Consider the following 56,521-nt stretch of genomic DNA (forward strand, 5'->3'; position numbering starts at 1 on the left):
GAAGGTACCTTTGTAAATCCGGACCTATGTAAAATTACAGAGGATTTAGTGTTTACAGATCCGTTTGGGCATTATGATACAAATGATTATGAGCCAGATTTACAGCTCGTGGTTGATGAACTTTGGAGTGATAAAACTTTAAAACTAAAAGTAGCACAATATAAATATAAGTTCTTAACAAGAAAAGAAACTCTTATTCATGGTGATTTACATACTGGTAGTATTTTTTCGTCACCTTCTGAAACGAAAGTGATTGATCCAGAATTTGCGACATATGGCCCATTTGGGTTTGACATAGGTCAATTTATTGCAAATCTATTATTAAATGCGTTATCTAGAGAAGAAGAAAAGAGAAGTGTACTATTTTTCCATATAGAAAAGACGTGGAGTTATTTTGTAGAGACTTTTACAAAGTTATGGATTGGAGAAGGTGTAGAAGCATATACGAAAGAAAAACAATGGTTACCAATTATTTTGCAAAATATCTTTACTGATGCTGTTGGATTTGCCGGATGTGAACTAATTCGTAGAACAATTGGTTTAGCTCATGTAGCAGATTTAGATGAAATAGAAAATAAAGAAACAAGAATTCAAGCTAAGAAACAAGCGCTATCCTTAGGAAAAGAACTAATAAAATATGAATCTAAAAGTGCTGATATTCAACTGTTTCGAACATTATTTCAACAGACAGTTTCAAGGGGTGTAAAAGCATGAGTACAATCGTTACGGTTCCGAGATCTGTAAGTTGGAAAGGGGATGCAATTGCGGTATTAAATCAAACGAAATTGCCACATAGCACAGAATACAAAACATTAACGACTATTGAAGAGGTTTGGAAAAGTATCATAATGTTAGAAGTACGCGGAGCGCCTGCAATTGGAATTGTAGCTGCATTTGGCTTGGCGCTTGCAGCGAAAAAATATAATACTTTACATATCGAAGAATTTCAAAAGAAGTTTAATAGAGACTGTAACTATTTAGGGACATCACGCCCAACGGCAGTAAATTTATTTTGGGCAATTGATCGTATGAGAGAATCTATTCGAGAGATTACTACAATAAAAGAAGCGCAAAAAATATTAGAAGAAGAAGCGCTTCGCATTCAACAGGAAGATGAAGAGGTGTGTCGAAATATTGGGGAATATGCGTTAACATGTTTTAAAGATGGCGATAATATTTTAACAATCTGTAACGCTGGAAGTATCGCAACTGCCAGATATGGAACTGCATTAGCTCCCTTTTATATTGGAAAAGAGAAAGGTGTGCGTTTACATGCATATGCGTGTGAAACGAGACCAGTTTTACAAGGTGGTCGCTTAACGACGTGGGAATTGAAGCAAGCAAATATTGATGTGACCCTTATAACAGATAATACTGCAGCTCATGCTATTCAAACGAAAGAAATAAACGCAATTATTGTGGGGGCGGATCGAATTGTCGCAAATGGAGATACAGCCAATAAAATAGGGACAATGAATTTAGCTATTTTAGCAAAGTACTTTAATATCCCATTTTACGTTGCTGCGCCACTGTCAACATTTGATGTTACGAAAGAAACTGGAGCCGAAATTATTATTGAAGAAAGAGATGAAACAGAAGTTACGAAAATCTTTGGAAAACAAGTAGCACCAATTGGAACGGATGTTTATAATCCAGCATTTGACATAACACCGAATGAATTAATTACAGGAATTATTACTGAGAGAGGTATTATACGCGGGGACTATAAACGAGAAATTGCATCATTATTTGAAAAACAAGCTAATACATAATAGCTTGTTTTTTTATGCCTAAATGCAGTGTTTTCTCTTACTTATATAATGAAAGGAGGGGAAGAGGGTGGAAGAGTGGATCAAGATGATAGGTAATGTAGGGTTTCCGATTGTTGTAACATTATATTTACTCCACCGTATTGAAAGTAAATTAGAGGGGGTAATTGTTGCAATTGAGAAGCTCCCGCGGCAATTAATAAAGTACGAAGATCCTCGGGATAAAAAATAAAGTTTGCTCTTCTTGAGCAAACTTTATTTTTATTGAGCAGTATAACCACCATCGATAACGACAGCTTGACCAGTTATACCTTTAGCTTTTTCACTCGCTAAAAACATCGCATAATCTGCAATTTCTTGTACTTGTAATAAGCGCTTTTGTGGAACGAGTGGATAAATAACATCTTCTAAAACATTTTCAAGTGGTACATTTCGTGTAGTAGCTAAGTCTTGTAGTTGATTACGTACAAGGGGGGTATCAACATAACCAGGGCAAAGGGCATTAACAGTAATACCATGCGTAGCACCTTCTAAAGCGGCAACTTTTGTTAATCCAATTACGCCATGTTTTGCACTATTGTAGGCAGCTTTTCCAGCAAACCCGACAAGGCCGTTAATAGAAGCGACATTAATAATACGACCATATTTTTGTTGTTTCATAATCGGAAAGGCATGCTTAATTGCAATAAACGGAGCAATTTGCATAATTTGAATTAGTAGCTCGAACTTTTCAGTTGGAAAGTCTTCAATGGGTGAAACGTGTTGCATTCCTGCGTTGTTAATTAATATATGTAATGAACCGAAATGATCAACTGTTTGAGAAATTGCTGCTGTAATTTCCTCTTCAGATGTAACGTCACATTTTAAACCGATAGCTTGAAAACCTTCATTTTGTAATTGTTCAGCAGCTTCTTTTGCACGTTCTTCAAGCCGATCGGTAATCACAACTTTTGCACCTTCTTTTGCAAAAGCCTTTCCCATTTCATAACCAATGCCACTTGCAGCACCTGTTAAAAAGACAACTCGATTTGTAACCATGATGAAAAACATCCCTTCATAATAAAGTTTTCATAGTGCTCTATTTAGAGAAGCTATAATGAAATTCCTGCAAACATTTGGAAAAAATATCGTTAGCTATCTTGTTTTGCAAAATAGTCTTTGCTATACTATTTTGTAAAGCAAGATACTTACGCTTATCTATCTTGTAAAGCAAGATAGTAGGAGGATTTGAATTATGTCGACAAGTCAAATGCTGAAAGGGATTTTAGAAGGATGCTTACTTGCTATTATTTCTGAAGGCGAAATATACGGTTATGAAATGAGTGAAAAGCTAGCGAAGTATGGTTTTACAATGGCGAGTGAGGGAAGTATTTATCCGTTATTAATACGAATGCAAAAAGAAGGACTAATAACAAGCGTAATGAAGGAATCTCCATCTGGTCCAAAGAGAAAATATTATACATTAACAGAAAAAGGCGAGGAAGCACTTGATGAATTTATGGATCGCTGGGAAACGATGCAAAGTAGTGTAGAACGTCTACTTGAAGGGAAGGGAAGGAGAAAATAATGCTATCAAGTGAAGCGCGAAAGTTTTTGTTAGATATGAGATTATTTTTGACGGCAAAGAGTGTGAAAGAAAGCGATATTGAAAATTTTATAGAAGATGCGGAACTCCATTTAATTGAGGGTGAGAGTGATGGGAAAAGTGTAGAAGATATTTTCGGAAGCTCACCGAAAGAATATGCAAATGAACTTGTCAAAGTAATGGAAAGAGATAGACAGGAAACGTGGAAGCAAATTGGTTTTACAGTAATGAATATCGTATCGTTTTGGATTATTGCTTCTATCTTAATAGTGAATCATGGAATGTTACAGATTTCACTTATTCAGTGTATCGGTTATAGTTTTTCATTGATTTTAGTTGTTATAGGTCCTAATTTTCTACTTCGCAAAATGGCCTTCGTAACAAGTTTTACAAAAACATGGTTTTCTATGTGGTCTTTAGTTATGATCGCTCCAATGTTTTTATTAGGAGCTGTTACGATATTAGACGTGATATATCCGACAAAAATGCTCACATTCACCGAAGTGCAAAGTTATATAGTGGCTGGTGGGATTTTTATCATCACAGTAGCTATAAATATATATTTTGAAGGATGGTTTAAAAACTTATATTTAATCATTCCACTTTCAATTATGTTAGTGTTTAAAACATTTACAACGGAAGACCTTGTTCCAATGTTATTTCAAATTATATGTTTATACGGAAGTTTGTTTATTTTAATTTTCCTTGAAATTATGATGAAGACGAATAGAAGAGAGACGGTTTAATAAGGGAGGGATTATCATGATGATTTCTAAAGAAGGAGAAAAGTTTTTAATTGATACGAAAGTGTATTTAATAACGAAAGGAATTAAAGAAGAAGATGTTGACGCTTTTTTAGAAGATGCAGAACTTCATTTAATTGAAGGTGAGAAAGAAGGAAAAACGGTAAGTGATATATTTGGTGATTCGCCAAAAGAGTATGCTAATCAACTTGCAAAAGAGATGGGTATAGATAGAAAAGGTAATTATAAATTATTGCTTTACTTTATTGTAAATTTATTGGCTTTTACGATGATGAAGAGCGTATTCTTTAGTGAAACCGACCATCGTTTGTCTTATTCTTTAATTGAGTTAATTGGCTATCCGATTATGATTTTTGCAGGAATTATTGTATTAATATGGGGGATGAGAACAGCATCATTTAAGCGTAAAAGAATTGAATTTTTAATTATATATATAAGTGGTGCGGTATGGTTCTTATCAATTTTAGTATTGCATTATTAAATAAGTTTTATGGTACAACATTTATTAAGTTTACTAGTACAGACAGTTTCATCCTTGTTGGTGGAGTAGTTCTTTTAGCGGCTGTTATAAATATTAAATTTGGTGGTTGGTTTACTTTGTCATATTTACTAGTTCCAATTGCATTAGAATATGCATTTGGAATGATAGATGTATCAAGCGTTATCGGAATGTATGTACAACAAATAATTCTTTTCATTGCTATTTATATGCTTTTACAAATTCAGATAAAATTAGAAAAAGAGAAGTATACAAATAAACAAGTAGGAGAGTTATGTATATGAGGAGGATTTCTCAGATCAACCATACTGTTTTTATCAAAAGAAATACATGATGCCTATTTTAATATTTTATTAGGTGATAAGTTTATATCTATCTTTTTAGTTTAATAGGAAAAAGGCTGCTCTGGATATACCAAAAATTATTTCCAAAGAAATATTATATAGGGATTTTTAGAGGGATTACATTTACATTTAGTTGTCTATTTTTATTTCTAGCAGCCGGGATTTGTTTTGTTGATTGGAATAAGTTGTTTTAAACAGTAACATGAGGGTTACTGTTTTTTTCTTTGCAATAAAGAGCTTTGTAAAGAGAGTGTTTTTTGTTCGTTCGTCAATAGAGACTGAATAGGAACATTTTCAGGGCGCGGGACTATCGGATACATAAGATTGGTTGGAGAAGGATGGTGCTCCGAGCCAGTTGGGGAATGAGGATCTGCGTGAGTAAGTTTTCCGTGAACACGTCTTGTAAATAAAATATGACCGATTTCGTGAGCAAGCGTATATATATTTTTCATAGGAGCAGCCGAGTTTGTTAAAACGATATATCCGGTAAGTTGTTGCTGTTTTGCTAAAGAGTAAGCGCAGGCAATTACTGCTGTTTCTTTGAAATAATCACTGCCAATATAACAAATATAAAGGTCGCATTCAGGAGCTTCATTTACACATGTTTGGAAAAAGGATGCCAGCTTTTCTTGACTTTGAATGGAATTTTTATAACTGATTTCACGGTCAAAAAAACGGAAAAGTTCATTTAATACAATTACTTCTTGAATTTGAAATGTAATGGGGTGCCAAATTGATTCTGCAACAGCTAAATCTTTTGCGATGCGGTCATCAGAAATATCGGCGCCGGGAGTAATACAAATACATATATTGACGTATGGATCCATAAGGAACACCTCAACTGAAAAAAAGTTCTTCCTATAATATATGTGGGGAAAAGATGTCATGTATGGATAAACGCCTTTTTTATTGAATATATAGATGACAAGTCGAAAAAATTTCATAGTTCTATAACGTAGTGTGATCATCTTTTTGATATAGTAAAGAAAAGGGGGAGAATATATGTATACATTAAAAATCGTTTCAGACAGAGAAGCTCTTTATCAATTTGCAAGTTATGTAAGAGTTGTACAAGGGGTGGAAGATGTATATGTAGAGGTGGGAGAACCTTTATATGAACATCCGTTAATGAAGTTTTATGTACATATTAAGCTGAAAGAAACATATGAGCAGCATAAAGCGTTACAGGAAATAGCAAGATTAGTAGAATTGGGGCGTTTTACATATGTCCATTATCGTAATGATGAAATTGAGGAAGCTTTTGAAGCTGTAAAATATGAAAGTTTTAAGAAATAAAGGTGAAAAAAAGGAGGCGAAAGCTTCTTTTTTTCTTTAAAATTACATGAACAAAAAGAGCAAAATTTTGTTATGATAAGGGAGGTTAGGGAAAGGGGAATTTACATATGGGGTATATTGAAGAGTTACGAAAAGTCGTTGGTACAAGGCCGCTTATTCTCGTAGGATCAGCAATTATTATATTAAACGATAATCAAGAAGTATTGCTTCAATATCGTTCAGATACATATGATTGGGGTGTACCTGGTGGGGCGATGGAACTGGGCGAAACGACAGAAGAAACTGCACGTAGAGAGTTATTTGAGGAAACGGGGTTAACTGCAAAAATAATGCAATTTCTTGGTGTTCTATCAGGAAAAGAAGTATATTTCCGTTATCCGAATGGCGATGAAATTTTCAATGTTATTCATCTGTATCAGGCACATCATGTGAGCGGGGAATTAAAGCTCGATCATGAAGGGTTAAAACTTCAATATTTTCCAGTAGATCAGTTGCCAAAATTGAATGAAACGACAGAGAAAATTTTACAAAAGTTTTTATATGCGCTGACAGAATAGAAGGTTAATTCCTTCTATTTTTATTATATTAAATATTTTGATTTTTTAGTATGTTTATAGTATGATAGTTATAGATATACATCTTATGGAATTTCACCTAAAAACTGACTAGGGTACATAAGAGAGGGGCAAGTGCAAAATGCATAATGTTGTTATTACAGCTGCAGTTCGTTCGCCAATTGGAACTTTTGGAGGAGCGCTAAAAAATGTAACGCCAGTAGAATTAGCTGTTCCTGTACTTCAGGAAGCTGTAAAACGAGGCGGGGTAGAACCACATGAAGTTGATGAAGTAATTTTAGGTCATTGTATTCAAAGAACTGATGAAGCAAATACGGCGAGAACAGCTGCATTAGCGGCAGGATTTCCTGACACAGTTACGGGATATACAATCCAACGTCAATGTTCTTCAGGTATGCAAGCAATTATGTCAGCTGCAATGCAAATCCAATTAGGTGTAAGTGATGTTGTTGTTGCAGGTGGGGTAGAAGCGATGAGTTCGAGCCCTTATGCATTGAAACAGCACCGCTGGGGACAACGTCTACAGCACGGAGAAATTCGTGATACGGTGTGGGAAGTGTTAGAAGATCCGATTCACCATATTATGATGGGTGAAACAGCGGAAAATTTAGTTAAACAATATGAAATTACAAGAGAGGAACAAGATGAAGTTGCTCTTCGCAGTCATACATTGGCACTGAAGGCAATCGAGTCTGGATACTTTGACGATCAAATTGTTCCTATTACAATAAAAGAGCGTAGAAAAGAAGTTGTATTTTCGAAGGATGAACATCCACGTGCAGATATTACAGCTGAAAAATTAGCTGGATTGAAGCCGGCGTTCCATAAAGATGGATCAGTGACTGCTGGAAATGCATCTGGCCTTAATGACGGGAGTGCAGTTCTAGTATTAATGAGCGAAGAAAAAGCGAAAGAAAAAGGTTTACAACCGTTAGCTAGAATTGTTGGATATTCAGTAGCTGGAGTAGATCCAAAAATTATGGGTATTGGACCAGCACCAGCAATTCGTAAAGGTTTAGAAAAAGTAGATTGGTCATTGGAAGATGCAGATTTACTTGAAATTAATGAAGCTTTCGCGGCTCAATATTTAGCTGTAGAGAAAGAGTTAGGCTTAGACCGTGAAAAAGTGAACGTAAACGGTAGTGGCGTAGGACTTGGGCATCCAATTGGTTGTACAGGGGCTCGTATTACAGTAAGTTTAATTCACGAATTAAAAAGACGTGGGTTAGAAAAAGGAATTGCCTCTTTATGCGTCGGTGGCGGTATCGGGGTTGCCTTATTTATAGAAGCACTATAAAAAAGAAGCAGCTATTGCTGCTTCTTTTTTTACGACTCAAATAGATGATGGAATAATCGATCGCGATTTTCAAAGAAAAGTTTCGTCGTTTGGTAATGCTCAGTTTCTTCTAATGTGGATTCGTGAATTCCCTCTTGTGTTAAAGAATATATAGTGGATTCAGGATAAGCCATTAAAATAGGAGAATGCGTCGCGATAACAAATTGTGAACCTTGTTCAGCTAGTTCGTGCATTCGAATGAGCATGGAAAGTTGTCTCATTGGTGATAAAGCTGCCTCAGGCTCATCTAAAATGTATAAACCTTGTCCTGAAAAACGGTTCATAAATAATGAGAAGAATGATTCACCGTGTGATTGTTTGTGTAGTGAGATACCACCATAAGAGTTGATAACCGGATTCCCACGTGCTTCTCTATCAGCATCTATTTCATCAATATAAGAAGCAACGTTATAAAATGATTCAGCGCGAAGAAAGAAACCGTCGTTTGGTGTATTGAAACTTTTTGAAATTCGAAGGTATTCATGTAAAGATGAATGGGAATCGTTTGTGCTAAAGCGGAAGTTCTTCGTTCCACCTTCTGCATTAAAACCTAACGCAATTGCAATTCCTTCAAGTAATGTTGATTTACCTGTTCCGTTTTCTCCAATAATGAATGTTACATTTGGATGGAAATCTAGTGATTGTAATGTTCGAATAGCGGGTAAGCAGTAAGGATATGCGGAAAAACTAGGGATATTTTCTTTTTTTAATGTGACATTTTGTAAAAAGGGTACGTCAATCAATATATAAACCTCAATTCATAACGGATTTTGAATTTAAAAAGGCAGCAAATACAAGTGTTAATGACACCTGAATCCCTTCTTGTTTTCTGAATATTTTATGTGGATTATATCATTTAAACTATCATATTCCAATGTGAAAATAAATATTGCATGAAGATTCATTCTCTCGTTATGATATATGGTATTCTATTGAAAATGTGAGAAGGAGTTAAAGTATGCCGTTTACATTTGCACATCCAGCAGCAGTTCTTCCTTTTGCGAAAAAGCACTCTAAACATATTTCAGTAACGGCTCTTATATTAGGTAGTATGGCGCCTGACTTTGAATATTTTTTGCACTTTAGACCCTATGGTGTTATTGGCCATACATGGCTTGGGTTCTTATATTTAAATTTACCGCTTGTATTTCTAATCGCATACATATATCATTACATTTTAAAAAAGCCGTTTATAACGCATTTGCCTAAACCGTTTGCTGGTTATTATTCATATGCAATAGATGAGAGGTGGGGGCTACATACCTGGAAAGAATTCTTTGTATTTTGCTATTCTGCATTATTCGGTATGCTCACGCATGTCGTTTGGGATGCATTTACTCATAATACAGGCTATTTCGTTATGAAAATAGCATTGTTACAAATTGAATTACACAGTATTCCATTGTATAAATATATGCAACATGGGAGTACATGTGTTGGCTTATTATTGCTATTATACGTACTATGGAAGTATAAAGATGAAACAGGGAAAGATATGATTGTAGCTTTAGAAAAAAGAAAGTATTGGGTTTCGATAATCATTGTGACAGCTTTTATATTTATCGTGCATGCGTTCCTAGACCCCTATTTTCATATTTTCCAAATTGGAGGTATAATAGTATCTGGACTGACAAGTTCATTTTGTGGAATTGTCATTGTTTCTATAGTTTACAAAGCAAGGGACTAATTTTATATTCATGAATGATAGCGTTAGGAGAAATGAAATGATGAAAGCATGGAAAAGTATTTTTGTTTTATGTAGTTTTCTTCTTATGTTAAGTGGTTGCTTCCATCAAGAAGAAAAGAAAGCTGAACCGAAGAAGAAAGAATCTATTCCTGAAACGAAAGAATATGGTGGGCGTGAGCTGAAAAAAGTAGGACAAAAAGTGAAAGAAACAGGATGGGGTACTTTCAAGTTAGAGCAGATGCATTCTGTGAATCAAACATTTGAAGTAGCGCCAATGAAAATTCACGTACAAGATGTGAAAGTAATCTCTTTATCACAAATGAGTGAAAAGGCAAAAAATACATTGAAAGTATACACGGCACTAACTCCTGAAGAAGTAAAACGTAGATTAGGGGATAAAGTAAGCCAAGAAGATGCAGAATTATATGCATCGCTAAGTGGAACAGAGATTAGTAATACAATTCGTTACGTTGAGATTACATATAAAGTGGAGAATAGCGGGAATAAAAATATGCAATTTTTCTCTATGAATGATGTTATGATTAATGGTAAGCAACATTTTAAAGTAGCCACTCAAAACTTTTTATATGACGAAGATACGTTAGTTGGTACAAAAAATGTATCAAGAGAAGACTATAAGCCTGGTGAAATAAGAGATGGTATTATTGGTTTAATACTTGACGATGGAAAAGACAAGGTAAAGGATATTCAGTTTACAACTGATGATTTACTTGCAGGAGATTCAGAAACACAAGATGTTGTAAAAGAGCCACAAACGTTTAACATCTCACTAAAATAATGTAAGACAAAACAGTCAGCATACAAATATTATGCTGACTGTTTTTTTATTTCTTTTATGTATGAATCTACATTTTGAAAAGGCACCTTAATTTTAAACGCATCTTTTTGTTCATTAAATTGCTTTTCATTGTAGGGACCGAAACGTTTATTGTGCTTTACATCAATAATCCAATAATGTTCACTTTTTTTATTTGCAATTGCTGCGTCAGGGTTATTTGGATCTGATTTTTCCTCAGTTTGTTTTGCAATAATGTATTTATCATCCCAAGCAATGTCTGTAATTTTTGCAGGGATGTATTGTGTGGCATATACAGCATCTTGCGAGGGGAAAAGTTCAAATGCATTTCCAGAAGTACGTATGAGTTCGTATTCATCGTTAACCGTATAAGTTAAGTGACTTGTGTTTCCTGCACAACCAGTTAATAGGAAGGCGACGAATAGGATTATCCATTTTTTCAATATGGGAACCTCCTTTATAATGCTATTGTAACAAATTGTACAAGAAAAGTAAGAGAAACGCTAGTTTACAATGTTTTTTAGAAGTGGTACGATGAGACGGGTAAAGAAGGATATGAAGGAGTCGACATAAAATGAAGTTAAAGATGCATCGTCCAGCGCTTGTAATGAATCGCATAGGTGCTTCCCTAATTGACATGTTTTTAATCTCGGTTATGTATGGTGCAGTAGTAGCTATTATGACCGGAAACTATAGTGCTATGTTTAAGCGCTTTAATATAAGCTTAGGTGATTTTAGATATGATTTCGCAGTAGTTTTCATATTAATGGCGATATATTTTATTGTATTACCCTTTATTTGGAACGGTGTTACACTTGGCAAAAAGGTAACGAGAATAAAATTAATTTCATTGAAGAGTGAAAAGCTAACGTTGCAAACATTAATTATAAGATTTTTTGTAGTGTTATTACCGAACGTATTGCTATTAGGAATTCCATTAATATGTAACGTATATATGATGTTGTTCCGCAAAGACAATTGCGGTTTTCAGGACTTAATTACAAAGACGAAAATAATAAGTCTTGTATAATAAAATAAAAAGACCCTTTATATATAAAGGGTCTTTTTATTTTATAAGTATATTGTGAATATTTACAGTAAGGAAAAACTAAAATGTGTCATTTCTATTTATAATAGATTGAAAATTAAGATAATGGTATAATGATTAAAAATAATATCTTTATCTCACCATTTGGGGCTGATTAAAGTTTTACTTTATATAATAAGGGGGAAGTTGAGATGACAGGAGGTAGCATAATTTTTTGGGGCATTCTCATTTTTATCGGTCTAGTTCTTGATCAGCGTAAGAGTAAGAAAAAAGAAGGATAAAAAGTAAACGTTTACAAATCGAATGGCAATTTTTCTTGCTTGCAGAATAATCTCATAAAGGAGTATACTGAATGACGGTAAGACTTATAGAAGGGGTAATGAAAATGAAGCTTGCAGGAAAAGTTGCTATCGTAACTGGCGGTGGCATCGGTATTGGACGTAATACAGCTCTTTTGTTGGCTAAACAAGGCGCAAAAGTTATTGTGACGGACATTGATCAAGAGAGTGGACAAGCAACAGTGGAGGAAATTACGAATCTAGGCGGAGAAGCCCTTTTTGTATTCTATGATATGGAAAAGCAAGGAGATTGGCAACGCGTTATTAGCATTACTTTGAATGCATTCAGTCGCATTGACATGCTTTTTCAAAATGCTGGTTTATATAAAATAGATTCTATTTTTTCTCGCCAACAAGAGAACGATTCCAATGTACTTTGTATTAATGACGTTTGGATAGAGATAAAACAATTAACGTCATCTTTTATGAAACAGCAAGAAGAAGTGGTGCTTAGTGATTTACCGATTTTCGGTATTATTGGCACGAAAGGACAATCATTTCATACAGTAGAAGCCCTAGTATAATAATGAAAACCGCCCTCAATATATGTGGACGGTTTTTTATATGTGTATAGTAAAGATAAATTTTTTAGCGAATACGTTGTTCAGTTTGGTTATCAAAGAAATGCGCTTTATTCATATCAAATGCTAATTTAATTTGGTCACCAGGTGAAAACGTATGTCTTGCATCTACACGTGCCGCAAAATCTTGATTCCCAAGTTTCATATATAAAATGGATTCAGCACCTAATAACTCAGCGACTTCAATTTTTGTTGTGAAGGCAGTAGATTGTGAAGCTTCTAAAAATAGTAGTTCATCATGAATGTCCTCTGGACGAATACCTAAAACAATTTCCTTATTTACATAGCCTTGTTCACGTAGCATCTTCATTTTTCCTTCAGATACTTTAATTTTTATAGTATTGTCTATAACGAAATCGGTTTCAGTCAATTTACCACGGAAGAAGTTCATAGCTGGTGAGCCGATAAATCCACCCACGAAGATGTTTTCTGGTGTTTCATATACTTCTTTTGGAGTTCCAATTTGTTGGATTTTTCCATCCTTCATAACGACAAGACGCGAAGCCATAGTCATTGCTTCTGTTTGATCATGTGTTACATAAATTGTTGTTGTTCCAAGGCGATGATGTAGCTTAGAAATTTCTGAGCGCATTGCAACACGGAGTTTAGCATCTAAGTTTGATAATGGCTCGTCCATTAAGAAAACTTTTGCATCTCGAACGATTGCTCTACCTAACGCAACACGTTGGCGCTGTCCACCTGATAATGCTTTCGGTTTTCTATCTAAATATTGTTCAAGTCCTAAAATTTTTGCTGCATCTTTTACACGACGATCGATTTCATCTTTTGGTATTTTTCGAAGTTTTAATCCAAATGCCATATTATCATATACACTCATATGTGGATAAAGAGCGTAGTTTTGGAATACCATTGCGATATCTCGATCTTTTGGAGGAACATCATTCATTAGTTTACCATCAATTGAAAACTCGCCTTTTGAAATATCTTCGAGTCCAGCTACCATTCGTAACGTTGTAGATTTTCCGCATCCAGAAGGACCGACAAATACGATAAATTCTTTATCTTGAATGTGTAAATTAAAATCAGTTACAGCTGTTACGTTATTATCATATATCTTATAAATGTTTTCTAATTTAAGTTCTGCCATGGTATTTCCCCCTAGAAATAATTATGCAAACGTTTTCTTTGAGTTCATTATAAACGAATAGATTCAAAAAATAAATAAAAAAATAAAACGTTTTCATATATTGGAGAGTTATTAGTGATTTTCGCATGTTTTCTTAGAAAAAGAACAATAAAAATTGTAAGCGCTATTTTAAATTGAGATAGAATCTGTTATCATTCATTAATGAAAACGTTTGCGCCTTAAAAAAGAGAAAAATGAATGATGAATGAAATGGGGTAGCATAATGGAAAAACAATGGTGGAAAGAAAGTGTAGTATATCAAATTTATCCTCGTAGCTTTATGGATAGTAATGGTGATGGTATAGGAGATCTTCAAGGGATTATTTCAAAGCTAGATTACTTAAAAGAGTTAGGGATTGATGTGATTTGGTTATCACCAGTCTATGAATCTCCAAATGATGATAATGGTTATGATATAAGCGATTATTGTAAAATTATGAACGAGTTCGGAACAATGGAAGATTGGGATGAGCTATTACATGAAATGCATGAACGTAATATGAAATTGATGATGGATTTAGTTGTTAATCATACATCTGATGAACATAATTGGTTTATTGAATCACGTAAATCAAAAGATAATAAATATAGAGATTACTATATATGGCGCCCTGGAAAAGAAGGAAAAGAACCGAACAACTGGGGAGCTGCTTTTAGTGGATCTGCATGGCAGTATGATGAAATGACAGATGAATATTATTTACATCTGTTTTCTAAAAAACAGCCAGATTTAAATTGGGATAATGAAAAGGTAAGACAAGATGTTTATGAAATGATGAAGTTTTGGTTAGAAAAAGGAATTGATGGTTTCCGTATGGATGTTATTAATTTTATTTCTAAAGAAGAGGGATTACCAGCTGTTGAAACAGAAGCAGAGGGGTATGTTTCAGGTCATAAGCATTTTATGAACGGTCCAAACATTCATAAATATTTACATGAAATGAATGAGGAAGTATTATCGCATTATGATATTATGACGGTTGGTGAAATGCCTGGTGTAACGACAGAAGAAGCGAAATTGTATACTGGAGAAGAACGAAAAGAATTGCAAATGGTATTCCAATTTGAACATATGGATTTAGATTCAGGAGAAGGTGGAAAGTGGGATGTAAAACCATGCTCACTTCTTACTTTAAAAGAGAATTTAACAAAGTGGCAAAAAGCATTAGAGCATACCGGATGGAATAGCCTTTATTGGAATAATCATGATCAGCCTCGCGTTGTATCTCGTTTTGGTAATGATGGAATGTATCGCATTGAATCAGCAAAAATGTTAGCGACAGTTCTTCATATGATGAAAGGAACGCCATATATTTATCAAGGAGAGGAAATCGGAATGACGAACGTCCGATTTGAGTCAATTGATGAATATCGAGATATTGAAACGTTAAATATGTATAAAGAAAAAGTGATAGACCATGGTGAAGATATAGAAAAAGTAATGGAATCTATTTATATAAAGGGTCGTGATAATGCTAGAACTCCGATGCAGTGGAATGATCAGAATCACGCTGGATTTACAAAAGGTGAACCTTGGATTACTGTAAATCCTAACTATAAAGAGATTAATGTGAAACAAGCAATCCAAGATGAAGGTTCAATTTTTTATTACTATAAGAAATTAATTGAACTACGCAAAAATAATGAAATAGTTGTATATGGATCATATGATTTAATATTAGAGAATAATCCTTCTATTTTTGCTTATGTAAGAACATATGGAGACGAAAAACTACTTGTTATTGCAAACTTTACTGCGGATGAAAGTGTATTTGAAATGCCTGAGGATATTAGTTATAGTGAATCAGAATTATTCATACACAATTACGATGTAGAAATCGGATTGATAGATAACATTACATTACGTCCGTATGAAGCGATGGTATTCAAATTGAAATAAGAAAAATCCTTATGCCACCTTGGCATAAGGATTTTTTGGGTTACCATTTTAATATGGAGAATCCATATGGAGGAAGTGTAACTTGTAATACACTTGCTTCTGCTGAAAATTCTTCGTTTGTATAAATGTTAATTATTTTCTTACCAGTAACATGAAGAGGGAGTGAAACTGTAACTTCACTATTAGTAGGGTTTAAAACGAAAAAGATAGTTTCATCCTCATATGTTTTCGTATAAGAAATATAATTATGTTCATCATTTGCTTCGATGAATTGAAAAGTACCATGTCCTCCAAATGCTTTATGTTGTTTCCGTAATAAAATCAATGTTTGTATATGGGTAAATAATGCATGATCTTGTTCTTTAGTATCCCAAATCATACATTTACGGCAATCAGGGTCCATGCCGCCATCCATACCAATTTCATCTCCGTAATAAATACAAGGAGAGCCGATGAAAGAAAGATGGAATACATAGAGCAATTTCAACTTATTTTTATCTCCGTTGCATGTTGTTAAAATTCTTGGAGTATCATGGCTATCTAATAAATGAAATGCTGCTTCATTTACATTCATAGAGTAGGAATGTAGAGATTCTGTAATTTGCTTCATGAATTCACTTGCTTTAATGGAATCGTTAGCAAAGTAAGAAAGTAGAGCGTTTGTAACAGGATAGCTCATGACAGCATCAAATTGATCGCCTTGTAGCCACGGAAGGGCATCGTGCCAAATTTCTCCCAAAATATATACTTCAGGATTTAGTGTCTTTATTTCAGTTCGGAATTCTCTCCAAAAGTTGTGATCGACTTCATTGGCGACATCAAGGCGCCAGCCATCTATATTGAATTCTCGTACCCAATAACGTCCTACTTCAAGTAAGTATTCTTTTACATCTGGATGAGCTGTATTTAATTTAGGCATATACGGTGTAAAGGCGAAAGTATCATAATTTGGAAGTGGTTCGGTTATAATCGGAAATTCATGAATGTGGAACCACTCTTTATATGCGGACTTCTCACCATTCTCTAGTACGTCTTGAAATTTCTCGAAAAAGTATCCACTATGATTAAACACAGCATCGAGCATTACTTTTATACCGTGCTTATGACATTCTTCAACGAGCTCTTTAAAAGTTTCTTTCGTCCCAAATTGTGGGTCAATTTCCATATAGTCAATTGTGTCATATTTATGGTTTGAATGAGCTTTGAAAATAGGTGTGAAATATATTCCGGAAATGCCAAGCTTAACAAGGTAATCAAGGTTTTGAATAACACCAGAAAAATCTCCGCCGAAAAAATTAGTTGGAGTTGGATTCGCACTTCCCCAAGGAAGGGTGTTTTCTGGATTCAGCGTACTATCGCCATTAGCGAATCGCTCAGGGAAAATCTGATACCAAATGGTGTCTTTAATCCAAGATGGTGCTTTGAATACATCATCTGCATGAATAAATGGAAAACAGAAAAAGTTACCAACATCATCATTTGGAATGCTAGAAAAGAATCCTCGCTCTGCATAAATAAGAGTGTCTGTTTCAGATTTTAATTCAAACCCATAACGTAAGCGCTTAAATTTTGGTTCGATTGAAATGGACCAATAATCAAATAATGCAGTAGAACCCGTTTTTTTCATGGGTGTACTTGCTGATATCCATTTCCCGTCTTTCCATTCGTAAGGATCACCGTAAATAAGATCGGCGCTTTGAATATCATCTCTCTTAGTACGTACTCGGATGTGAATTGTTTGTTCATCATAAGCGTATGCATAATTATCTTTCGGCCTATGATAAATAGCTTCTTTAAACATATAGAAAATCCCCCTTCAATATCTCTATACATAGTATTCCCTTAAGTGTAATAATAAAGCCTATATTGCAAACGATTGCCTTTCTCGTAGCTTTAATATTGCTTATAAGAGTAGTATTCATTTCATATAAAGTCAATGTATAAAGAGTATAATGACATAATTTTTAAATTAATATTTGCAAAATGAATAAAAGAATGTATAATGATAGACAAATAGCGCAAACGTTTTCATAGATTGAGATATTGTTTGCGCTTCAATTAAACTATTAAATGCAAACGTTTTCAGTTACTGAGGTACATAGACAATTTAGGGAGGTTTTTGGGATGAAGAAAGCATTATCATTATTAACGGTTTCAGCATTATCTATTGGTATGTTATCTGCATGTGGACCGAAAGATTCAGGGAAAAAAGAGGAAAGTAAAGCGAAAAAAGACTATGATCTTCTTGTTTGGGAAGATGATAAAAAAGGTGTTGGTTTAGAACCAGCAGTGAAAAGCTTTGAGGAAAAATATAAAGTAAAAGTAAAAGTTGTTGAAATGCAAATGACAGATCAAGTGAAGAAGTTACGCCTTGATGGACCAGCGGGGACTGGACCAGATGTTGTAACATTGCCACACGATCAAATCGGAAATGCAGTAACAGAAGGTTTACTTTCTGAAGTGAAAGCAGATGATGCTGTAAAGAGTAAATTTACTAATTCATCAATAGAAGCACAGACATATAATGGAAAATTATATGGTTTACCAAAAGCAATTGAGACACCAGTCTTTATTTACAATAAAAAACTAATGCCAAAAGCGCCAGAAACGATGGACGAGCTGTTTAACTTCTCAAAAGAATTTACGAAAGATGGCAAGTACGGATTTTTAGCATTAGGAGATAACTTCTACTTTGCTAATGCATTCATGGCAGGTATGGGCGGTTATGTATTTGGTGAAAAAGATGGAAAACCAAATGCAAGTGATGTTGGATTAAATAATAGCGGAGCAGTACAAGGTGCTGAATATCTTCAAAAATGGTACAAGGAAAAATTATTCCCAAAAGGTATTATCGGTGAATCAGGTGGGCCTGCTGCTGATGGACTATTCAATGAAGGAAAAGCAGCTTCTATCATGAATGGCCCATGGGCGTTCCAAGCAATGGAAAAGAACGGGATTGATTATGGCGTTGCTCCAATGCCGAAATTACCAAATGGTCAACCAATGAAAACGTTTGTTGGGGTTAAAGGATGGCATGTAACAAGTTTCTCTAAACAAAATGATTTAGCTACAAAATTCACTGAGTGGGTAACAAATGAAGAAAACGCAAAAATTCGATTTGAGAAAACAAAAGAAATTCCTCCAGTAAAATCAGTAATGGAAGATCCAATTATTAAAGATAACGAAGCTGCAAAAGCAGTTGCAACGCAATCTGAAAATGGAATTCCAATGCCAAACATTCCAGAAATGCAAGAAGTTTGGAAACCAGCTGGAGATGCGCTTCAATTAGTTGTTACAGATAAAGAGGCACCAAAAGCGGCGCTTGATAGTGCAGTGAAACAAATTAAAGGTAATATTGAGGCAAATCATAACAAGAAAAAATAAGGTGAAATTCGTGCCTCGAATATGAGAGGCACGAATTCTCTCCCTTCCATGTAGGAAGAAAAAAGGGGGAAGGAACATGCAAACATCTATGGAACCAGCAAATGGGTTAAACCATTCAAAGCATAGAAAAATGGCAACCATGTTATCAATCATTCCAGGCGTGGGCCAAATGTATAATAAACAATTTGTAAAAGGTCTTATTTTTCTAGTATTAACAGGTTCATTTATTGTAGCCTTTGCTGATTTATTAAATATGGGATTATGGGGTATTGTAACGCTTGGTACAGAAGTTCCACGTGACCATTCTGTCTTTCTATTAGTAGAAGGAATCTTGGCCCTTATCGTTATCGCTTTTGGGCTCGGCATATATGCATTTAACTTATACGATGCATACCAAAATGGAAAGAAACGTGATATCGGAACACCGTTAAATTCTGTAAAAGAGCAATACCGTAATTTGTTAGATCAAGGTTTTCCTTATTTAATGGTTTCACCAGGTTTTCTACTACTTATCTTTGTTGTCGTATTTCCAATCATCTTCGTAATTTTAATTGGATTTACAAACTATGATTTATATCATTCTCCTCCAGCAAAATTAGTAGATTGGGTGGGCTTTAAAAACTTTATTGATATTTTCACTTTACCGATGTGGAGAGAGACATTTGTAAGTGTATTCTCTTGGACTGTCATTTGGACATTCGTTGCAACAACATTACAAGTTGCGCTTGGTATTTTCTTAGCGATTATCGTAAATCAGCCCGGTATTAAAGGAAAGGCAATTATTCGAACAATCTTCATTTTACCGTGGGCGGTTCCAGCATTCGTATCTATTCTTGTTTTCTCTGGTATGTTTAATGAAACATTCGGAGCGATTAACAATCAAGTATTAGCTTTATTCGGAATTGAAAAAATTGCTTGGATGACAGATCCATTTTGGGCGAAGATTGCTTTAATTATGATTCAAACGTGGCTTGGGTTCCCGTTTATCTTTGCGATGACAACGGGTATACTGCAATCGATTCCGGGAGAATTATATGAAGCGGCTACAGTAGATGGAGCGACAGCTTGGCAACAGTTTCGTAAAATTACATTGCCACTTGTGTTATATGCAACAGCACCAATATTAATTACGCAATATACGTTTAACTTTAATAACTTTAGTATCATCTATCTATTTAACGGTGGAGGTCCTGCTGTAGCTGGACAAGACGCAGGTGGAACGGATATTTTAATTTCATGGATTTATAAGTTAACGATGACTTCAGCGCAGTACGGAAAAGCAGCAGCTCTTACAATGATATTATCGTTAATCGTTATTACAGTTGCGTTATGGCAATTTAAGAGAACAAAATCATTCCAAGAAGAGGATATGATGTAAATGAATATTAAAAGACAGAAGATGTTACGTCTCTCATTAAGTTATTTAGTTATTTTCGTAATGTGTGCCATCATTTTCTATCCGTTATTATGGATTATTGGCTCATCGTTTAATCCGGGTGATAGTTTATCTGGATCAAGTATTATTCCACAAAATGCAACGTTAGATCATTATCGTAAGTTATTAGATCTAGAGAATAGTAATTACTTACTATGGTATAAAAACACATTAAAAGTAAGTGTTTTAACGATGATTTTCTCAGTGTTAGCAATTAGCTTTACTGCTTATGCATTTTCGAGATATCGTTTTGTTGGAAGAAAAAATGGTTTATTAACATTTTTAATTCTGCAAATGATTCCAAACTTTGCAGCGTTAATTGCTTTATACGTATTAGCTCAATTAACAGGATTAATTGATACACACCTTGCATTAATTTTAATTTATGTAGGCGGGGCTATTCCGATGAATACATGGCTTATGAAAGGGTATTTTGATACGATTCCGAAAGAACTAGATGAATCAGCTCGAATGGATGGAGCAGGGCATTTTCGTATTTTTTGGCAAATCATTATGCCACTTGCAAAGCCAATCGTAGCGGTTGTAGCGTTATTTACTTTCATTGGTCCATTTACAGATTTCATTTTAGCGAGTATTATTTTGCGAACACCAGAAAATTATACTTTAGCAGTTGGATTATATGAAATGGTTGCGAAGAAATTCGGTAATGAATTTACAACGTTTGCAGCGGGTTCTGTGTTAATTGCGATCCCAATTTCAATTTTATTCCTATCACTACAAAAATACTTTATTTCTGGTTTAACAGCTGGAGGTACAAAAGGATGAAAAATGGGACATTACGTCCCATTTTTCTTTTCATCTCCCTATAAATAAGTTTATAGGGAGATGAAAAGAGATTTGACATCACATGTGAAAAGAAGTGAAATAAATAGTATATTATAGTATAGGAAAAAATAGCTATATCCCTTACAATACATGAAGAGGGAGAATAGGATTAGTTTTGCAAGATATAAGAAATGAAAGTTTATGACTTGCAATGAGTGCGAGATAAAATATATGAAAAATGGCAGAGAAATGAGAGGAGGGGGATTTTTATGACAGTTACAATTAAAGATGTGGCGAAGCAAGCGAATGTTGCACCATCAACAGTTTCTCGTGTAATTGCTGATAATCCAAGTATAAGTGAAAAGACAAAGCGCCGTGTTAGGAAAGTGATGAGTGAATTAGGGTATCATCCCAATTTAAATGCGAGAAATCTTGCGAACCAAACGACGAAAACACTTGGTCTTGTTATGCCAAGTTCTGCAAGTAAAGCTTTTCAAAATCCATTTTTCCCAGAAGTTATAAGAGGGATTAGTTCATTTGCACACGTAGAAGGTTATGCGCTTTACATGTCGACAGGTGAAACGGAAGAAGAAATTTTTAATGGTGTCGTAAAGATGGTACAAGGACGCCAAATTGGTGGCATTATTCTTTTATATTCAAGGGAGAATGATCGGATTATTCAATATTTACATGAACAAAATTTCCCGTTTGTTTTAATAGGAAAACCATATGATCGAAAAGATGAAATTACATATGTAGATAATGACAATTATACAGCTGCAAGAGAAGTGGCAGAATATTTAATTTCATTAGGGCATAAACAAATCGCGTTCATTGGTGGTGGATCAGATTTACTTGTAACGAGAGATCGTTTAGCTGGTATGAGTGATGCCTTGAAATTAGCAGACATTGTATTACCAAAAGAATATATTTTACATTTTGATTTTTCGAGGGAAAGTGGTCAACAAGCTGTTGAGGAATTAATGGGACTGCAGCAACCGCCAACGGCAATTATGGCAACGGATGACTTAATTGGACTTGGTGTGTTAAGTGCTCTTTCTAAAAAAGGATTTGTTGTACCGAAAGATGTTTCTATTGTAAGCTTTAATAATGCTTTATTATCGGAAATTGCGAGCCCTCCACTTTCGACAGTTGATGTGAATATTTATCAGCTAGGATATGAGGCGGCAAAAGCTTTAGTTGATAAAGTAGAGAATGCAGAATCCACTGCAAAGTGTATCATTATTCCTCATAAATTACTAAAACGTCAAACTTGTGATCATTATGCATAAAAAAGCTAAGAGTTTAACTCTTAGCTTTTTTCATTAGAAAGGCTTCTAATCGGTCGCAGCCTTCTTTTAAAGTTTCGATACTATACGCATAGGACAAGCGAAGGTAGCCTTCACCGTATTCAGAGAATGCTGTTCCAGGAACTACAGCTAGTCCCGCTTCTTTGACAAGATCAAGTGCAAAATCAAATGATGAAGATGTCAAATGACCAACATATGGGAATAAGTAAAATGCACCTGTTGGCTTTTCAACTGTTAATCCCATTTGAGTGAGTCTATTATATACGTAATCACGGCGTTTTTTATATTGGTGGCGCATCATTTTTGGTGCGTCTTTAGCTGCTGTTAATGCTTCAATTGCAGCGTATTGAGCGATTGAAGTAGCACACGTTACATTGTATTGATGAACTTTTAATATGTGTCCTGCTAAATAGCTTGGTGCAAATAAAAGTCCAACACGCCAGCCAGTCATAGAATGTGATTTAGATAAACCGTTAATGACAATTGTCTTTTCACGCATTTCTGGGAAATGAGCGATAGATGTATGCTTTTGTTCATATACAAGCTCGCTATAAATTTCATCTGAAAGGACGAAAATATTTTTATCTTTTAAAACATCTACAATATCTTTTAGCTCTTCTGTTGATAAAGTTACACCAGTTGGATTAGAAGGATACGGTAGTACGATACATCTTGTTTTTTCTGTAATAGCATTTTTAAGCGCTTCAGCTGTTAAACGAAATCCAGTTTCACGAACATCTACAAAAACAGGCGTTGCACCGCATAATCGAATAATGGGTTCGTAACCTGGATAAATAGGAGCAGGTAAAATTACTTCTGTTCCTGGCTCTAAAATCGTTCGGAATGCAACATCAATTGCTTCGCTAGCACCGATTGTAACGATGGTTTCGTTTTCAGGTGAGTAATGTAAATCGTAGTTATCTTTTACAAAGTTACAAGCTGCCTTACGTAATTCTAGTAAACCAGCGTTATGTGTATAGCTTGTATAGTTTTCTGTAATCGCCCGTTTTGCCGCTTCTTTTACGAGAGAAGGTGTAGGGAAATCGGGTTGTCCAATTGTTAAAGAAATCAAATTATCATAGTTTTGAATCATGTTAGAGAATTGACGGATTCCAGAAATTTGGATGTCCTTCACTCTAGGGTTAATGAATTGTTCCATTGTATCTCCCTTTCTTCCGTTTGAAAATTAAGTTCATTTTATCATATTTTCTATGATTACGCTTTGTATATGTTATTTAGAAAGAGAGAGAAAAGAGAAAAAAAGCCGCTATAAGCGACTTTTTAATATCCGTATTCCCAATCTATTTCATCTTCATTCCAGAGTACAGAGGATACCTTGCCAAGGTGAACGACTGATTGGTTCACAGCACATGTGCAGTTTTCATCTCCCGCTTTATGCTGTAACTCTTCATATACTGATTTTTCAACATTTTCTAGAACAACCAAATTTTCTTCTTTTAAAACAAGCGTAGTACCCGCCATATTTATCTTCCTCCTACTAAAGTAATGATCACTTATTTGTAAACATAGATAGTATGGATTATATGCTGTATTTTGCTATAGTTGTCCGTCTAAAAAAGTATTTTTATATTTTCTTTGTAATCCGTATTCATTGTATACTGCACGAAGGAAATTTGGTACAGGGTTTACAATCATTTCGAAAATCTGTAACAATTATTATGAGTTGTTAACAAAGAATTAACAAATATGTTAAGAAAAATCAAAATTTTAAAACAAATACACCTATAAAATGATATAATCATATCAAAATACATATAGGGGATGAGAGGTTATGGAGCTTATCCGTGATTTATTGATTCAAATTGCCATCATAATTTTGCCACTATTTTTATATGAAGCGATTCGTTTAAATCGCTATCAAGAAATGCCTCCGAAGCCAAATCGTTACTTTATTATGTTTTTATCTAGCGTTACGCTCGTTCTCTCCATGACATACTCTATTTGTTTTGGCAATGTGTGTGGGTATAACTTTCACCCCATTCCAATTGTCAGTGGTTTTTTATATGGTGGGATTGTTGGTTTAATCCCAGCAGTTATTTTTGTTGCATACGAATGGTTACTAAAGGGAATGAGCTTTCTTCCAGTTTTAGAAGTAATATTTTTATTGATAGTTCCGCTATTTTTATCAAAGAAATGGTCTCTTTTTTCAAGGGATAAGAAATTAATTTTAGCATTTATGATTTCATCATTTTATGTGCTTGTTTCTTTAGTATTAGGCATGATTAATGTTCTTTTGGAAACAGGATTTACACCGTATATTTCGCAAATATATAGCGGATTTATATTTGCCTCGCTTATCATGGTCATGACAATGGTATTTCAGGTGTATTTAACTGAATATTTAAATGAAAATGCATTGCTACGTACAGAGATGCAAAAATCAGAAAAGCTTAATATTGTAAGTGAGTTAGCAGCAAGTGTGGCACATGAAGTTCGAAATCCACTAACTGTTGTTCGTGGATTTATCCAATTGCTAGAAAGTACGGAAGATGTGAAGAATAAGGATTATATGCGTCTCGTATTAGCTGAATTGGATCGGGCGGAACAAATTATTTCAGATTACTTAAATTTAGCAAGGCCGCAAATTGAGAAAAAAGAACACATTTGTTTATCAGCCCAATTAATAGAAATGACCACTCTCATGTCGTCATTTGCAGCGATGCAAGGTGTATATTTACAAGTTGAAATTTCAGAAAGTCTTTATACGATTGGTGATAAGACAAAATTGAAGCAAGCTATTATGAATGTTGTTAAAAATGGTATTGAAGCAATTCAAGGAAATAAAGGATATTTAAAAGTAACAGCTATTCAAAAAGACGAAACAATCATAATAAGAGTTAAAGATAGTGGTGTTGGTATGACGAATGAACAGTTAGCAAGGCTTGGGCAACCATATTATTCTTTAAAAGAAAAAGGGACAGGATTAGGACTTATGGTAACATTTAGTATTTTACAAGCGCATAATGGTACATTGGAATATAAGAGTGAAAGTGGAAAAGGCACTGAAGCAATTATTATATTACCAGCTGTACAAAATAAGGAATAAAAGTTACCGATGAAAGGTAACTTTTTATTTTATATTGTTTATTCATTTGTTTTTTCTTGTTTTGCTCGGCTAAATAAACTTTTAAATGATTGAAAGAAGCTTTGCTCTTTTGAGGCAGCAACCATTCTTTTTGTTTCTTGAATTTCTCGAATAACTTGCATAAGCTGTGCATCACGGTTACTGTCTTTATTATAAATTTGACTAACAAGTTTATTCATTTTTTCTTCCTGTTTGGATTCTCGTTTATACATATGATTCATTAATAAGTCCATCTTTTCTTTTTGCAGTGCATCTGTTTGAGCGGCGTGATCGACTAACTCTTGAAGCATTTTTTCTTGAGAGCCTTCTTTTACATAAACTTGTTGCATCAATTCGTCTAGTTTCTCATCCTTTAAACGATTTTGTGTAATTAAAGTAGAATTTTGATGAATAATTGCCTCATTTAATTGAGCTAGCATTTCAAGTTTTAACATGAACTCCTCAAAGTTACGCCCATCTTCTTTTTCTTTCGTTTGTATCTCTTGCTTATCTTGTATAACTGGTACAGGTGGGGCCTCTTTTTCTTTTAAAATAATCGGTATCGTTTCTGAAATATCTTCTTGTAATGTAGCAGCTCTTTCGTGTATAGATTTCAATAATTTTAAATCATCAAGTTTATAAATACGAGCATCAGCTGTTTTGGAAATCATATAACCATGTTCTTCTAACAGTTGACTATATTTGCGAACTATATGTTTTGGGATGCCTGTTTTATTCGTGACATCTTTCGTTTTATAGGTAGCTTCCATCATATTTCCTCCCCAAAAAGTATCGTATATATCATTTCAATCTTTTATGAGGACTTCCTTTGAAAAAGAATGTCGGAAGGCTATTAGTTTTCTACAGCATTAGTGAAAAAATGAAAATTTTTGGCGGAATGGCAAGGAATAACTAAAATAATGTCTGAAAACATATACAGGAGAAGTTTGTTATAATAACGGAGGAAAAGAAACTGGTAGAAACATGGAGGTATACATGAAGCAATTAAAAGGTATTATCATTTCAATTATCGCAATTCTGTCTATTTTAGTAGCAGTTTATGAAGTACTTGTGCCAGAGGAAACAAGTGTAAAGAAAACGAATACGTATGATCAAGTGTTAGAATTTCCGAAAGAACGTTATCCAGAGACAGGAAAACATATTACGGATGCTATAAAAGAAGGGCATTCAGAAGTTTGTACAATCGATCGTGGTGGTGCTGCAGATAGAAGGAAATTGTCGTTAGCACCATATCCATCAAAAAAAGGGTATGATCGTGATGAATGGCCAATGGCGATGTGCAAGGAAGGCGGAAAAGGAGCACATATTGAATATATAAGTCCGGCGGATAACCGCGGAGCAGGTTCTTGGGTAGGGAATAAGTTAGATAAATACCCAGATGGTACGCGAGTAAAATTTGAAGTGAAGTAGTAGTTGTATATTTCATAATGAAGGAGAAGGGGAACTATGGAGTTAACGATTTCTTATTCGCAATTAATGTTGATGAACTATGACGGTGAGCAGCCTTATGTAGATTGGACTGATGAAGATTTTGAAAGAGGTTATGCTAAGGCAGATGGAACTGTTATTTTTGAAGCACTTTCTGATTATACTTGTGAAGTGAAAGTGACCCCAGGGAAACATATTGAAAAAGAAGAAGTAGTTAGAACGATTACGGTTCCTTTTACAGTTGAAAATGAAAGTATCGTTATAACGAGTATTCTTTCTGATAAATTTCAAATACCTATTCCAAATGGTGAGTATACAGTTGTATTACAAGCAATTCCTCTTGAAGAGCCAACGGATGATGAATTATATAAAATACAATATGAATTCTTTTTTGAAAGTAAAGAATAAAAAATGGGTTATCCTGAGAAAAGGATAACCCATTTTTGTTATGCGTTTGTTTTTAAAAGGGAACGAGCATCTTTCGCTGCTTGCACCATATGTTCTAAAGCTGGAATAACTTCTTCTGTTCTTCTCGTTTTTAAACCACAATCAGGATTAATCCAGAAATATTTAGGATCACATACTTCTAAAGATTGTTCTACGATTTTATACATTTCATCTTTACTCGGTACACGTGGGCTATGAATATCATATACACCTAGGCCGATGCCTTTTTCATATGTTGTATGTTTTAATGTATCAATAAATTCTCCGTGACTTCTTGATGTTTCGATAGAAATTACATCTGCATCTAATGCGCGAATCGCGTCAACAATATCTTCGAAGTTACTGTAACACATATGAGTATGAATTTGTGTTTCATTTGCTACAGAAGAAGTTGCTAAAAGGAAGGATTGTACTGCCCATGTAATATAAGCATCCCAATCTTTTTCTTTTAGTGGCATTCCTTCACGAAGTGCGGGCTCATCGACTTGGATTACTCTAATCCCGGAAGATTCAAGTAGTTCAATTTCGTGACGAAGAGCTAGTGCAATTTGATACGAAACTTCTTTTCTTGGAATATCATTTCGAACGAAGGACCAATTTAAAATTGTAACAGGTCCGGTTAACATTCCTTTTACAACTTTCTCTGTTAAGCTTTGCGCATAAACTGTTTCCTTAATAGTCATGCCGTTAATAAAGGCTACATCACCATAAATAACAGGTGGTTTTACGCAGCGGGAACCGTATGATTGTACCCAACCGTTTTTAGTGAATGAGAAACCAGCAAGGCGCTCACCAAAATATTCGACCATGTCAGTTCTTTCAAATTCACCATGTACAAGGACATCAAGCCCAATTTCTTCTTGGTAACGAATCCATTTTTCTGTCTCTTTTTCAATAAATTGTTCATATTGTTCATTTGAAATAACACCGTTACGCCATTCTTTTCGCGTTTGACGAACTTCAGTTGTTTGCGGGAAGCTACCAATAGTCGTTGTTGGTAATAGCGGTAACTCTAGAGCAACTTGTTGTAATTCGTATCGTTTTTCAAATGGAAGAGGACGTGAAAAATCTTCTTCTTTTAGTGCTGTTCGTGCTGCTTTGACATCTTCTCGGTTACGTGCAGCAGATGAACGAATTGTATGATGTACGTTTCGATATGTTTCCAGCTCATTACTAATGCTTTCTGTACCTTGAGTGAGAGCGGAATGAATAAGAACTAACTCTTCTAATTTTTGATTTGCAAATGCTAACGCATCAAACAGCTCAGTCGATAAGTGAGTTTCTTCTGTTTTATCGATTGGTGTATGCAATAAGCTACAAGAAGGCTGAACGATGATATCTTTCGTTTGGACTTGTTTTTGTAACGTTGTAAATAACTCAAGAACTTCATCAAGGTCAGCTCTCCAAATGTTACGGCCATCTATACAACCGACAGCTAAAGTTTTATCAGCTGGGAATCCATATTTTGAAATAGCATTTAGATTACCTTCTTTACCATGAATGAAATCTAATCCAATACCGGATACCGGGAATGTAATAATTTCTTCATAGTTTTCTTCTATGCTATCAAAATATGTTTGTAAAAGAAGAGTCGCATTTGGAACCTCTTTACGAATAGCTTCATAAATTTCTTTTGCTTGTTGAACTTCTTTTTTAGTTAAAGAAGCGAAAATCGGTTCATCAACTTGAATGGCTGGTGCACCAGCTGCATGTAGTTCTGAAAGCAGTTGTACGTAAGGTGCAACTAACTGTTTTAAAATGGTAGGAAATTGTTCTTGTGTATAGCCTTTAGCTAATTTTAAGAAAGTATATGGTCCTAAAATAACAGGCTTTCCATCTACTCCTAATTCTTGTTTTGCCTCTTCGTATAAGCGAAGTGGACGATTATCTTTTAAAGAGATTTGTAATCCCTCTTCATATTCAGGAACGATATAGTGATAGTTTGTGTTAAACCATTTTGTCATTTCGGAAGCTACGTGATCTTTAGAGCCACGCGCCATTGCGAAATATACATCAAGGTAAGATGTAAACTCAGAAAAACGTGATGGAATAAATCCTAGCATATAGGCAGTATCCAAAACGTGATCATAATATGTAAAGTCGCCAATTGGAATGAGTTCAATCCCTTTTTCTTGCTGTACTTTTACGTGTTGAAGGCGAATTTCTTTCATTGTTGTTAAAAATTGTTCTTCATCGATTTTATTGGACCAAAAAGCTTCCAATGTTTTTTTCCACTCTCGTTGTAGTCCGATACGTGGATAACCTAAGTTACTTGTTTGAATTGCCATTTTAAATTCCTCCCTAATTGAAAGTAAGCATTTCCGTTTACTAGGAAATACCTATAACAAAAAGTACAAAGACATAGAAAATAAGCCTTCCTTTTTGTTTTAACACCTCATCATCATCCGTGAATCTATCAGTGTTGTTAAAACAGGCAGGTCTCCTGACTTATGCTTCATATAATTTCTTTCACCTTCCCGTTTTCACAGTGGCACCAAAAAGAAATCTCAGCATTTACAGTGGCGGGACCGTGTTGGAGTTTCACCAAGCTTCCCTTTTAAACACGAAACGAAACTTTCGTGTACCTATTTTCCTTTTGAAAGGAATTTAACAAGCGATATGATATTGAAACAAATTTTAACATAATTTTTGGAATTTTGTCTACTGTTTTAAAATAAGAAAATTCTAAAGTTTTTATTTCTTAGTATTCTGACTTTTTATATTCTGGAGTAACGAATAATATTACAGTATGAAAAGAGAAATTGAGCTATGAAAGAAGTAGGGATGTCTTCTTTCATAGCTCAATCTTCATCTATAGCAACTTCTGAAAGTTGGCCTGCTATAGCATCTTTAAGGAGGGTGTTTAGCCATTGTAATTCAACTGTAATATGCTCAATTACACTTTGCAAAATATATAGTTGTGCACGTGGAACCTTTCCTTTATTACAATCATATATCGTTTGCATAGTATGTAAATATTGAAGAGTATCGTTTTTCTTTTTTTCTAAAATAGGAACTAATTCGTAATCATTGCTAAAGTGAGCGAAAGATAAGGCTGAATAAATAGGTTTATATATTTGGTTTTTGGCTTCGAATTGTTTTAATAGTAAAGTGTGGAATAGTTTTTTGCCTTCTTCTGTTATATGAAAAATCGTTTTGTCAGGTCGATTTGTGTCTCTAATTACATTTGTAATATGAATTGCCCCTTGCTTTTCTAATTGCTCGAAGGCGTAATAAAGTGATCCTTTAGCATATTTAATGTAACAATCCATTTGTCGTTCTTTCATAATATGCTGCACTTCATATGGATGTTTATCTCCTTCGAGTAGTAAGCCGAGAATGACTAATTTCATGCTCATGCTGTCTCAACTCCTGTATATAAAAACTTTATACATATTATAAACGGCATATCCTTTTTCATAAAGGGATATGCCGCTTCTTTTTTATATTAACTAACTTGCTTTTGTTTTTCTTTCTTTTTAGGGCCTGTAAAGAGGCGTTCATTTCCCATAAGTAAAATACAAATAATACTTAGTACAGCCGGGATGAGTGCCCAGAAGAATGTGTTCGCAATAGATGTAGCGAGAGCTTCCTTAATACCCGCTAATATTTCAGCAGGAATTTTTGCGGTAGCGCCTGGTGATAATAAGAAACTTGTGTCTCCGCCTTTTGGAGCTAATTTTGCTAGTTCAGGGGGGAATACAGAGTTTAGTTTATCTGTAAAAATATGATTTTGAATTGTACCAAAAATCGTTACACCAAGAGTCATACCGAGTGATCGGAAGAATGAGTTTGTTGATGTCGCCGAACCACGGTCCCGCATTTCCAACTTGTGAATAGAAGACATACTTAATACTGAGAATGAGAAACCAACACCAAGCCCAGCGAGAATCATAAATAGTGTTACGAGTAAACGAGGTGTGTCTATTGTTAAAGTACTTAATAAATAAATACCAAGAACGAAGAAGACACCAGATACCATCATAATGTTACGATAGCTTGTTCGAGAAGCTAATTGTCCTCCCGTTTGACTTCCAATTACAGAACCAACCATCATTGGTGTTAAAATTAATCCAGCATTAGAGGCGGAACCTCCAAGGACGCCTTGAATGAAGATTGGAATATAAACTGTACAGATAATGAAAGCGGCACCATAGAAAAAGGCAACTCCTTGACTAGCTGCGAATAAAGGTTTTTTAAATAGATGGAATGAAATAATAGGCTCGGTTGCTTTTCGTTCTACAAAGAAGAAAATAATAAGCGTAATAACTACTGTTGTAAATAAGCCAATAATTACAGTAGAATTCCAGGCATATTCCTTACCACCAAGTTCTAATGCGAACATTAAGCAAACGATACTTATGACAAGTGTAATAGCACCAGCCCAATCAATTTTTTGTTTTCTAAATTCTAGAGACTCACTGTAGTATTTAGTAATGAAGAAAAAGGAGATAAGTCCTAATGGAATATTGATATAGAAGACCCAATGCCAACTTATATAGTCTGTAATATAAGCACCTAATAAAGGACCGAATACACTAGATGTCCCGAAAACAGCACCGAATAGTCCTGTCATCTTCCCGCGTTTTTCTGGTGGAAAGATATCGTACATAATTGTGAAGGCGATAGGCATAAGGGCACCACCACCGATCCCTTGAATAGCTCTATAAATACTTAATTGCTCAATGCTTGAAGCTGTTCCGCAGAGCGCAGAACCGAATAAGAAAAGAATGAGGCCACCAATATAAAAACGTTTCCGCCCGTACATATCAGAAAGTTTCCCGAAGATAGGCATCCCTGCCATGGTTGCTACCATATAAGCTGATGTGACCCAAACAAACTTATCAAATCCTCCCAGGTCTCCAACGATTGTTGCCATTGCGGTTGCAACGATTGTATTATCCATTGCGGCCATTAATATACCAAGCAGTAAACCAGCAACAACAAATTTTGTCTTGTTGGCTTCTTTTTTTAATGGTTGAGTTTCCAAATATAACCCTCCTTTAGAAATAAGTAAACTATATTAAATTTTGAGTGCAGTGGATAAAAAATTTAAATGTATAGTTGATGTTAATTTCTTTTCCATAAGTGCACTTATATGCCATAAAGAATATTATAGTCAAATTTGACTATAAGGCAAATTTTTTCTTCCGTCAAAATATTCTTTCGTATGAGTAGAGAACGAGTGAGCCATACGAATATTGCTATGAAGGGAATGAAGTAAATTGTAAAAAAATTTCATAAAGAACACCTTCTGTTAATAGATGAAAAATGGTTTTTTCTTCATATTGTCGAATAGGATAAAAGGAAGAGAAATATTAAACATTGCTTGTAGCAAGCTTTAGGAATTTGGGGAATTCATTGTGTGTATGTTACATCTGAAATGAGGTGAATATATATTATGAAAATATGGGGACGAATTTCGGATACAGGAAAGTATTCAATACCGCTACAACCAGTATTGTGGATTGACGGATCGAAAAAGGAAAACGAAAACGAATTTCCTCAAGTAGCCGTTACATTACAAATTGGTAGTATGTATACAGAACAATTTTCGTATGAATTGACCTACGATGTAAACGACATACTTATTATGAGAATTGAAGTGGAAAATAAAGGGGTAGAAATGATTTCGAGAGTTGTTGTAAGTCATATGATTCGAGATTACTTTGCTTATATTCCTAATTCTTTAAAAGTTGATAAGGGGATAAGTGAGTTTTTATTCCAGCTTGTTAGATGGCGAATTGATGATTTGTTACCGAATGAGAAGGTGGAACTACGTTGTAAAATAAAAGCTAATAAAGATAAAGCTCTTAAACAAACATTCTTTCAGGCTACATATACATTTCAAGATAAAGAGATATCATATGGCCCACTGCAAACAAATGAAGTTGTTGTGCGTCAATGATAAAAAGGAACCTGTACAAAAGGTTCCTTTTTTAGTGAAGGTTGTGTTTTTTGAGTATTTTCTTTTGCTCCATTCCTTTTTTTCCTACATAGTTATTTTTGTAGCCAAAGTATAGAATAAATAAAAATGAAACAACATTAACAATAGCGTCGATTTGATCGTTTGTAATAAAGTGTATCCCGAAAGAGGTAAATAATAATTTTAATGATAATAGAAAACCAGCTAGCAAACGCATAGCATCTGATAGATTCTCTTTTTGTAGCATATAGATTACTCCTTTCTATAAAAGTTATATATTATATATATGAAATAGAGTAGAAAAGGTATACAAGCTTAAGCAGAAATGTACATTGCATATGTACATTTTTTATTTTGTAGAAAAACATTATTGATATAGAAACATATATTGGTATAAAAGGGGGAAAAGTATGAAACATAAAGGAAAAATTAGTGGATTATTGCTTGGCAATACTGTGGCAGTTACAGAATGGATTGCACTTCAGGATGTAATTGCAAAACTGGATTCACGATCATTTTATACCGTCTTTATTATTTATATATTGCAAATGATACTAAGTTATTATTTTGGACATTGGTACGATAAAAGAACAAACGAGCGTATGGGTATGGGAGTAGGAGGAATGGCAAGCAATGATTTTGTTGTTGATTTTTTTGGGAAAGTAGCTGCTTTATCTGAAAGAGATTCTCGTAATATTACAGTGTACATTCTTTCTGTAAAAGAATGGGAAGGGTTAAAAGACACGTTGCAAGAAAAAAAGTTGGGAGTGTTAGTACAAAAATTAGAGAGTACCATTGTAAAGACAATTCGGAAGGGCGATGTTGTTACAAAGTGGGATGAAAATAAGTACGTTATTGTAGCAATTGATAATGGTCATGAAACATCAACAATAACAAAACGATTAATGAAAAATATTGAAAGTGAAATAGAAGGTGATTTACTCAGTGTCACTCTTTTATTTGGAGCAGCTAGCTATCCAGTAGAAGGAAAAACGTTTGAAGAACTGTTGAGAAAGTCGCAAAATCAATTGTACCAGTATAGAAATTTGCAAGAAAATGAGTGAAGCTTTGATTTGAAGATATATGATAGGAAGATGTTTTATTTGTAACATTTTTTTGACTTTTATTACAAAAAAACGCCGCGTTTGTAATAAAAGTCTTTAAAAATATATGAAATAAGCATATAATTATGATGGTAGTGCCAATGCAATTTGCACAGTGTGTTTTATTTTAAAAGTGTAGAGGAAAGCAAGCTCTACACTTTTCCTTTTTAGGAAATGAAAAGAATATTTGTAAGTTGTTGCGAGATATCGATTGTACTGTGTAAAATGAACAAAGAGATTAATTGATAGAAAGCTGGAAAGGGAATGATAGACGTGAGAGCGGAGCGATCACCTTTTATCAGGTGAACTATTATAGTCTTATTAAGACTGAGGTGAAATTCCGTGGATATTAAAGTAATACATAGTGTGAACAGGCCTTAAAAAACACGAAGTAGTATACTTAAAAATGGATATGGAATTGCTAAATAATTCAAAAAGAATAATGTAATATCAAGTAATAATTTGTACAAACAATATTAATGATCTTCGTAAAAAAGATGCGAGTGTATAGAACAATTACATATTTTATAACTTTTTTATATTACACGATGGTCGTTTATAAGTAGGAGGAAGAGATGTTGAAATATAGTAAATTAGCAATTGTAACTACATTATCAATGATTTTATTAGCCGGTTGTTTCGGTCCGAAACCAGAAGAAGAATTATATGTAGCGTTTGAAAACGCTGCTAAACAAGAAAAAACAATGTTTGAAGATGCAAAAAAACTTGAGACTTTAGAGAAAGAAGGACAAGAATTATATAACCAGATTGTTCAAGAAGGAAAAGATAATAATCAAACTGTTAAAGAAAAACTGAATCAAGCAGTGAAAAATACAACTGAACGAGAAAAAGTGCTTACAAAAGAAAAAGAAGTTTTAAATAAAGCGCAAGAAGAAGTGAAGTCAGCTGATAAGTATGTGAAGAAAATTGAAGATAAGAAATTGAAAGATCAAGCTGATAAAGTGAAAAGCACGTATGAGAAACGCCACGATTCATTTAATAAAATGTATGACAGCTATAACAAATCTTTAAAACAAGAAAAAGAGTTATATACAATGTTACAAGATAAAGGTACTAAATTAAAAGATATTAGTGAAAAAGTAAAAGTAGTAAATCAATCTTATAAGGATATTGAGTCAGAAAAAGATAAATTTAATGAATTTACAAAGTCTTATAATACAGAAAAAGTAGCTTTTTATAAACAAGCAAATATTAAAATTAAAGAAGAGAAAAAATAAAACAGTTTGGCCTACACTTGGCCAAACTGTTTTATTTTTTTGTATAAGTACGACTATACCATGGAACAGGCTCACTTAATTTTTTTTCTTGTTTTAATGCTTCAGGACCAATATAATCTTGAAGTGTTTTTTTTGCTACTGTTAAAGATAAGGTTGTTTTCGGATTTCGATAGGAGGATTCAAGATGACCAAGATGCGGTAGAATTCGAAAATCTTCTTTCGTAGGAGGGATGTGGAAAAAATAATCGCCTAAACGTATAAGGACATCAGATTGTTGTTGGCTAAAACGTGGGTTTCTAGAAAAATGCAATCCTTCTTTAATTGCTTTTTTTTCAGCAATCAAACGTTCTAAAGCTGTCTTTTTTAACCAGTATAAATATTTAGGATTAGTAGCTGCTTTAGCATGACGATTCACAACGAAAATAGATTGAGCTAGTCGATTAATAGAATGTTGGTTTTGTAATTGAGATTGTGGTTGTGAAGGTTTCATATTGAATCTCCTTTCAATTTTTCATTATTATACCATAAATAAAATAGGTATTTATTATACGCAAAAGTGATTGTATATATTTTCAATATTAAAGCAATATTGTTACAAAAACAACTATTTTGTATAATAGTCATAGAATATGTTTTTGAAATTTGATAATGAAAGAGTGAGAAGTTTGAAAGAAATATTAAAACAACAGTATGCCATTATAGATATTGGATCTAATACAATGCGTTTAGTTATTTATGAAAAGCAAAATGGAGGTTTTTATAAAGAGATTGAAAATACGAAAGTTGTTGCTAGGTTAAGGAATTACTTAATTGATGGTGTATTGAATGAAGAGGGAATAGAAGTATTATTACAGACATTATTTCAATTTCAAGAAAGTACAAGATTCCATCAGTTGCATCATGTACTTTGTGTTGCAACAGCAACAATTAGACAGTCGGAGAATCAAGAGGAAATTAAAAAGCTTGTTGAAGGACAAACGGACTTTACTCTTAGAGTATTATCAGAGTATGAGGAAGCGCGTTACGGATACCTGGCGGTTATGAATTCTACATCGTTTTCAGAAGGAATAACGGTAGATATTGGTGGGGGAAGTACGGAAGTTACATACTTTAGAAATAGAGAGATTTTAGAGTACCATAGTTTTCCTTTTGGGGCACTTTCTTTAAAGCAACAATTTATTAAAGGTGATATTCCTACTAAAGATGAGTTAGAGGGAATGCAACAGTATTTAGAGTTTCAATTTCGAACGTTACCATGGTTAATCAATAAGAAATTGCCTCTTATTGCAATTGGTGGTAGTGCTAGGAACTTAGTAAAAATCCATCAAAATTTAATATGTTATCCTATAGCAGGATTACATTTATACAAGATGAAAGAAGAAGATGTTGAAAGTGTAAAAGAGGAATTGGAAAAATTGTCGTTCATAGAACTTCAGAAATTGGAAGGATTAGCAAAAGATCGAGCAGATACGATTATTCCAGCGGTTGAAGTATTTCATACACTTGTTCATGTTATAGAGGCACCGGCATTTGTATTAAGTAGAAAAGGGTTAAGAGAAGGTGTTTTCTATGAAGAGTTGACAAAAGATTTGGGGATTTCATATTATCCGAACGTAGTTGAAGAAAGTTTGCATTTACTATCACATGAATACGAAATGGACATGGAATTTGTTATTCAACTTATTAAACATGGAAGACTAATTTGCAAACAACTTGAGGAAATAGGGCTTATTTCTATGTCAGTAAAAGACTGGGAAGTGTTCCATCAAGCTGCGAAAGTATTTAATATAGGCAAATATATAGACGAAGAAGCAAGCCGTTTACATACGTTTTATTTATTAGCGAATAAGACAATTGATGGCATGATGCATAAAGATCGAGTAAGGCTAGCGCTTATTGCATCGTATAAATCAAAAATGTTATTTAAACAACATTTATCTCCATTTGAAGGTTGGTTTGATAAAAGCGAACAAAAAAAAATCCGCCTGTTAGGAGCTGTTTTACAATTTTCAGCTACTTTAAATGTAAGGCAACGATCGCTTATTGATACCATATCTATAACAGAAAGCGAAGAGGGATTAACGTTTAAAGTTTTATGTGAACAATCGGCATTAGCAGAAAAAGTACAAGCTGAAAAACAAAAAAAACAGTTAGAAAGAGTATTAAAAACGAATATTAATTTATTATTTGAACTAAAACATTAGGGTTGTACGGATGTCTTTACGAAAAATTTACACTTTGTAATATTGTAATTTGATAAAATGAAATTAACTAAATTATAGTAAAAAAGTTTCAAGGGGAAGTGTGAAGAGAATGGAATTATTGAAGGGGAATGCAGTAAATTTAAATGATACAGCTTATTACAATAATCGAGAGTTAAGTTGGTTAGCATTTAATGAACGTGTCTTACAAGAAGCGCAAGATGCAAATAATCCACTTTTGGAAAGATTGAAATTTATTAGTATTTTTAGTTCGAATTTAGATGAATTTTTTATGGTACGTGTAGCGGGATTAAAGGATCAAGTGAGTGCTGGATTTAATCAACCAGAAAATAAAGCTGGCTTAACACCGAAAAAGCAATTAAATAAAATTGCGATAAAAGCCCATGCACTAATGACAGTACAATATGATACATTTAAAAATTATGTATTACCAGCGCTTGAGTTAGAGGGAATTGAACGTTTAACATTCAATGATTTGACGAAAGAGCAGCGAGAATTTATAGAAGAGTATTTTGACGAGCAAATTTTTCCGGTGTTAACTCCTGTAGCTATTGATGCATATCGCCCATTTCCAATGTTATTAAACAAAAGTTTGAATTTGGCTACTCTTTTATATGATGAGAAGCAAGCAGAAGAAGAAAACAGGACGAAGTTAGGGATTGTGCAAGTTCCTTCATTACTTGAGCGCTTCATAATTTTACCGAGTGAAGGGCAAAAGCATAAATTTATTTTATTAGAAGACGTAATTAGTAGCTTTACTCATAAATTATTTACGGGATATACAGTATCATCTGTTACTCGTTTCCGTATTACACGCAATGCAGATTTAACGATTCATGAAGAAGGTGCGAGAGATTTATTAAAGGTAATTGAAAAAGAATTAAAAAAGCGTAAGTGGGGGGCTGCTGTACGTTTAGAAGTTGGGAAAGAACACATTGATGAAAGAGTATTAGCATTATTATATGAGGTTCTGGAAGTAAAAGATGAAGATGTATATATAATGGATGGCCCATTAGATTTAACATGTTTGTTTTCTTTATATAAAAAACTAGCTCCTTTATATGAACATCTTGTATATCCAGCTCTTATTCCGCAACCGCCTCAAGATTTAGGTGATGAAGAAGATGTATTTGAAAAAGCAATTGAGCATGATATTTTATTACATCATCCTTTTGAATCATTTCAGCCGGTAGTTGATTTTGTCCGTGATGCGGCAGACGATCCGAATGTACTTGCGATTAAACAAACGTTATATCGTGTAAGTGGTGATTCACCGATTATTCAGGCGTTAAAGATAGCGGCTGAAAAGGGAAAACAAGTGACGGTATTAGTTGAATTAAAGGCAAGGTTTGATGAAGAAAACAATGTTCACTGGGCTAAAGAATTGGAACAGGCAGGCTGTCATGTTATTTACGGTGTCAGTCACTTGAAAACACATAGTAAAATTACGCTAGTTGTAAGGAGAAAAAACGGAAAAATCGAAAGGTTCGTACATCTCGGAACTGGGAACTATAATGATGCAACAGCGAAGTTATATACTGATTTTGGATATATTACATCAAGAAAAGATTTTGGGGTCGATGCAACCAATTTCTTTAATTATTTAAGTGGTTATACAACAAAGCCACATTTTCATCATTTATCGGTTGCTCCATTTGATATAAGAGAGCAATTTATGGATTTAATAGATGAAGAAATCCGTTATCATAGGCAATATGGAAATGGATATATTATCGCTAAGATGAATTCATTAACAGATAAACCGTTAATAAAAAAAATGTACGAAGCATCACAAGCTGGAGTAAAGGTAGAGCTCATTGTTCGAGGAACATGTTGCCTACGACCTGGTATTCCAAATGTAAGTGAAAATATTCGTGTAGTTAGTGTTGTTGGAAGATATTTAGAACATAGCCGTATTTATTATTTCCATCATAATGGGGAGGAGAAAATATATTTATCTTCAGCTGATTTGATGACGCGAAATATGGAGAAGCGAGTGGAAATATCTTTCCCGATATTAGATATTGAAATGAAGGCACGAATTAAGGCGATTTTACAGCTTATATTAGCTGATAATGTGAAAACACGTGAACAAAATAAAGATGGTGATTACTATTATGTTATTAATGGTAGTACAGAAGAAATTGATAGCCAAGTGAAGTTGTTTAAGATGGCGTATCAAAATACAGACGCTGAATAATGAAAAAAAGTAAAAACCTCTTATGTCCATAAGAGGTTTTTACTTTTTTCTACTCATATGCTCCAAAAATAGAAGGATGAGTAGAAACAATAGTTTTATTATAAGCGTGTAATGAGATGGCTCGTTGAGAGAATAATATTTGAAAGAATCGTTACTTTAACCTAGTAATAGTAGGGTTGCTGACATGGTCCACCGTAACAAGGATAAGGTGCTGGCGGCGGGAAAGGTGGTGGATAAGGTGGATAAAATGGTCGAGGGCCGAAAGCTAATGCTCCGCCGAGCAATCCACCAGCAATTCCAGCTAGAAAGGGAACGCCAAAAAACGGGAAGAAGCGTGAGTCGCCTACTGGACCAATAGGTGCTGAACGGACTGGAATTGGTTGATAATATGGATACATGAACATACCTCCTTTATTGGACTCACTTTTATCATATGGTAAACGAAACATGGATGAGCGCGTACAAGAAAGGATATGTAAGAAAATAGGCGAATTATTACGAATGTTGGAGTGTGAAAATTGTGATTTCAGGTTTTGACATGAAACGAAATGGGACACGTGTTCTTCCGAGGCCTCGATTGACATAGAGAGTTAAATCCTGCATCGTATAGAAGCCTTCAATATAGTCTTTGGCGAGTGATGGTGTAATAATAGCCCCTAAAAAAGGAATTTGTACTTGTCCGCCATGGCTATGACCAGAAAGTTGCAAGTTGATTGGATATTTGGAAATTTGCGGCGCGATATCTGGCTCGTGAACAAGAACGATGTTATAAGTATTTTGCCGTGCATGTTGTAATGTTTTCTCTATTTTTGGTTTGCCTAGTAGTATATCATCGAGACCGAAAATAGAAATTTCACTATTATCCATTAGACGAATTCTTTTTTTACTATTTAGCAATAGTTCAAATCCTGATTCACGCATGATGTGCTCATAGTATTCAGTTCCATATCCACCGTGATCATGGTTACCATAAATAGCGAATTTACCGAAGGGGGCTTGTATATTTTTTAAAATGGACGCGACAAAAGGAGTGTCAGTATACGTTTGATAATTATCAATGAGATCTCCGGTAAAAAGGACAATATCTGGATTTACAGCATTAATTTTAGAAACAACTTGAGATAAATGTTGAAGCGAGAAATAGTATCCGAGATGTAAATCGCTGAATTGAAGAATTTTCATACCATGAAAACTTTTTGGGATGAGTTGTGATTTTAATGTGTGCTGTGTAAAAGAAATGAAATGGGGTTCTATATATTTAGCATAGTAGTATCCGATGCCACTGGTTATAAATGAATAGAGACAAGTACGCATACCAATTTTTAAAAAATTTCTTCTTGTAATGTGCGTCATAAAAATATGAGTATACCTCAATGTTTTTATTCCATTTACAGGCTACTCAAATCTCCTTTCAGTTTATTTAAAAATATACTTTACATAATAAAAATTAGTATAGATTACGAAAAAAATGAATAAAAAGAAAGTTCTTTACATTAAAATATCAGAAAAGTTTAAAAATATAAAGATTTCTATTAAATAAAGTGATAAAATGAATGTGTATTCATTTTTTTGGAGGGGATGTATGTGAAAGAAAAGGTAGTTATTATAACAGGTGGATCGAGTGGAATGGGAAAAGGAATGGCGACTCGCTTTGCAAAAGAAGGGGCACGAGTTGTTATTACAGGACGTACAAAAGAAAAACTAGAGGAAACAAAGTTGGAAATTGAACAATTTCCAGGGCAAGTATTACCTGTACAAATGGATGTAAGAAATACGGATGACATTCAGAAAATGATTGAACAGATTGATGAGAAGTTTGGTCGAATTGATGTTTTAATAAATAATGCAGCTGGAAACTTTATTTGTCCAGCAGAAGATTTATCCGTGAATGGCTGGAATTCGGTCATTAATATTGTATTAAACGGTACATTTTACTGTAGCCATGCTGTCGGAAAATATTGGATTGAAAAAGGTATAAAAGGGAATATCATTAACATGGTAGCAACATATGCATGGGATGCAGGTCCAGGAGTTATTCATTCGGCTGCAGCGAAGGCAGGAGTATTAGCGATGACGAAGACGCTCGCTGTTGAGTGGGGACGTAAATATGGAATACGAGTTAACGCTATCGCTCCAGGACCAATTGAACGTACGGGCGGTGCTGATAAATTATGGATTTCAGAAGAAATGGCTAAGCGTACGATACAAAGTGTTCCGCTTGGAAGGCTGGGTACGCCAGAAGAAATCGCTGGTCTAGCTTATTATTTATGCTCAGATGAAGCTGCGTACATAAATGGAACTTGCATGACAATGGATGGAGGACAACATTTACATCAATATCCATTTTAAAAGGGATAAAAAAATGAATGTTTGATTCATTTTTTTACGGTTAAATGTGACGGAATTGTGACATATGAAAGAAAAGTGTTTACAAGAGGTCATATATACGTTATATTTAAGACCTCTTTTTTCTTCATAGTAGAATTGCTAATTCCCCTTAGCATTTTACCCCTCTAATCCCTTCAGGAAAACTGAAGGGATTTTTTATTATTTTTCCGTAAATATCATGTTATAATTTTTGAAAAGTAAAGGGAGGGAAGCACGTTGATAGATGCATTAGATGTAATGAGTAACTTGGATAAAGTCCTTCCTTATTATCAAGCTATTTTTAGTGCTGATGAGCATACTGTAATTGGATATGAAGTAGTAGGACGTATTCAAACAGAAGAGGGCATACAAAGTTTAGCTTCTTTCTTTCACGATGATTCGATTCCAAGTGAATTTCAACTGGAAGCGGATAATATTATAGTAGAAAAAGCTTTAAATCGTTATTTAGAAAGCGATCAAAAATTATTATTATTTATACATCGGAATGCTAATGTATTAATGAATGATGATGATGAAAGCTTGCTTCAACTTTTATTGAGGTATGAAGAACAAGGTTTAAATTTAAAACAAATTGTTTTAGAGATTACAGAGCATGAATGTAAAGAAGATATAGAGCAATTTAATCATTTGCTTATGTATTATCGTACATATGGTATTCAAATTTCGATTAATAAAGTCGGAACGGGTACAAGTAATTTAGAGCGTATTAGCGTGTTAGCACCTGATATTTTAAAAGTAGATTTAACGAACTTAAGGCAAACAGCACTTTTACAATCTTATCAAGATATTTTATATTCTTTATCATTACTTGCTAGAAGAATTGGTGCAACTTTATTATATGAAGAAATAGATGCTTTTTATCAACTGCAATATGCTTGGAAGAACGGTGGAAGATATTATCAAGGTAATTATTTAAAAGAATGTTTACCTGATTTTATTGAAACGAATGTTTTGAAAGAGCGACTAGGTAATGAATGTCATCAGTTTATTCAGCATGAAAAGAAGAAGTTACAAAAAATTTATAATTTAACAGAGATGTTACGCGATCGCATTGGCGATGTTTTATCAAAACAAAAAAAGAATGAAGATATAAATGATTGGTTATTACAATTTAGTCAAAGTGTATCACAGTGTAGTTTTCGTATATTTATTTGTAATGAAGATGGTTTCCAACAATCAGGAAATGTTATGAAAAAAGATGGAGAATGGATTGTGATGCCGGATTATTATATGAAGAACTGGAGCTGGCGCCCGTATTTTCTCGAGAATATAATGAAAATGCGTTTTGAGAATAAGGCGAGGCTTTCAGATTTATATGCAGATATTGAAACGGGAGAAATGGTACGAACATTTTCTTTCCCGATTGATGATGACAACTTTTTATTTATAGATTTATCTTATGAATATTTATATGAAGAAGATGTTTTATTTTAATGCACGAAGAGATTCGTGCATTTTTTGTTTGTTTTTATCATAAATTGGTAATAGTGAAAATGGTGATGAAAATGCTGTCTATCGTTGTAAAGATTTTACGAACGAAATCTGTCCTTTCTTTGCATAATCATTGTTACAATGAATACTACAAAGACAAGTTCTTTTAAAAGGAAGGTGAAAAAATGAGGAAATATGGAATATGGCTTGTTCTATTTGTATGTGTTGCCTTTCTAGTTGGTTATAGTGTTACGACTGTTTTAGGAAAAGAGGAAGTGGAAGTCGATCGGAAAGAAGTATTTACAACGATACAAAAAGGCTATGAAACCCAGTTTTCAATTCGTGGGAAGCATTTGCCGATGAATAAGATGATAGAGACGTTATCACCGTATTTTACAGATAATTTCCTTCAAGTATTTACAGATGAAAATAGCAGAAGTGATAAACAAAGTGGTGAATATTTACTTCCGGCAAAAGAAGCACCGTTTTCTTTTAATTCAGAAACGAAAATGTCGTATGATGAAGAACATAAAAATTTATATGTATACGAGCGGACAAAAAGTGGACAATATCAAATTGTAACATTGAAAAGGGATCAAGATAAATGGAAGTTAGCAGGATATCATGAAAGTCAGGAACTTTTAACTGAAATAAAAAGGTTGCAACAATTATAAAGTGAAACTTTTAATTAGTGGGAGTTTTACTACCTACAAACAGCGGGATAAGAATAGGAATAGGTATTTACCTATTCCTATTCCTATTCTATATTGAGCAGTTGTTGTAACTTTTCAATTTGAAAACCTGCAACTACTTCGCCATCAATTACGACTGTTGGAGTTGAATAGGAATCATAGTCGTTTAAAAGACGATTGCGAGCAGCAGCGTCTTTTTTTACGTCAAATTCTTCATATGCAACGTTATTATGCTTCAAAAATTCTTTTACAATAACACATGGCGGACAATCGGGTTGTGTATAAACCTCAATTTTTTTCATTGTAATTCCTCCTTTTTTCTGTTTTTTATTATATTCTTCCAGTATAAAAACCGCAATAATGAAGGAGAAATATGTTCTTTCTGTTTTTTCCTTCGCATTTCGACAAATTTTTAGTTGAGTTTCTGGCCAATAACCTTTATCCTAGAGTGTGGAACATTTTTTCTGTTATGACGGATAGAATGAGTATAGCTGTAAAACCTATTGGTAGGAAGATCAGAGAAAGGAGAGATTTCATGTCTCTACTCCAAGGAATTTTAACTCGACTTGTTAGTCTACAAGAACAAGCTGAAAGCGGTGAAGTAGCACAACGCTATTTTGAAGTGAACGGTGAGCGCAAATGTAGCGTGAAATTTTTCGATAAAAGTGAAATGTATGAGTTAGAAGTGTATCAACAAGGTGAAAAACCTCAAGTATATCAATTCGATAATATCGACATGGTTGCAATTGAGATTTACGATATCATTTCTTGATACATATAAAAAAGGTACTGCCACATGGCAGTACCTTTTTTAGTTCTATTACTTTCTAGCATAATGTATAGAAGTTTTTTATTTTTCCTACAATGGTATTAAAATGAAAATTTAATCCGTGCAAGTTTGCTTATCCATGTGGATAATTAGTCCCGTCAACCGGGTGAATATGTGAAGCTAAACTTCTCACTATCGCTGGGTTTTGCAAATAGCGGGAGAAATATAACTAGGAGGTTATCGTATGGAACGTTTACCAGTTGTGATTTGTCCTAATTGTCAAAGTTCTGCTGAGATTATTCATGTATTAACGGCTCAATCTAATCAAAATGTAATTTATACGTGCCAAGTTTGTCACTTTGTAATTCGAAATATTGAAACGAATAAAGGATAGGAAGTTATAATTTTAGTTTTTGTCCCATACAATGAGAATACGAAAAGTCTGTCTAATTGAAAGGACGTGACTCTGTGGACGGTGCACATAAATTTTACAATGTTTCAGAGAGACATTTAAATTTTGATATGGTCTTTAACCGTATTTGTAGTTTCATTGAAAAGGATCCGCGAAATTTGTATCGATTATCCATTGGGACAGACTCGCAAGCGCATCAAAAGGATACGAGGTTTATTACAGCAATCCATATTCATCGTGTTGGAAAAGGTGCCTGGGGTTGTTTACACCATAAATCAGTAAAAGATAAGCCAGCGACCTTACGTGAGAAAATATATTTAGAAACGCAGTTTAGTCAAGAAATCGCATGTCTATTTACGCCTACTCATATACAAACAATATGGGAGTTATTGCATCCTTATGCTCAAGATGGGGCTGGATTCATAATGGAAATTCATTTAGACATTGGGAATGATGGCTTAACAAAAGAATTTATTTTAGATATGACAGAAAAAATTCGGGCGATGGGATTAACTGCAAAAATTAAGCCGGATGCTTATGCGGCGTTTAGCTATGCAAATCGATATACGAAATGATTTTTTTGTATGTGTACGATTGTTACATATCTTTAAACGAAAACTGAATATTACATCTATTAAATAGGTTGAATTTTTTATATAATAAGAGTAACGATGCGAGTGTAAGGAGAGGGGTATATGCAAAGGGAAGTTGTTTTAACGAAGGAAGAAGAAAGTTTACTACTAGATATTTTATTTCAGCAAAATTACGCAAGTGAAATTTTAGCTGTGGAACTTACAGATATTGAGAATGGTTTGAAACAGACAGATGTGATGCAATATAAAAAAATCACAAGGTTATTTTACAGATTAAAAAATAAAGGGTATTAAGCGCTACCGGAATGGTAGTCTTTTTTTTGTGCGGTATGCTAAAATAGCTGTGTGATTGTATTTTTATTGAAATAAATTTAGGACAAAATAATAATATGAAAACGCTGTCATAAAATGTGAATAGAGTTGTGAACATAAGCAGGAAAAAGGGAAAATGGGGGATGTAATATGATTAGTATTCCGAAAGACGAATTTCAACAAATTCTTGTGAAGGATTTAATGATTTCATCGGAAAAAGTAGCTCATGTCCAAATTGGAAATAGTTTAGAACATGCTTTACTCGTTCTTGTAAAATCTGGATATTCAGCGATACCTGTCTTAGATCCAATGTATAAACTACATGGTTTGATTAGTACTGCCATGATATTAGATGGTATGTTAGGATTAGAACGTATTGAGTTTGAAAGGCTCGATGATATGAAAGTAGAGCAGGTGATGAAAGAAGATATACCTGTTCTTAAATTAGACGATTCATTTGCAAAGGCTTTAGAAATGACAATTGATCATCCTTTTATTTGCGCTGTTAATGAAGAAGGCTATTTTGAGGGGATTTTAACACGTCGGGCTATTTTAAAATTGTTGAATAAGAAAGTAAGGCAACATAATCGATAAAGTGAAAAAAGTGACTTCATAGAAACGAAGAAGTCACTTTTTTTTCGTGCATATCACTTGTGTATGTATTATATTTAAAAAGACATAAAACATAAGGAAAGTTTGTGCTGGACAATTGTATTTTCTGAATGAAAGCATTCGGGTAAATTAAGGATGAAAAGCTTATTGAAATAAGGTGTATGGAAGCTAAGGAAAGAGGGAGAAAGTTGCAAATTGATGATTTTCAAATGATGGTTGTGTTAGCTCAGGAATCAAATATGAGAAAAGCGGCGGAACGTTTATTTGTTTCCCAACCTGCGCTGAGTCAACGATTACAATCTATGGAGAAACAATGGGGAATGAAGTTTTTTATTCGCTCACAAAAAGGATTGACAATTACACCTGAAGGGGAAAAAGTTGCAAATTATGCCAAAGAAATGTTGCAAAGGGAAGAAGATATAAAAAGTGAGCTGGCTGTTTTCAGAACGGAAACTCATGGAACGTTAAAAATAGCTGTTGCATCAGTTATTGGTCAATATTGGCTCCCTCCTGTTTTGAAAAAGTTTGTGCATAAATATCCTTCTGTAAAGATATCGCTGTTTACTGGATGGAGTAGTGAAGTGCAAAAGCAGTTTTATGAAGGAGACGTGCATGTTGCTATACTGAGGGGAACACAAGAATATAAAGGTCAGAAGCAACAATTATTTGAAGATGAACTGTATTTAGTTGATAAAGAAATAAAAGATATTTCGATGTTAAAAGAAACAAATAGGCCGTTCATTCAATTTAAAAGTGACTCGACTTATTATGGACAAATACAAAATTGGTGGTATGGTTTATTTTCTAATCCGCCTAAGCGAACGATTGTAGTTGACCAAATTGAAACATGTAAACAACTTGTTTTAAATGGTATAGGTTATGCCCTTTTACCTTCTACTGTTTTAAAGGAAGTACAGGAAAATATGTATAAAACACCTGTTCAACTGACGAGAGAAACATGGTTGTTAACAAGTGACTCGGCAAGGCAGTTGAAGCAAGTACAAGCATTTTTAGAAATTATAGAAGAAATTCAAAGGGGAAAATAAGATTATTATCTTGCTACTCGCTCTTTCGTTTGGTAGAGTAACATTATAAATGGATTTAGGAGGCAACAAGAATGAAAATGATGGACGCTAACGAAATTATTTCGTTTATTCAAAAAAGTGAAAAGAAAACTCCTGTAAAGGTATACATAAAAGGGGATTTAAAAGAAGTAACATTCCCTGAAACAGTACAAGCATTTGTGAATAAAAAATCAGGTGTATTATTCGGAGAATGGTCTGAAATTAAGACAATTCTTGATGAGAATAATAAGCACATCGTTGACTACGTTGTAGAAAACGATCGTCGTAATTCTGCAATCCCAATGCTTGATTTAAAAGGTATTAAAGCTCGCATCGAGCCAGGTGCTATTATTCGTGACCATGTTGAAATTGGTGACAACGCTGTAATTATGATGAATGCAACAATTAACATTGGTGCTGTAATTGGTGAAGGTTCTATGATCGACATGAACGCAGTACTTGGTGGACGTGCAACAGTCGGTAAAAACTGTCACGTAGGTGCAGGTGCTGTACTTGCAGGTGTTATTGAGCCACCTTCTGCAAAACCAGTTATCGTTGAAGATGATGTAGTAATCGGTGCAAATGTAGTTGTTTTAGAGGGTGTTACAGTAGGTAAAGGTGCAGTTGTAGCAGCGGGAGCTGTTGTAACAGAAGATGTGCCTCCATACACAGTTGTTGCAGGTACTCCAGCACGTGTAATTAAAGAAATTGATGAGAAGACAAAAGCAAAAACAGAAATTAAACAAGAGCTTCGTCAATTAAACCCAGAGAAATAAAAAGTAAAAAAAGCGTAAGAGCGTAAATGGGCTCTTACGCTTTTTATAGATAGAGGTGCAAAAATGACAGTAAGCAAATTTGTCCAAATTCGTAGAGATCTACATAGAATTCCAGAAATCGGATTTAAGGAATGGAAAACACAACAGTATATTTTAGATTATATAGGAACACTTTCTCATGAATTTGTGGAAGTGAAGACATGGAAAACGGGTGTAATCGTTAAAGTAAATGGAAAAAATCCCGAAAAAATAATAGGTTATCGTGCAGATATAGACGGTTTACCAATTACAGAGGAAACTGGATACGAGTTTGCTTCTATTCATGAAGGAATGATGCATGCATGTGGCCATGATGTACATACAACAATCGGTTTAGGCCTTCTAACGAAAGCTGTGAGCGAAAGAATAGATGATGACCTTGTATTTCTATTCCAGCCAGCAGAAGAAGGACCAGGCGGTGCTCTTCCTATGTTAGAAAGTGAAGAGTTAAAAGAATGGAAACCAAATATAATTCTTGGTCTTCATATTGCACCAGAATACGCTGTGGGGACAATTGCAACGAAAGAAGGACTGTTATTTGCCAATACTTCAGAATTATATATTGATTTAAAAGGGAAAGGTGGCCATGCTGCCTATCCACATACTGCAAATGACATGATTGTTGCAGCGAGTCATCTTGTTACACAGCTTCAATCCGTTATTAGTCGCAATGTAAATCCTCTTGATAGTGCAGTAATTACAATCGGGAAAATTACTGGTGGTACGGTTCAAAATATTATTGCAGAAAAATCTCGTTTAGAAGGAACGATTCGAACATTATCAGTGGAATCAATGAAGCGTGTGAAAAGCAGAATTGAGTCAATTGTTGCAGGCATCGAAGCTTCTTTCCAGTGTGAGGCGATTATAGATTACGGAGCAATGTATCATCAAGTATATAACCATGAAGAGTTAACGAGAGAGTTTATGGAATTTGTACATAAACAAACTGATATGAATGTTATTACATGTACTGAGGCAATGACGGGTGAAGATTTTGGTTATATGCTTCGAGAAATCCCTGGATTTATGTTTTGGCTTGGAGTAAATTCAGAATATGGTTTACATCATGCAAAATTAAAACCAGACGAAGAAGTGATTGAAAAGGCAATTACATTTTTAAGCCAATATGTAAAGTGGAAAGGGAATAGAAAATAAAACTTCCACTTTCTTGAAGGTTCCAAAAAACTTTTTGTTCTGAGGTGTAAGTAACGCTCGTATAGATTGATTTTAGACATTGACATACAAATGGAAGAATTAAAGTTAATTGTACTGTTTTAATAATGAGCAGGGGGTTTAGCCACTGCTCATTATTAATTATTTGACTAACTTATATATGTTTACTTTTAGTATGAAAAGTGTGTAAAATCAATGTGAAACATAGAAAAAAGGGTGGGGAATTACGTGCAAATTAGCAGTGCGATTTTATGTTTCGTCTTATATGCGTACGTTATTATTGCGGCGGTTTATTTTGGGATAAGTTTTTATGCCTATCGTCTAGTAGATAATAATGAATATGACGAAACATACAAATGGGTGAAGAGATATTTATCACCTGTACTAGAAATTATGAATGGGTTTGTGCTCTTTTTATTTATTGGATTAATTGCTTTCTCAACGAGTTTAGTAGGGAATAAAACTACGTTATTTGTATTGGGTATCATTATTTTTATGTTGTTAGGAATAAGGATTGGTAATACGGTCTTTTGGAATGAAAGAAAAGTAGATGGTTGGACGGGAATGTTAATTCCGTGCATGTTAGCTGCAATCGTGACAAATATAGAGCATGAATATTATCAATTACATTTTTGGCTTATTATCGTTTTAACAATTCTTTCTGTTTTGTATATAAGCACAGTAGTACTAACATATATTGCACATGAAAAAGGAGATGTTAAAGGCACTCGTTTCTTTAGAGGACGGGCATTATTTTGGAGTGTGCCGACGATGGTAGTTATCGCGCTTATTGCGATATTAGTAAATGGATATCAATTTTCTAATTGGCAACTATTTTTAGAAAATTGGTGGATCTTTATCTTTTCGTTTATTGCTTTTTTAGGTGCAACGCATTATTTATTCCATCAACATCATTACATATGGGCGTTGTTATTTGCATTCACACAGCTTCTATTTGCCTTTTTTGGTCAAGAAACATTATTATTCGTTTTTGAAACATTTAGTTCTTTTGGAAATATATTTGTATTTGCTATGCTACTTGTTGGTATCGCTTTTTACTTGCAACAATATTTTTATATACAAAAACAAAAATAAGAGCTAATTACAGTTTTTGTGACGCATATAAAGTGTGTTACACTGAAAATAAATAGTACTTGAAGTTATTGGAGGAATTCCCGTGGGTGAGAAAGAAAAAGAATTTGCTGTCATTGGACTTGGTCGCTTTGGTGGAAGTATTTGCCGAGAACTAGCTCAATTAGGAATGGAAGTAATGGCAATCGATTCAGATGAGGATAAAATTAATGAATTTGCAAATATAGCTTCGCATGCTGTAATTGCAGATTCAACAGATGAGATGGTATTAAAAAGCCTTGGTATTCGAAATTTTGATCACGTAGTCGTTGCTATTGGAGATAATTTAAATTCAAGTATTTTAACGACTTTGATTTTGAAAGAGTTGGGTGTAAAAAATATTACTGTAAAAGCTCAAAATGATTATCATGAAAAAGTATTAAGTAAAATAGGTGCAGATCATATTGTGCATCCAGAACGTGATATGGGAAAAAGGATTGCTAATAATATTGCATCAAGCAATGTGCTAGACTACCTTGAGCTTTCAGATGAGCATAGTATTGTAGAGATTATTGCGAATAAAAAAATTGATGGGCACTCTTTAATTGAATTAGATATTCGTGCGAAGTTTGGATTGAATATTGTAGCAATTAAACGAGGCAAAGAAGTTATCGTATCCCCTCGAGCTACGGAGAATATTCAAGCAGGAGATATATTAATTGTCATTGGTCATGACGATGAAGTGGATCGATTTAAACACTTTTTAAGATAAGAGAAAAGAAAAGGACAATGCCTTCATGGCATTGTCCTTTTTCTTATATTTCCATAATGATTGGTAAAATCATTGGACGACGTTTCGTTTTCTCATATAGGAATGGAGCTAATGTGTCTGTAATTTCATTTTTAATTTCAGACCATTGTGTTGTTTTACGCTCCATTACTTTTTCTAAATGAGTTGTAATTAATGTTTGTGCATCATTGATTAAATCGCTACTTTCACGCATGTAAACGAAACCGCGTGAGATGATATCAGGTCCTGCTGCAACTTTAAATTCTTTCATATCAATGCTTACAACTACAATTACAAGTCCTTCTTCAGAAAGGATACGACGATCGCGTAATACGATATTGCCAATATCTCCAATACCGTTTCCATCAATGTAGACCGAACCAGATGGGATTTTTCCAGCTACGCTAGCTTCATCCGAACGTAAAGCAAGAACATCGCCATTATCCATAATGAAGCAATTTTCTTCAGGGATGCCACAATCATTTGCTATGTTCATGTGCATACGCTGCATACGATATTCACCATGAATTGGCATGAAGTACTTCGGTTTAATTAGACGTAACATTAACTTTTGTTCTTCTTGTCCACCGTGTCCACTTGTATGGATATTTGAAAGTTTCCCATGAATTACATCAGCGCCAGCGCGGTACAACATGTTAATTGTACGACTTACGCTAATTGTATTTCCTGGAATTGGTGAAGAAGAGAAAACAACTGTATCTCCAGGAATAATTTGAATTTGGCGGTGTGTACCGTTTGCAATACGTGAAAGTGCTGCCATCGGTTCACCTTGACTACCTGTACATAAAATAACAACTTTATTAGCTGGTAAGCGGTTTAGTTGAGATGCATCTATGAATGTATCTTTCGGGCAACGAATATAACCAAGGTTTTGTCCAATTTCAATCGCTGCTTCCATACTTCGACCAAACACAGCTACTTTACGGTTGTTTTCAACAGCAGCTTCAACAACTTGTTGTAAGCGGTGAATATTTGATGCAAAGGTTGCGAATATAATCCGTCCTTCTACTTTACGGAAAATGTCTTGAATGCTATCACCAACGCGACGCTCAGACATAGTAAAGTTTGGAACTTCACTGTTCGTACTATCAGATAATAGACATAGTACGCCATCTTTACCGATTTCAGCCATTTTTGTTAAATCAGCTGGTTCACCAACTGGTGTGAAGTCAAATTTGAAGTCACCTGTATGAACGACTTGACCTTGAGGTGTTTTCACAACAACGCCGTACGAATCTGGAATACTGTGAGTTGTACGGAAGAAGGATACAGACGTTTTTTTGAATTTAATAACGTCATCTTCTTGAATCTCGTAAAGTTTTGCTTTACGAAGTAAGCCGTGTTCTTCTAATTTGTTTTTGATGAGTGCAATTGCTAATTTTCCGCCGTAAATTGGAATGTTCACTTGACGTAATAGGTAAGGGATTCCGCCGATATGATCTTCGTGACCATGTGTAATGAATAACCCTTTAATTTTATCTTCGTTTCGCACAAAATAAGTGTAGTCTGGTATTACATAATCGATTCCGAGAAGTTCGTCCTCTGGAAATTTAATTCCAGCATCAATTATAATAATTTCATCTTGAAATTGAACAGCGTATGTATTTTTACCGATTTCACCAAGCCCACCGAGAGCAAATACAGCAACTTGGTCGTTTTTTAGAAATTTCATATCGCTATACGATTTCCGCTAATGTTAAATCAGCGTTTTCTTTTTCATATTCAAGATGAGCGCCAGTAACAGACTGAACAAACTCGATATTATATGCGAACTTATTTAATTTTGTACGAACATCCTTTTCAGACGTAGCCTCTAAATATAAAACTTTTGTATTTTCACGTACTGGAACCTCAGTTAATTTTTCTTGATAAAATACTTTAAAAATCATTTGGAAAACCTCTCCTTGTCTATGTTTTGCATTATCTGTTACTTATTATAAAGCAAACAGTCACGATTTTCATGTTTTTTCGAATGAGAATGAAGAAAAAGCCCGAAATGGGCACAATTTAAGCGACTGTCTTTTTACGGACTAGACCATTTAAATAACGCTTGAGCTTTTTCTTCAGCTTCTTCAGCATGATTACTCCTTCCTTTCCTTATTTTAAACATGCCTATTACTAGTGAAAACTCTATCTCTGATATAAGAGATAGGACAAAAGTGAATGGTGAATCTTGTCCTTTCCCATACAGTGAAAGTTATTCTATAGTAACGATTAGTAGCCGTTAGTTATAGGTATAGTATGAGGAAGAATGGAAAAGAAAATTCATACGAACAAGTATCCACATGTTTTACTAATATATATATGCAAAGTTTACAAATAAGGTCAGAAAGGGAACGCTTTCTTCACAGATGTTTAATATGTTATACTTTTTTTTAGAATTTGAAAAGTGATATTCAAAATAGGAATATAGAGTGCCAGAAAGGATTTTGACAAATGAATGATAAAATTGTCTTTTTTGATATTGATGGAACATTATTAGATCATGATAAAAAAATTCCGCAATCTACACGAGATGCAGTAAAACAGTTACAAGAAAAAGGTGTACATGTAGCAATTGCGACAGGGCGCGCGCCATTTATGTTCGAAGATATTCGTAAGGAACTTGATATACATAATTATGTTAGTTTTAATGGACAATATGTTGTCTTTGAAGATGAGGTAATATTTAATAATCCGTTACATCCAGATGCTTTACATAAGTTTACTCAGTTTGCAAAACAAGAAGGATATCCACTTGTATATCTTGACCATCAAGATATGAGAGCATCAGTGGAATATCATGATTATGTGAAAGAAGGCTTTGGAAGCTTAAACTTTGAGCATCCAGCATATGAGCCTAATTTTTATGAGGAACGTAATATTTATCAAACACTACTTTTTTGTGAAGTAAATGAAGAGGAAAAGTTTATTAATCATTATCCAGATTTTCATTTTATTCGTTGGCATGCATATTCAATGGATATCATTCCGAATGGTGGTTCTAAGGCAAAAGGAATTGAGAAATACATTGAAAAGTTAGGTTTTAATCGTGATCAAGTGTATGCATTTGGAGATGGCTTAAATGATTTAGAAATGATCGAAGCCGTTGGCACAGGTATTGTGATGGGAAATGGCCATGAAGACTTGAAAAAACTTGCAAATCATGTGACAAAGGATGTTAATGAAGACGGTATATATCATGGACTAAAGTGGGCTGGATTGCTATAACTGAATATGGAACCCATTTCATAATAAAAAGGCGGAAGATTAACTTCCGCCTTTTTATTATTATCGCTCTAGAGGTTTGGAATCATCAGGAGCGGCAAAAGGATTTTCTTTATTGATATGGTCATAGAACATAACGCCATTTAAATGGTCAATCTCGTGCTGAAATACGATTGCTGGTAAACCTTTTAAACGTAATTTTACTTCTTCTCCGTTAATAGAAGTTGCTTTTACTGTAATTCTTGTATAACGAGGAACATAACCAGGTACTTCGCGGTCTACAGATAGACAGCCTTCACCACCCTGTAAATATGTACGTTCAACAGAATGGCTAATGATTTTTGGATTGAATAATGCATGGCTATATAATGTACCATCCGCATCGGTTACATGAACTGCAATCATTTTTTTTGAAACACCAATTTGCGGAGCCGCTAATCCGATTCCAGGGCGTAAACTATATTTTTCAGCCATTTCAGGATCTTGGCTATTTATTACGAATTCAATCATTTCTTTTAAGGTAGTTGTATCTTCTTCGCTTGCCGGTAAGGACACCTCTTCTGCAACGTTGCGCAAAATAGGATCTCCTTCGCGAATAACATCTTTCATTGTAAGCATATGTAATCTCTCCTTTCCTCTTTAGTCTACCAAAGGAGATGGAAAAAGTCATCGGCAAGAAAGGGAAGGCATTTTGGAAATCGTTCTATTATAGAGTAGTTATGTATGTGGTAAACAGAAAAAGACGGCAAAGCCGTCTTTTTCTTTCCATAGTTGTTTCGTTTTACAATTAGCGAATGCAAGCAGCACCAACGATAATTAAAAGAATAAACAACACAACGATTAAGGCGAAGCCGCGTCCAGACCCGCCACAAGAACCGCCATAACCGTAGGAAGGATATG

At 34.2% G+C, this 56,521-nt stretch carries 61 protein-coding genes, 2 pseudogenes and 1 riboswitch (2 of these 64 running past the window's edge); of the genes and pseudogenes, 42 read left to right on the top strand and 21 right to left on the bottom strand.

Translation table 11 applies throughout. The features are described from left to right. The 3 genes from mtnK to IQ781_RS22965 form a co-directional block, all read left to right on the top strand. Positions 1–714: the 3' portion of an S-methyl-5-thioribose kinase gene (gene mtnK, locus IQ781_RS22955; RefSeq protein ID WP_000542687.1), read on the top strand. It extends 468 nt beyond the left edge of the window; 714 of the gene's 1,182 nt are visible here — the last part of the coding sequence; its start codon lies beyond the left edge, outside the window; its stop codon occupies positions 712–714. Next, entirely contained in the window at positions 711–1,772 is a 1,062-nt protein-coding gene (gene mtnA / locus IQ781_RS22960; protein ID WP_139846718.1) for an S-methyl-5-thioribose-1-phosphate isomerase, read from the top strand. Before mtnK ends, mtnA begins: the two co-directional genes overlap by 4 nt. A gap of 67 nt (positions 1,773–1,839) precedes the next feature. Further along, positions 1,840–2,001, top strand: a complete 162-nt coding sequence (locus IQ781_RS22965; protein ID WP_000393335.1) for a YvrJ family protein — start codon at positions 1,840–1,842, stop codon at positions 1,999–2,001. A 29-nt stretch (positions 2,002–2,030) separates the two neighbouring features. Here the strand turns inward: IQ781_RS22965 and IQ781_RS22970 are convergent, their stop codons facing one another. Continuing rightward, positions 2,031–2,807 carry a 3-hydroxybutyrate dehydrogenase gene (locus tag IQ781_RS22970; protein ID WP_000258428.1) on the bottom strand — a complete coding sequence of 259 codons (777 nt, stop codon included), beginning with the start codon at positions 2,805–2,807 and terminating at the stop codon, positions 2,031–2,033. 196 nt (positions 2,808–3,003) lie between these two features. Between IQ781_RS22970 and IQ781_RS22975 the strand changes: the two genes are divergently transcribed. The 4 genes and pseudogenes from IQ781_RS22975 to IQ781_RS22990 all read left to right on the top strand — a co-directional run bounded on the left by IQ781_RS22975 (position 3,004) and on the right by IQ781_RS22990 (position 5,155). Continuing rightward, positions 3,004–3,336 (top strand): PadR family transcriptional regulator, encoded by a 333-nt coding sequence (locus IQ781_RS22975; RefSeq protein ID WP_000107982.1) that lies wholly within the window; start codon positions 3,004–3,006, stop codon positions 3,334–3,336. After that, positions 3,336–4,100 (top strand): DUF1129 domain-containing protein, encoded by a 765-nt coding sequence (locus IQ781_RS22980; protein WP_000952885.1) that lies wholly within the window; start codon positions 3,336–3,338, stop codon positions 4,098–4,100. Before IQ781_RS22975 ends, IQ781_RS22980 begins: the two co-directional genes overlap by 1 nt. A 19-nt stretch (positions 4,101–4,119) precedes the next feature. Next, positions 4,120–4,901, top strand: a pseudogene (locus tag IQ781_RS22985) (DUF1129 domain-containing protein). A 21-nt stretch (positions 4,902–4,922) separates the two neighbouring features. Further along, a pseudogene (locus IQ781_RS22990) lies at positions 4,923–5,155 on the top strand (DNA-binding protein). 15 nt (positions 5,156–5,170) lie between these two features. Here IQ781_RS22990 and IQ781_RS22995 read toward each other — a convergent pair. Then, positions 5,171–5,788, bottom strand: coding sequence for an ImmA/IrrE family metallo-endopeptidase (locus IQ781_RS22995; RefSeq protein ID WP_000371608.1), 618 nt, complete (start codon positions 5,786–5,788; stop codon positions 5,171–5,173). A gap of 175 nt (positions 5,789–5,963) precedes the next feature. Here IQ781_RS22995 and IQ781_RS23000 point away from each other — a divergent pair, with 175 nt between their 5' ends. The 3 genes from IQ781_RS23000 (at position 5,964) to IQ781_RS23010 (ending at position 8,129) form a co-directional block, all read left to right on the top strand. Then, positions 5,964–6,257, top strand: a complete 294-nt coding sequence (locus IQ781_RS23000) for a DUF3928 family protein (protein WP_000288330.1) — start codon at positions 5,964–5,966, stop codon at positions 6,255–6,257. Positions 6,258–6,364: 107 nt separating this feature from the next. Then, positions 6,365–6,814 (top strand): NUDIX hydrolase, encoded by a 450-nt coding sequence (locus IQ781_RS23005; RefSeq protein ID WP_139846719.1) that lies wholly within the window; start codon positions 6,365–6,367, stop codon positions 6,812–6,814. 139 nt (positions 6,815–6,953) lie between these two features. Next, positions 6,954–8,129, top strand: coding sequence for an acetyl-CoA C-acetyltransferase (locus IQ781_RS23010; protein ID WP_139846720.1), 1,176 nt, complete (start codon positions 6,954–6,956; stop codon positions 8,127–8,129). Between the two features lie 29 nt (positions 8,130–8,158). Here the strand turns inward: IQ781_RS23010 and IQ781_RS23015 are convergent, their stop codons facing one another. Next, on the bottom strand, positions 8,159–8,911 hold the full coding sequence (locus tag IQ781_RS23015) for an AAA family ATPase (protein WP_000568006.1): 753 nt from the start codon (positions 8,909–8,911) through the stop codon (positions 8,159–8,161). 215 nt (positions 8,912–9,126) lie between these two features. On the opposite strand from IQ781_RS23015, the gene IQ781_RS23020 reads away from it, so the two are divergent. Together IQ781_RS23020 and IQ781_RS23025 are read left to right on the top strand one after the other, a co-directional pair. Further along, a complete protein-coding gene (locus tag IQ781_RS23020) occupies positions 9,127–9,855 on the top strand; it encodes a DUF4184 family protein (RefSeq protein WP_001116854.1) in 729 nt (242 codons plus the stop codon). Positions 9,856–9,892: 37 nt separating this feature from the next. Continuing rightward, a complete protein-coding gene (locus IQ781_RS23025; RefSeq protein ID WP_000973899.1) occupies positions 9,893–10,654 on the top strand; it encodes a hypothetical protein in 762 nt (253 codons plus the stop codon). A gap of 29 nt (positions 10,655–10,683) precedes the next feature. Here IQ781_RS23025 and IQ781_RS23030 read toward each other — a convergent pair whose 3' ends face one another. Further along, on the bottom strand, positions 10,684–11,115 hold the full coding sequence (locus IQ781_RS23030; RefSeq protein ID WP_000758789.1) for a DUF3997 domain-containing protein: 432 nt from the start codon (positions 11,113–11,115) through the stop codon (positions 10,684–10,686). 131 nt (positions 11,116–11,246) lie between these two features. Here IQ781_RS23030 and IQ781_RS23035 point away from each other — a divergent pair, with 131 nt between their 5' ends. The 3 genes from IQ781_RS23035 (at position 11,247) to IQ781_RS23045 (ending at position 12,582) form a co-directional block, all read left to right on the top strand. After that, on the top strand, positions 11,247–11,702 hold the full coding sequence (locus IQ781_RS23035) for an RDD family protein (protein WP_000769080.1): 456 nt from the start codon (positions 11,247–11,249) through the stop codon (positions 11,700–11,702). A gap of 209 nt (positions 11,703–11,911) precedes the next feature. Continuing rightward, the gene (locus IQ781_RS23040) at positions 11,912–12,001 is read left to right on the top strand and encodes a hypothetical protein (protein ID WP_000145638.1); all 90 of its coding nucleotides are present in this window, start codon (positions 11,912–11,914) and stop codon (positions 11,999–12,001) included. Between the two features lie 71 nt (positions 12,002–12,072). Beyond that, the gene (locus IQ781_RS23045) at positions 12,073–12,582 is read left to right on the top strand and encodes an SDR family NAD(P)-dependent oxidoreductase (protein ID WP_000218413.1); all 510 of its coding nucleotides are present in this window, start codon (positions 12,073–12,075) and stop codon (positions 12,580–12,582) included. 64 nt (positions 12,583–12,646) lie between these two features. Here IQ781_RS23045 and IQ781_RS23050 read toward each other — a convergent pair whose 3' ends face one another. Next, positions 12,647–13,747 (bottom strand): ABC transporter ATP-binding protein, encoded by a 1,101-nt coding sequence (locus tag IQ781_RS23050; protein WP_000818931.1) that lies wholly within the window; start codon positions 13,745–13,747, stop codon positions 12,647–12,649. A gap of 262 nt (positions 13,748–14,009) precedes the next feature. Between IQ781_RS23050 and malL the strand changes: the two genes are divergently transcribed. Beyond that, positions 14,010–15,686 (top strand): oligo-1,6-glucosidase, encoded by a 1,677-nt coding sequence (malL, locus tag IQ781_RS23055; protein ID WP_000415175.1) that lies wholly within the window; start codon positions 14,010–14,012, stop codon positions 15,684–15,686. A 40-nt stretch (positions 15,687–15,726) separates the two neighbouring features. On the opposite strand, the gene IQ781_RS23060 is transcribed toward malL, so the two are convergent. Next, entirely contained in the window at positions 15,727–17,487 is a 1,761-nt protein-coding gene (locus IQ781_RS23060; RefSeq protein ID WP_000471782.1) for an alpha-glycosidase, read from the bottom strand. Between the two features lie 323 nt (positions 17,488–17,810). Between IQ781_RS23060 and IQ781_RS23065 the strand changes: the two genes are divergently transcribed. The 4 genes from IQ781_RS23065 (at position 17,811) to malR (ending at position 22,583) form a co-directional block, all read left to right on the top strand. Then, positions 17,811–19,070, top strand: coding sequence for an extracellular solute-binding protein (locus IQ781_RS23065; RefSeq protein ID WP_000709923.1), 1,260 nt, complete (start codon positions 17,811–17,813; stop codon positions 19,068–19,070). Positions 19,071–19,146: 76 nt separating this feature from the next. After that, entirely contained in the window at positions 19,147–20,448 is a 1,302-nt protein-coding gene (malC, locus tag IQ781_RS23070) for a maltosaccharide ABC transporter permease MalC (protein ID WP_001194993.1), read from the top strand. Next, entirely contained in the window at positions 20,449–21,291 is an 843-nt protein-coding gene (gene malD / locus IQ781_RS23075) for a maltosaccharide ABC transporter permease MalD (RefSeq protein WP_001022608.1), read from the top strand. It begins immediately after the preceding gene. A 269-nt stretch (positions 21,292–21,560) separates the two neighbouring features. After that, a complete protein-coding gene (gene malR, locus IQ781_RS23080) occupies positions 21,561–22,583 on the top strand; it encodes a maltose operon transcriptional repressor MalR (protein ID WP_000219053.1) in 1,023 nt (340 codons plus the stop codon). A 13-nt stretch (positions 22,584–22,596) separates the two neighbouring features. Here malR and IQ781_RS23085 read toward each other — a convergent pair whose 3' ends face one another. Together IQ781_RS23085 and IQ781_RS23090 are read right to left on the bottom strand one after the other, a co-directional pair. After that, a complete protein-coding gene (locus IQ781_RS23085; RefSeq protein WP_000434582.1) occupies positions 22,597–23,760 on the bottom strand; it encodes an aminotransferase A in 1,164 nt (387 codons plus the stop codon). A 122-nt stretch (positions 23,761–23,882) separates the two neighbouring features. Next, positions 23,883–24,083 carry a hypothetical protein gene (locus IQ781_RS23090; RefSeq protein WP_000929278.1) on the bottom strand — a complete coding sequence of 67 codons (201 nt, stop codon included), beginning with the start codon at positions 24,081–24,083 and terminating at the stop codon, positions 23,883–23,885. Between the two features lie 310 nt (positions 24,084–24,393). Between IQ781_RS23090 and kinB the strand changes: the two genes are divergently transcribed. Then, positions 24,394–25,668: a sporulation sensor histidine kinase KinB gene (gene kinB, locus IQ781_RS23095; protein WP_000420370.1), complete on the top strand. Its 1,275-nt coding sequence runs from the start codon at positions 24,394–24,396 to the stop codon at positions 25,666–25,668. Positions 25,669–25,706: 38 nt separating this feature from the next. Here the strand turns inward: kinB and IQ781_RS23100 are convergent, their stop codons facing one another. Next, positions 25,707–26,456, bottom strand: coding sequence for a DUF3967 domain-containing protein (locus tag IQ781_RS23100; RefSeq protein ID WP_000388471.1), 750 nt, complete (start codon positions 26,454–26,456; stop codon positions 25,707–25,709). Positions 26,457–26,682: 226 nt separating this feature from the next. Here IQ781_RS23100 and nucA point away from each other — a divergent pair, with 226 nt between their 5' ends. Together nucA and comJ are read left to right on the top strand one after the other, a co-directional pair. After that, positions 26,683–27,117: a DNA-entry nuclease gene (gene nucA / locus IQ781_RS23105; protein ID WP_000811494.1), complete on the top strand. Its 435-nt coding sequence runs from the start codon at positions 26,683–26,685 to the stop codon at positions 27,115–27,117. 36 nt (positions 27,118–27,153) lie between these two features. Next, positions 27,154–27,543, top strand: coding sequence for a competence protein ComJ (gene comJ / locus IQ781_RS23110; RefSeq protein ID WP_048655569.1), 390 nt, complete (start codon positions 27,154–27,156; stop codon positions 27,541–27,543). 38 nt (positions 27,544–27,581) lie between these two features. Here the strand turns inward: comJ and metE are convergent, their stop codons facing one another. The 3 genes from metE to IQ781_RS23125 all read right to left on the bottom strand — a co-directional run bounded on the left by metE (position 27,582) and on the right by IQ781_RS23125 (position 32,572). Next, positions 27,582–29,870 carry a 5-methyltetrahydropteroyltriglutamate--homocysteine S-methyltransferase gene (metE, locus tag IQ781_RS23115; RefSeq protein WP_139846721.1) on the bottom strand — a complete coding sequence of 763 codons (2,289 nt, stop codon included), beginning with the start codon at positions 29,868–29,870 and terminating at the stop codon, positions 27,582–27,584. Between the two features lie 128 nt (positions 29,871–29,998). After that, positions 29,999–30,186, bottom strand: a riboswitch (cobalamin riboswitch). Between the two features lie 197 nt (positions 30,187–30,383). Further along, entirely contained in the window at positions 30,384–30,941 is a 558-nt protein-coding gene (locus IQ781_RS23120) for a PadR family transcriptional regulator (protein WP_139846722.1), read from the bottom strand. An 89-nt stretch (positions 30,942–31,030) separates the two neighbouring features. Then, positions 31,031–32,572 carry an MDR family MFS transporter gene (locus IQ781_RS23125; protein WP_000449910.1) on the bottom strand — a complete coding sequence of 514 codons (1,542 nt, stop codon included), beginning with the start codon at positions 32,570–32,572 and terminating at the stop codon, positions 31,031–31,033. A 411-nt stretch (positions 32,573–32,983) separates the two neighbouring features. Here IQ781_RS23125 and IQ781_RS23130 point away from each other — a divergent pair, with 411 nt between their 5' ends. Further along, positions 32,984–33,490, top strand: coding sequence for a hypothetical protein (locus IQ781_RS23130; RefSeq protein ID WP_079004393.1), 507 nt, complete (start codon positions 32,984–32,986; stop codon positions 33,488–33,490). A gap of 31 nt (positions 33,491–33,521) precedes the next feature. On the opposite strand, the gene IQ781_RS23135 is transcribed toward IQ781_RS23130, so the two are convergent. After that, a complete protein-coding gene (locus IQ781_RS23135) occupies positions 33,522–33,755 on the bottom strand; it encodes an SPP1 phage holin family protein (protein ID WP_000939448.1) in 234 nt (77 codons plus the stop codon). Positions 33,756–33,918: 163 nt separating this feature from the next. Between IQ781_RS23135 and IQ781_RS23140 the strand changes: the two genes are divergently transcribed. After that, positions 33,919–34,572: a diguanylate cyclase domain-containing protein gene (locus IQ781_RS23140; protein WP_139846723.1), complete on the top strand. Its 654-nt coding sequence runs from the start codon at positions 33,919–33,921 to the stop codon at positions 34,570–34,572. A gap of 614 nt (positions 34,573–35,186) precedes the next feature. Then, positions 35,187–35,849 carry a YkyA family protein gene (locus IQ781_RS23145; protein WP_000922498.1) on the top strand — a complete coding sequence of 221 codons (663 nt, stop codon included), beginning with the start codon at positions 35,187–35,189 and terminating at the stop codon, positions 35,847–35,849. 31 nt (positions 35,850–35,880) lie between these two features. Here the strand turns inward: IQ781_RS23145 and IQ781_RS23150 are convergent, their stop codons facing one another. Continuing rightward, entirely contained in the window at positions 35,881–36,339 is a 459-nt protein-coding gene (locus IQ781_RS23150; protein WP_000804864.1) for a YkyB family protein, read from the bottom strand. A 139-nt stretch (positions 36,340–36,478) separates the two neighbouring features. On the opposite strand from IQ781_RS23150, the gene IQ781_RS23155 reads away from it, so the two are divergent. Both IQ781_RS23155 and IQ781_RS23160 read left to right on the top strand, forming a co-directional pair. Continuing rightward, the gene (locus IQ781_RS23155) at positions 36,479–38,053 is read left to right on the top strand and encodes a Ppx/GppA family phosphatase (protein ID WP_002198132.1); all 1,575 of its coding nucleotides are present in this window, start codon (positions 36,479–36,481) and stop codon (positions 38,051–38,053) included. Between the two features lie 109 nt (positions 38,054–38,162). After that, positions 38,163–40,271 (top strand): polyphosphate kinase, encoded by a 2,109-nt coding sequence (locus IQ781_RS23160; RefSeq protein WP_000421678.1) that lies wholly within the window; start codon positions 38,163–38,165, stop codon positions 40,269–40,271. 161 nt (positions 40,272–40,432) lie between these two features. On the opposite strand, the gene IQ781_RS23165 is transcribed toward IQ781_RS23160, so the two are convergent. Beyond that, positions 40,433–40,669, bottom strand: a complete 237-nt coding sequence (locus tag IQ781_RS23165) for a hypothetical protein (protein WP_000283738.1) — start codon at positions 40,667–40,669, stop codon at positions 40,433–40,435. Between the two features lie 97 nt (positions 40,670–40,766). After that, on the bottom strand, positions 40,767–41,624 hold the full coding sequence (locus IQ781_RS23170; protein WP_002026257.1) for a metallophosphoesterase: 858 nt from the start codon (positions 41,622–41,624) through the stop codon (positions 40,767–40,769). Between the two features lie 231 nt (positions 41,625–41,855). Between IQ781_RS23170 and fadH the strand changes: the two genes are divergently transcribed. The 3 genes from fadH to IQ781_RS23185 all read left to right on the top strand — a co-directional run bounded on the left by fadH (position 41,856) and on the right by IQ781_RS23185 (position 44,764). Further along, on the top strand, positions 41,856–42,620 hold the full coding sequence (gene fadH, locus IQ781_RS23175) for a 2,4-dienoyl-CoA reductase (protein WP_000660913.1): 765 nt from the start codon (positions 41,856–41,858) through the stop codon (positions 42,618–42,620). A gap of 255 nt (positions 42,621–42,875) precedes the next feature. Continuing rightward, entirely contained in the window at positions 42,876–44,093 is a 1,218-nt protein-coding gene (locus IQ781_RS23180) for an EAL domain-containing protein (RefSeq protein WP_000564306.1), read from the top strand. A 182-nt stretch (positions 44,094–44,275) separates the two neighbouring features. Continuing rightward, positions 44,276–44,764 (top strand): DUF3993 domain-containing protein, encoded by a 489-nt coding sequence (locus IQ781_RS23185; protein ID WP_001233804.1) that lies wholly within the window; start codon positions 44,276–44,278, stop codon positions 44,762–44,764. An 83-nt stretch (positions 44,765–44,847) separates the two neighbouring features. On the opposite strand, the gene IQ781_RS23190 is transcribed toward IQ781_RS23185, so the two are convergent. Beyond that, positions 44,848–45,084, bottom strand: a complete 237-nt coding sequence (locus tag IQ781_RS23190; RefSeq protein ID WP_000717873.1) for a glutaredoxin family protein — start codon at positions 45,082–45,084, stop codon at positions 44,848–44,850. A gap of 233 nt (positions 45,085–45,317) precedes the next feature. Between IQ781_RS23190 and IQ781_RS23195 the strand changes: the two genes are divergently transcribed. From IQ781_RS23195 to IQ781_RS23240, 10 genes are all read left to right on the top strand, one after another. Further along, on the top strand, positions 45,318–45,554 hold the full coding sequence (locus IQ781_RS23195) for a YkuJ family protein (protein WP_000055151.1): 237 nt from the start codon (positions 45,318–45,320) through the stop codon (positions 45,552–45,554). Positions 45,555–45,795: 241 nt separating this feature from the next. Continuing rightward, the gene (locus IQ781_RS23200) at positions 45,796–45,945 is read left to right on the top strand and encodes a hypothetical protein (protein WP_000440540.1); all 150 of its coding nucleotides are present in this window, start codon (positions 45,796–45,798) and stop codon (positions 45,943–45,945) included. Positions 45,946–46,019: 74 nt separating this feature from the next. Beyond that, the gene (locus tag IQ781_RS23205; RefSeq protein WP_000348488.1) at positions 46,020–46,538 is read left to right on the top strand and encodes a ribonuclease H-like YkuK family protein; all 519 of its coding nucleotides are present in this window, start codon (positions 46,020–46,022) and stop codon (positions 46,536–46,538) included. 120 nt (positions 46,539–46,658) lie between these two features. Then, complete coding sequence (gene abbA, locus IQ781_RS23210; RefSeq protein ID WP_001188692.1) at positions 46,659–46,850, top strand: antirepressor AbbA; 192 nt, start codon at positions 46,659–46,661, stop codon at positions 46,848–46,850. A gap of 168 nt (positions 46,851–47,018) precedes the next feature. Beyond that, on the top strand, positions 47,019–47,462 hold the full coding sequence (gene cbpB / locus IQ781_RS23215) for a cyclic-di-AMP-binding protein CbpB (RefSeq protein WP_000623579.1): 444 nt from the start codon (positions 47,019–47,021) through the stop codon (positions 47,460–47,462). A gap of 179 nt (positions 47,463–47,641) precedes the next feature. Then, positions 47,642–48,526 carry a transcriptional regulator CcpC gene (locus tag IQ781_RS23220; RefSeq protein WP_002026259.1) on the top strand — a complete coding sequence of 295 codons (885 nt, stop codon included), beginning with the start codon at positions 47,642–47,644 and terminating at the stop codon, positions 48,524–48,526. Between the two features lie 71 nt (positions 48,527–48,597). Then, positions 48,598–49,320: a 2,3,4,5-tetrahydropyridine-2,6-dicarboxylate N-acetyltransferase gene (gene dapD, locus IQ781_RS23225; RefSeq protein WP_000783241.1), complete on the top strand. Its 723-nt coding sequence runs from the start codon at positions 48,598–48,600 to the stop codon at positions 49,318–49,320. Positions 49,321–49,383: 63 nt separating this feature from the next. Beyond that, positions 49,384–50,514 carry an N-acetyldiaminopimelate deacetylase gene (locus IQ781_RS23230; protein ID WP_000218672.1) on the top strand — a complete coding sequence of 377 codons (1,131 nt, stop codon included), beginning with the start codon at positions 49,384–49,386 and terminating at the stop codon, positions 50,512–50,514. Between the two features lie 246 nt (positions 50,515–50,760). Then, complete coding sequence (locus tag IQ781_RS23235) at positions 50,761–51,627, top strand: cytochrome c oxidase assembly protein (RefSeq protein WP_001167324.1); 867 nt, start codon at positions 50,761–50,763, stop codon at positions 51,625–51,627. Between the two features lie 82 nt (positions 51,628–51,709). Beyond that, positions 51,710–52,375, top strand: coding sequence for a potassium channel family protein (locus IQ781_RS23240; protein ID WP_000504032.1), 666 nt, complete (start codon positions 51,710–51,712; stop codon positions 52,373–52,375). A 43-nt stretch (positions 52,376–52,418) separates the two neighbouring features. Here IQ781_RS23240 and rnjA read toward each other — a convergent pair whose 3' ends face one another. Together rnjA and IQ781_RS23250 are read right to left on the bottom strand one after the other, a co-directional pair. Beyond that, positions 52,419–54,086, bottom strand: a complete 1,668-nt coding sequence (gene rnjA / locus IQ781_RS23245) for a ribonuclease J1 (RefSeq protein ID WP_000670377.1) — start codon at positions 54,084–54,086, stop codon at positions 52,419–52,421. 4 nt (positions 54,087–54,090) lie between these two features. Then, positions 54,091–54,303 carry a DNA-dependent RNA polymerase subunit epsilon gene (locus IQ781_RS23250; protein WP_000576435.1) on the bottom strand — a complete coding sequence of 71 codons (213 nt, stop codon included), beginning with the start codon at positions 54,301–54,303 and terminating at the stop codon, positions 54,091–54,093. A 547-nt stretch (positions 54,304–54,850) separates the two neighbouring features. Between IQ781_RS23250 and IQ781_RS23255 the strand changes: the two genes are divergently transcribed. Next, positions 54,851–55,624, top strand: coding sequence for a Cof-type HAD-IIB family hydrolase (locus IQ781_RS23255; protein WP_000998268.1), 774 nt, complete (start codon positions 54,851–54,853; stop codon positions 55,622–55,624). A gap of 60 nt (positions 55,625–55,684) precedes the next feature. On the opposite strand, the gene def is transcribed toward IQ781_RS23255, so the two are convergent. Together def and IQ781_RS23265 are read right to left on the bottom strand one after the other, a co-directional pair. Next, the gene (gene def / locus IQ781_RS23260) at positions 55,685–56,239 is read right to left on the bottom strand and encodes a peptide deformylase (protein ID WP_000957048.1); all 555 of its coding nucleotides are present in this window, start codon (positions 56,237–56,239) and stop codon (positions 55,685–55,687) included. Positions 56,240–56,408: 169 nt separating this feature from the next. Further along, positions 56,409–56,521, bottom strand: partial view of a YjcZ family sporulation protein gene (locus tag IQ781_RS23265; RefSeq protein ID WP_000274562.1) — the 3' portion only. Its footprint extends 34 nt past the window's final position; only the last 113 of its 147 coding nucleotides appear in the window; the start codon falls outside the window, past its right edge; it ends in the stop codon at positions 56,409–56,411.

The sequence above is a fragment of the Bacillus sp. N447-1 genome (assembly GCF_022701035.1).
GTDB lineage: Bacteria > Bacillota > Bacilli > Bacillales > Bacillaceae_G > Bacillus_A > Bacillus_A cereus.

What these genes read in the sequence shown, in the direction of transcription:
- mtnA (WP_139846718.1), top strand. Translation starts at nt 711, where the DNA reads ATGAGTACAATCGTTACGGTTCCGAGATCTGTAAGTTGGAAAGGGGAT.
- IQ781_RS22970 (WP_000258428.1), bottom strand. Translation starts at nt 2,807, where the DNA reads ATGGTTACAAATCGAGTTGTCTTTTTAACAGGTGCTGCAAGTGGCATT.
- IQ781_RS22975 (WP_000107982.1), top strand. Translation starts at nt 3,004, where the DNA reads ATGTCGACAAGTCAAATGCTGAAAGGGATTTTAGAAGGATGCTTACTT.
- IQ781_RS22980 (WP_000952885.1), top strand. Translation starts at nt 3,336, where the DNA reads ATGCTATCAAGTGAAGCGCGAAAGTTTTTGTTAGATATGAGATTATTT.
- IQ781_RS22995 (WP_000371608.1), bottom strand. Translation starts at nt 5,788, where the DNA reads ATGGATCCATACGTCAATATATGTATTTGTATTACTCCCGGCGCCGAT.
- IQ781_RS23000 (WP_000288330.1), top strand. Translation starts at nt 5,964, where the DNA reads ATGTATACATTAAAAATCGTTTCAGACAGAGAAGCTCTTTATCAATTT.
- IQ781_RS23005 (WP_139846719.1), top strand. Translation starts at nt 6,365, where the DNA reads ATGGGGTATATTGAAGAGTTACGAAAAGTCGTTGGTACAAGGCCGCTT.
- IQ781_RS23010 (WP_139846720.1), top strand. Translation starts at nt 6,954, where the DNA reads ATGCATAATGTTGTTATTACAGCTGCAGTTCGTTCGCCAATTGGAACT.
- IQ781_RS23020 (WP_001116854.1), top strand. Translation starts at nt 9,127, where the DNA reads ATGCCGTTTACATTTGCACATCCAGCAGCAGTTCTTCCTTTTGCGAAA.
- IQ781_RS23025 (WP_000973899.1), top strand. Translation starts at nt 9,893, where the DNA reads ATGATGAAAGCATGGAAAAGTATTTTTGTTTTATGTAGTTTTCTTCTT.
- IQ781_RS23035 (WP_000769080.1), top strand. Translation starts at nt 11,247, where the DNA reads ATGAAGTTAAAGATGCATCGTCCAGCGCTTGTAATGAATCGCATAGGT.
- IQ781_RS23040 (WP_000145638.1), top strand. Translation starts at nt 11,912, where the DNA reads ATGACAGGAGGTAGCATAATTTTTTGGGGCATTCTCATTTTTATCGGT.
- IQ781_RS23045 (WP_000218413.1), top strand. Translation starts at nt 12,073, where the DNA reads ATGACGGTAAGACTTATAGAAGGGGTAATGAAAATGAAGCTTGCAGGA.
- IQ781_RS23050 (WP_000818931.1), bottom strand. Translation starts at nt 13,747, where the DNA reads ATGGCAGAACTTAAATTAGAAAACATTTATAAGATATATGATAATAAC.
- malL (WP_000415175.1), top strand. Translation starts at nt 14,010, where the DNA reads ATGGAAAAACAATGGTGGAAAGAAAGTGTAGTATATCAAATTTATCCT.
- IQ781_RS23060 (WP_000471782.1), bottom strand. Translation starts at nt 17,487, where the DNA reads ATGTTTAAAGAAGCTATTTATCATAGGCCGAAAGATAATTATGCATAC.
- IQ781_RS23065 (WP_000709923.1), top strand. Translation starts at nt 17,811, where the DNA reads ATGAAGAAAGCATTATCATTATTAACGGTTTCAGCATTATCTATTGGT.
- malC (WP_001194993.1), top strand. Translation starts at nt 19,147, where the DNA reads ATGCAAACATCTATGGAACCAGCAAATGGGTTAAACCATTCAAAGCAT.
- malD (WP_001022608.1), top strand. Translation starts at nt 20,449, where the DNA reads ATGAATATTAAAAGACAGAAGATGTTACGTCTCTCATTAAGTTATTTA.
- malR (WP_000219053.1), top strand. Translation starts at nt 21,561, where the DNA reads ATGACAGTTACAATTAAAGATGTGGCGAAGCAAGCGAATGTTGCACCA.
- IQ781_RS23085 (WP_000434582.1), bottom strand. Translation starts at nt 23,760, where the DNA reads ATGGAACAATTCATTAACCCTAGAGTGAAGGACATCCAAATTTCTGGA.
- IQ781_RS23090 (WP_000929278.1), bottom strand. Translation starts at nt 24,083, where the DNA reads ATGGCGGGTACTACGCTTGTTTTAAAAGAAGAAAATTTGGTTGTTCTA.
- kinB (WP_000420370.1), top strand. Translation starts at nt 24,394, where the DNA reads ATGGAGCTTATCCGTGATTTATTGATTCAAATTGCCATCATAATTTTG.
- IQ781_RS23100 (WP_000388471.1), bottom strand. Translation starts at nt 26,456, where the DNA reads ATGGAAGCTACCTATAAAACGAAAGATGTCACGAATAAAACAGGCATC.
- nucA (WP_000811494.1), top strand. Translation starts at nt 26,683, where the DNA reads ATGAAGCAATTAAAAGGTATTATCATTTCAATTATCGCAATTCTGTCT.
- comJ (WP_048655569.1), top strand. Translation starts at nt 27,154, where the DNA reads ATGGAGTTAACGATTTCTTATTCGCAATTAATGTTGATGAACTATGAC.
- metE (WP_139846721.1), bottom strand. Translation starts at nt 29,870, where the DNA reads ATGGCAATTCAAACAAGTAACTTAGGTTATCCACGTATCGGACTACAA.
- IQ781_RS23120 (WP_139846722.1), bottom strand. Translation starts at nt 30,941, where the DNA reads ATGAGCATGAAATTAGTCATTCTCGGCTTACTACTCGAAGGAGATAAA.
- IQ781_RS23130 (WP_079004393.1), top strand. Translation starts at nt 32,984, where the DNA reads ATGAAAATATGGGGACGAATTTCGGATACAGGAAAGTATTCAATACCG.
- IQ781_RS23135 (WP_000939448.1), bottom strand. Translation starts at nt 33,755, where the DNA reads ATGCTACAAAAAGAGAATCTATCAGATGCTATGCGTTTGCTAGCTGGT.
- IQ781_RS23140 (WP_139846723.1), top strand. Translation starts at nt 33,919, where the DNA reads ATGAAACATAAAGGAAAAATTAGTGGATTATTGCTTGGCAATACTGTG.
- IQ781_RS23145 (WP_000922498.1), top strand. Translation starts at nt 35,187, where the DNA reads ATGTTGAAATATAGTAAATTAGCAATTGTAACTACATTATCAATGATT.
- IQ781_RS23150 (WP_000804864.1), bottom strand. Translation starts at nt 36,339, where the DNA reads ATGAAACCTTCACAACCACAATCTCAATTACAAAACCAACATTCTATT.
- IQ781_RS23155 (WP_002198132.1), top strand. Translation starts at nt 36,479, where the DNA reads ATGTTTTTGAAATTTGATAATGAAAGAGTGAGAAGTTTGAAAGAAATA.
- IQ781_RS23160 (WP_000421678.1), top strand. Translation starts at nt 38,163, where the DNA reads ATGGAATTATTGAAGGGGAATGCAGTAAATTTAAATGATACAGCTTAT.
- IQ781_RS23165 (WP_000283738.1), bottom strand. Translation starts at nt 40,669, where the DNA reads ATGTATCCATATTATCAACCAATTCCAGTCCGTTCAGCACCTATTGGT.
- IQ781_RS23170 (WP_002026257.1), bottom strand. Translation starts at nt 41,624, where the DNA reads ATGACGCACATTACAAGAAGAAATTTTTTAAAAATTGGTATGCGTACT.
- IQ781_RS23185 (WP_001233804.1), top strand. Translation starts at nt 44,276, where the DNA reads ATGAGGAAATATGGAATATGGCTTGTTCTATTTGTATGTGTTGCCTTT.
- IQ781_RS23190 (WP_000717873.1), bottom strand. Translation starts at nt 45,084, where the DNA reads ATGAAAAAAATTGAGGTTTATACACAACCCGATTGTCCGCCATGTGTT.
- IQ781_RS23195 (WP_000055151.1), top strand. Translation starts at nt 45,318, where the DNA reads ATGTCTCTACTCCAAGGAATTTTAACTCGACTTGTTAGTCTACAAGAA.
- IQ781_RS23200 (WP_000440540.1), top strand. Translation starts at nt 45,796, where the DNA reads ATGGAACGTTTACCAGTTGTGATTTGTCCTAATTGTCAAAGTTCTGCT.
- abbA (WP_001188692.1), top strand. Translation starts at nt 46,659, where the DNA reads ATGCAAAGGGAAGTTGTTTTAACGAAGGAAGAAGAAAGTTTACTACTA.
- cbpB (WP_000623579.1), top strand. Translation starts at nt 47,019, where the DNA reads ATGATTAGTATTCCGAAAGACGAATTTCAACAAATTCTTGTGAAGGAT.
- IQ781_RS23220 (WP_002026259.1), top strand. Translation starts at nt 47,642, where the DNA reads ATGGAAGCTAAGGAAAGAGGGAGAAAGTTGCAAATTGATGATTTTCAA.
- dapD (WP_000783241.1), top strand. Translation starts at nt 48,598, where the DNA reads ATGAAAATGATGGACGCTAACGAAATTATTTCGTTTATTCAAAAAAGT.
- IQ781_RS23230 (WP_000218672.1), top strand. Translation starts at nt 49,384, where the DNA reads ATGACAGTAAGCAAATTTGTCCAAATTCGTAGAGATCTACATAGAATT.
- rnjA (WP_000670377.1), bottom strand. Translation starts at nt 54,086, where the DNA reads ATGAAATTTCTAAAAAACGACCAAGTTGCTGTATTTGCTCTCGGTGGG.
- IQ781_RS23250 (WP_000576435.1), bottom strand. Translation starts at nt 54,303, where the DNA reads ATGATTTTTAAAGTATTTTATCAAGAAAAATTAACTGAGGTTCCAGTA.
- IQ781_RS23255 (WP_000998268.1), top strand. Translation starts at nt 54,851, where the DNA reads ATGAATGATAAAATTGTCTTTTTTGATATTGATGGAACATTATTAGAT.
- def (WP_000957048.1), bottom strand. Translation starts at nt 56,239, where the DNA reads ATGCTTACAATGAAAGATGTTATTCGCGAAGGAGATCCTATTTTGCGC.